The sequence below is a fragment of the Prevotella multiformis genome, assembly GCF_018127985.1.
GTDB classification, from domain to species: domain Bacteria; phylum Bacteroidota; class Bacteroidia; order Bacteroidales; family Bacteroidaceae; genus Prevotella; species Prevotella multiformis.
Window position 1 is genome coordinate 57,672 of sequence record NZ_CP072358.1, and the last position, 57,671, is coordinate 115,342.

Sequence of the window (57,671 nt, forward strand, 5' to 3'; positions counted from 1 at the left end):
TGTTGCAGAAGTCGGCCTCTTTCAGGGTGTTGATGTCCATGATGTACTGTGAAAGCTGTGGAGCGAGTGCATTCGGCACATTCCTGTCTGTCTGCATATCGATGCGGAGATAGCGTAGGATATACGATAATCGTGGAATCTCGTTGATCAGCCCGTCAGAATGAAAACGGTCGTAGGTAGAGGAAAGTTCTTTCGCAAGGGCTGGCTCATGGTCATTTGAGCGTCTGTAAAGCCGTCCGACGGCTTCTTGGTACCATTCACCGTAATTTCTGCGGAGCGCATCGGCAAATGGCCGGACTTTCGGATGACGGAGGAAGGCGGTCTGCTGCGCCTGTTTCTCACTTGCCTTCCTGGCACAGAGATGTATGAGGCTTATGGTTGCCCTCACGTCATCTATCGCCCGGTGACTGTTCACCCCCTTCAGCCGGAAGGCCTCGAGCAGGCTCTCCAACTTGTAGGAGTGGAGGCCCGGGGCCAGTAGCCTTATCAGCTTGAGCGAGTCGAAACAGCGGTTTCCGTGTGTCTGCATCGTATCATTGCAATATCGTTTCAGGCAGTTGTCGATTATGTTGTAGTCATAGCTGGCATTATGCCCGAGGACTGGGCGTGTGCCGATGTAGGCAAGGAAGCGTTGCAGGGCATCTGCCGGGGCAAGCAGCCTGTCTGCGGCCATCTTCTCATGGTAGATAGCATACATCGGGTTTTCCTTGTCGCCGAGCGTCGGCAGGATGGGTTTGCTGGTCTCAATGTACAGATCGAGCGGGTCGCCGATGATTTCCCCTCCCTTGATACGGATGGCGGCAATCTCTATGATGTCGTCACTGAACACGTCCAATCCGGTTGTTTCCGTGTCGAACACGACGATTTCCGCTTCGTTATATGCTTGCAGGAACTCTGCCGTATAGCAGCTGCCCGGGTAGAGCAGGAGGTCGGAAGGCGACAGTGCGAGCTGTTTCAGCTTCCAGTTGAACCGCCGGGCAAGTGCGTGAGAGGGAAAAGCATGCACACCTTTCATAATACGCGTCCATGCTATGGAGTTGTGGTCGTTGGCAAGTACGCTCAGATGTGCCAGTAACAGCTTGACTTCAGGTGTGTCAAAGAGGTCGCGCCCCGATACCTTGAAGTGAGTCAGACCCGCCTGTGTCATAGTGTCACTGATACGGTCAGCATCCGAGTTGGCGCTGACGATGACGGCGGTACGCTCGTCTTTGTTCTGTTCGTAGAGACGGAGTGCCTCTTCGGTAACGTCCCGGCGTTCCGTTTCCATCGTGCTGCTGTGTATGATCCTCAGGTCGCCGGGGCTGGCTTTGGCATCGTTGTCTGATACAGGCAGCAGGTCGCGGTCGATCTGCAGCTGTCTTTCCGCATAGCTGTTGAACACATCGAGCAGGTATTTGGGGGAACGGTGGTTGCGTTGCAGATGGTGGATGTTCCCCTTGCAGCGCATCTTCAACAGTGTCAGCGTCTCGGTTTTCGCCCCCATGAAAGAAAAGATGGCCTGCTGTTCGTCGCCTAAGTACATCACCATCGGGTGGTCTTCCGCTGTCAGCAGGTCGATGATGGCGAGCTGCATGCCGTTGAGGTCCTGCACCTCGTCCACCTGTATCCACGGGTAGCGTTTGCAGGAAGAGTCTGAACGGTAGATGTCGTAAGTGTAAAGCAGCAGATCTTCGAAGTCGAAGAGGTGATTCTCCTCCTTGTATCGTGCATAACAGCCGGCGTAATACATCTTCCAGAGCAGCACACGAATCCTGTCGGCCAGCTTTCCGTCAAGCCCCGGCGCATTCGCCTCGTCCATATATTCCTGTGCATGATGATAGATATTCACTACCGCCTGCTTGTCATATTCAATCTTTTGTGAGGCGCAGATATGCTTTACAGCTTCCCTGTCGTCATCCGTAAAACTCTCTGGGTGGAGGTAATACTTCCATGGATGGCGGTGTTCCATCTGATAGATGAAATGCTGGAAGAAGATAATCGTCTGATAACCTTTGTATCGGTTGAAGTCTCTTGTTACGCCTTCTTCGTCCTCGTTGCGGTAGTCAGCAATGATGCTCACTGCCTCTTCGTCGTCAATGATGGCTGAATCGGCTGGGATCCGTCCTTGTTCAAAAAGGAACTTAGAGCAGAAACGATGCACGTTACCCACCATCAGCTCCGAGAAATCACCTCCCACCACCTTTTGGATGCGGTTGGTCATCTCCCTTGCGGCGCGGTTGGTGAACGTCAGACAGAGCATGTCCTCATACTTCACACCCCTTTCCCGTGCGTATTTTATTCTCTCTGCGAGGATATGCGTCTTGCCACATCCTGGCGACGCCAATACAAGATGATGTCCCTGACTTGCCTCTACAACAGGAATCTGGTATTTATCTAAACTTGGTGTGTAACTGTTTGCCTCCATAGAAAGTATTTTTATAGCAGTAGATGCTTCTTCTGCAAAAGTAAGAAAAAGATTGGAAATAACTCGTTGTCAACTTAAAAGAATGAAAATAAAATTGTAACTTTGCAATCGGACTTGGTGTGCAGGTGTGTACCCAGTCCCATTTTGTGGGTTAATAATTTAGCGTTTGCTATTTATTCAATAACGTTCAGGAAACTTGGCGGTAGAATGAACAACAAGAATGGATGAATAAGTGAACGTCCACGATAGCGTGGGCGTTTCTCATCTCTTGTTGTAGGTTTCCGCCAAGTACCTCTGAACGTGGATGAATGCGTCCACGTTTTACGTGCAGGTACTTGGCTATAACTTTTGTGAATTGAGTATACGGCATCGCATTAAAACGTTTTAATGCAATGACAAAAGAACAGACGACCATTTTAAAAGGTGTAGCTATCCTAATGATGCTATTTCTTCATTTATTCAATGGTTTTAATCTGAGTGCAGTTTGTGAACCTTTGATTTTTGTTGGTGGTACTCCCCTTGTTCACATTATCAGTAGGGCCTGTAATCCTGTAGGGATATTTTTGATGCTGAGTGGATACGGGCTTAGTTACACTTACTATCGAGGCAAATTGTCAGTTAACGGACAAGAGCGTAGACTTTTAAAGCTCTACATCCATTACTGGCTCATATTGTTGATATTCGTCAGTATAGGTTTTTTCGTAAAACCCAGTAGGTATCCAGGAAATTTGTTGGATATAATAATGAATTTTACGAGTTTGAGTAGCAGCTATAACTCGGAGACATGGTTTTTGTTTCCTTACGCCTTGCTGTCGCTTACATCTATCTGGATTTTTAAATGTATAGATAAATTAGGGAGCGTGAAGAGTATTATTGTTTCGTGGATTCTCTATATGGTAAGCTGCTATGTTATCAGTCGGTATATAGCTGTAAATAAATCATACACAGAGTGGTATACCTATATTCTGACTTATTTTAATGTGTTGTTCTCTTTTGTTATAGGAGCTGTATTCCATCGGCAGGTTGAAAAAGGTAAATCTTCTATACCTTTTTTATATTCACATAAGGTGGTTACCATCATGATCTTGTTGTTATTGATAGTCATTAATTGCTTTATTTCAAGTGCGGCTACTGCGTATATATTTGAATTTTCTTATCTGTTCCTGCTATTGCACTTAAGTTTTAATGGTATTGCGAAACGATTTCTTATGTCAATGGGTAAACAGTCTATGATTATGTGGTTAACCCACTCCTTCTTCTGTTATCATTTATTCCATGATTTTATTTACGGTTTCAAGTATCCGTTAGCCATTTATATTGTACTGATAGTTATCAGTTATGTTGTTTCACTTCCCATCAGCTATCTTTCCAAGGCTATTATCCAGCAAGTTCCTTTTTTGAGGTAACATCTTTCCTGAATCAGAAAACATTTTAGGCTGGCTTCCTGTTTCTCATGGGAAAGCGGCAGCTTTTCTCTAAAGGAAAAAGTAATTTCTTCATCCGGCGGGCTTGTAGTTCGGGAATTTTATCTAAATTTGTAGACATGGATTTTTATGTTTCTTGTAAATGCGAATAGAGAGGACGCTGGTATGGGCAAATTGAGATTGAAGAAGCATCTTGCCGCACTGCCGAAGGAAGATGTAATAAGACTTGTGTTGGATTTGTATGATGTAAACAAGGATGCGAAGATGTATCTGGAAACGTATCTTACACCTGATTATAGTGCAGCATTGGAAAGGTACAAAAAGATTGTCCGTGATGAATTCTTCCCTGCCCGGGGCTTTTCAGACAAGCCTTCCTTTGCGACTTGCCGCAAAGCGATCTCCGACTTCAAGAAGTTGAAGGCTGACGCCGTCAGTCTTGGTGATTTGATGCTTTACTATATAGAGTTGGGATGTGAGTACACAATGACCTTCGGTGATATGTGGGAACAGTATTACACCACATTAGAAACGAATTTTGAGAAAGCTCTGAAGCATATTTCCGGCCATGACCTAGGGGAACATTTCAGACCGAGAATTGAAAGTATGCTTAATTCAACACATTGCGGTTGGGGCTTTTCCGACACCTTATGGGATATGTACTATGACTATTATGGTCGTCAAGAGTTAACCAAGATACTTGTTTGAACAAACATAGAGCCTTATCTGTAGAAACAATACAATAGCAGGCAGCTTAACTATTCAATAAGAAACTATGCAGGATTTTGCAGCGATTGACTTTGAAACAGCGAATTTTGAGCGGTGTAGTGTATGCTCGGTGGGTGTGGTGATAGTAAGGGGAGGGGAGATCGTTGATACTTTCTATTCCCTTATACAGCCCGAACCGAATTATTACCATTGGCGATGCGTGCAGGTGCATGGGTTGACGTGTGCGGATACGGATGATGCCCCGGTGTTCAGTGAGGTGTGGAAACAGATAGAACCGATGATAGAAGGTTTACCGCTTGTAGCTCATAACGCCCCGTTTGATAAAGGTTGTCTGAAGGCAGCGTTTTATACCTATCAGATGGATTACCCCGATTATGAGTTCTATGATACGTTGAAAGCCGCCCGCCGCCGACTTCCTTATCTCCATGACCATCAACTGCAGACCGTTGCGGCCGAGTGTGGCTACGACCTTTCCAATCATCATCATGCCCTTGCTGATGCGGAGGCCTGTGCATGGATAGCGAGGGAGATTTTGTAGGAAAGTTTTTGCTTAAATACCACGCTGCTCTTTCGTTGACAGGGGACTGGTCAACTCTTTGCGTCTTCGCCTTTATGCGAGCAGATCCAGCTCTCTCCTTGAACGGAATATGCCCGTACTATGCAACCGACAGTGGAAACTGGAGCTGTCGCTCAAGAGAAAAAGGCAGGTCCGAGAAATCCTGACTTCGTCACTTTTCCGAAGTAAGATTGTAAACGTTTGATAATCAATGCTTGCGTCTTTGTCCAGGGTAACGCATAAAAAGGTTCTTCCGTTAAATACATAGATTGGAGAATAAAGGCTTATACATTTGCATGGTATGACTGTCCGAAATCAGATGGTCTTACAAAGGGGGATGGACTACAAGATAAGATGCAGAAAAGGCGCATTGATACGATGCCTGTCCATCAGGCTGTCTTTCCGTCTTCTTCAACTTATTCCCATATCATCGGTATTTGTAAACTGTTTTCATGTAACGCAAGGCAACACATGCCCTTTTAGAAGCTAAAAGGTGCCTGACTGGCTTGCAACAGGTGCTCTTTCGGCGTGTTACCAACGCCCTTTTGAAGTCCAATCAAGCACCTTTTCTGAACGGCTTGGCAACCAATTGATTTACTGCCGGTTAAAGACCTGCTTTTTGCACGTGTTTTTTATATTTGCAGAGGAGCCTGTTAGAGCTTGTGTAATGGTTTTTCAAAATCTTATCTGTATTCTCAACGTATTAAAACGAAAAGGTTTTTGTATCGGGGGATGATGATAGAATAGCCAGTTGAACGGTCTTGGCCATGTTTTTGGTTAATGAATCACTTCGGTTCTTCCGTTAAAGCTATACGAAAAACATCTGCGCATTTAACGAAAGAACCTAAAAAAGCGGATGAGATAGTGGGTTCATACCCCCTCTATACGAGAGATAATCCGAATTTTGAGTTCTCGTTGAGGTGTATTGGATGCCTTATTTTTCTTGGGTGGCGCAATGACGAAGTCTGTGAATAGGCAGATCTGACAAATCTTATCGTCCCCGTATGCCAATGCAGATTTTTAAGAACATGCTTATGATCCCTCTGGCATCACCGTCCCGTTGCTTGGTGAAACTGTTTTTCTGTTTTTCCTCATTCTATTTCTTCATAACGAAATATCTTCTTTTTTCTTTTCTTTTCTGCATACTATTTCGTATCTTTGCGCGCAATTAGAGACCATCAATTATATTGTATTGGTAACTTCAGAATCGCATTAGACTTACATCTCCACATGAATGAGTTAGAGGTTTCGTTATGAGCCGGCTGTGCCCTTATGATTCCTTGTGCTGGTTCATTTTTTGTTTGTCTGATGCTTTTCTACCGAGACGGATTATGAATACCGCGGACAGCCAGTCAATCCCTGTTCTGTCCCGAAGCGGTAGCCTCCTCCTTCCTCGTCCACTGCTTGGCTTTTTCATGTCAAGGAGGAAGGGTTGTGTGTCTGCTGATGTTTGTCGTTTCGTCTTCTTTCTCTATATTTTCTTTTCTGAAGAGTCTGCAAATAGATAATGTGATTTGCGGAAAGACCTGTCGTCCGGAATGTTGGGTCAATTTCTTATGCGGATATTGAATTAAAGTGTATAAATGTCGTTATCGGGTCACAGTCCCAAGGGAAAATACGCTGTTGAAGATTGCTTGCTTTTGTGTATGGCTGGAGAAGCCGCATAGAGAGTGGACAGTCTACGGAATACTTTTGACAGAAAACGGATTTTGCAACCATTTATATACATTTCACAAACTGGAAGAATACATCCGTCCGGACTCTTTCATATCTTACGAAAGTGACTATATGATGTTCTCCTGCAGTACGTATCTAAAATGTTTGCTTTATGGATATAGGAGGTGAGGGATAAGTTTGCTAAAACAAAAATAATAGTAGGTAAATTGATCATCAGTCTTTGTAATAATAAAGATAATTTTACATGATATTTTTTGATATGTTCTTTGAAGTAGTTGTAAAATGAAGTCCGTATTTCTCTTTATAAAGAAGGTATATAGATTACTTAGAGAAAGGAAAAACAGACTGCAATTACTGATGTATCGGCAGTTAAGTCTCCTGTTTCCAGTAAGAGATGATATCATAACTTTTAATAACTTTAACGGGAAGGGCTATGGGGATAACCCAAAGTATATTGCGGAAGAAATACTGAAACAGAAACTACCGTACAGGATTTTCTGGCTTGTTGGTGGAAAGGCTGATGGCAAGTTCCTACCTCAAAGAATAGAGCCTGTTAGGATTAGAAGTTTTAAAGGAATGCGGGTATTAGCCGGTTCAAAAGTTATCGTAAATAATGTGAAGAATCCTCTTCCTTTCATAAAGAAGAAAGGGCAGTACTATATTCAGACATGGCATGGTCCTTTTGGACTGAAATATATAGAAAATGATGCAAAAGAGCATTTAAGTTCATATTATATTAAGCATTCTCAAAAAGATTCTTTGGTAACAGACCTGATGATATCAAGCAGCAATCTACAGACAGAAGAGTTTCGCACTGCCTTTTGGTATAATGGGGAAGTTCTGGAGAGTGGTATGCCGCGTAATGATTTCTATTTCCGAATAAACGAATCCGCAAAACTGGCAATAAAGCATGGTCTGGGTATCCCCCCACATAAAAAAGTTTTGCTTTACTGTCCTACATTCAGAGATAACGGATCTACGGATGCATACGATATTAACTGGAATAATATAATCAAAGCATTGGACAGCCGAAATGACGGAGAGTGGATTGTTTTGATTCGGCTACACCCTAATGTTCCTCATCCAGAGCAGTTGTTCCACTTTACTGAAAGAATTGTCGATGTGAGCTTTTATCCTGATATGCAAAAACTCATGGCTATCAGTGATCTACAGATAACCGACTATTCTTCCACTTTATATGACAGCATAATTTTACAGACACCTGTCTTTCTATATGCACCGGACATAACTGAATATCAACAGACACGTGGACTAAAACCTTTTTATTTTGATTTACCTTTTACTCGGGCTACGACAGACGAGGAACTAAGGAAGGCAGTCCTACGTTTTGATTTAAAAGAATTTCTTAGAGAAAAGGACACTTTTTCACGGATGTATCAATGTTTTGACAATGGTCATGCCTCTGAACGCATAGTTGAAAGAATTCATGATGTAATGACTGGTAGCTTCCCACGAAACAAGTATGGAAAATAAAGAGGATATAAAATCTAAGACTATTAAGGGATTTATCTGGCGTTTTGGAGAACGGCTGTCCTCACAGCTGGTCAGCTTTGTTGTCTCCGTTGTACTTGCTCGATTGCTGCTGCCAAAGGAATATGGAGTAATTGCCTTAACAATGGTTTTTATTAATATTGCAAGTTGTCTTGCAGTCAGTGGCTTAGGAACTTCACTTATCCAAAAGAAAGATGCTGATGAACTTGATTTCTCAACGATGTTCCATGCAGGGAATGCCTTGTCACTCTTCTTATATGCAATTCTTTTCATTGCAGCCCCTTTCATTGCTGACATCTACAAAAACGAAGTGATTACTCCTGTACTCAGGGTCTTAGGTTTGATTATACCGATTTCTGCTATTAATTCCATTCAGCAGGCAAGCATATCACGGAAACTTGATTTCAAAAAATTCTTCTACGCAACGTTGATAGGCACGATTATATCAGGTTTCATAGGAATTTTCATGGCGTACCACGGCTTTGGCGTCTGGTCTCTTGTCGGGCAACAATTATCCAACCAGCTTGTTAATACTTTCACACTTAATAGGATTATAACTTGGAGACCGAAGTTGATATTCTCTTATCGACGATTTAAGGTGCTGTTCTCTTTTGGATCTAAATTTATGGGTGCAAATGTCATCGGTTCTTTTTTCAATGAATTAAAAAGTTTCATTATCGGTATCAAGTATCAGCCTGCAGATTTGGCGTTCTATAATAGAGGAGACTCGTTTCCTTCTTTGTTTTCCAATAACATTAATAACACCATTAATGCTGTTTTGTTTCCAGCCATGTCGAAGGTTCAGAATGAACCGGAAGCTCTAAAGCGAGCTGTAAGACGTGCGATGATGACAAGTAGCTTTATCATGTGTCCGATACTCTTGGGACTTGCTGCAACTTCAGACAAACTCGTATTGATTTTATTAACGAAGAAGTGGCTGTCCTGTGTTCCTTTCATGCAGGTTCTTTGCTTCCAGTATCTTTTCGGAATCCTTGGAACAGCTAATTTACAGGCTCTGAATGCCTTGGGGAGAAGTGATGTGACACTGAAACTGGAGCTTTACAAGAAGCCTGTCTATCTCTTATTTATTGTCATAGGAATGTTTGTCAGTCCTTTGGCTATTGCCATTGCCTGTACTTGTTATGGATTTATTGGAACAGCCTTTAATGCCTGGCCCAACAGAAAACTGATAGGATACAGTTTCAAAGATCAACTTAAGGATGTTTCTCCACAATTTGGAATTGCACTTGCCATGGGGGGGGGCATTTATCTTATAGGGCTTCTTCCATTGAATATATTTGTTTCTTTCTTTATTCAGGTTGTTATAGGAGGTGCATTCTACATCGGAATGGCAAGGATTCTCTCCTTGGAGAGTTACAACTATGCTGTTAACACAATCAAGAATATCAGGAAAAAATGACACTCGTTTCAAAGGCAAATAGTTTTTATAAAGAAGGAGGGTGGCATCTTGTCAGACGAAAGATAATCAATCGACTGTATAAGATAAGGGATGGATTCTTTTACCATTCAAGTGTATTTGTGCATAAGAATTATCTTCCGAAGGGATTATCCTCTGAAATGTCAGACTGGCAGGCCTATCAGTATTTGAAACGGTGCAGCAGACACTTTCTGGATGATCTTCCAATATACGAGATGAAAAAGGGAATGCCCCCTCGTATTGTCTGGTGGTGCTGGTTGCAAGGAGAAGAAAATGCTCCCCTATTGTGTAAAGCTTGCCTGCGATCTATAAAGAAAAGCTTGCCACAATATGAAATAATCATTATTACCAACGAGAATTATCGGAACTATACGAATATACCCCGGTATATTATTGAAAAGTATGAAAAAGGCATTATTCTAAGAGCGCACTTTGCTGATATTCTCCGTACAGACCTTTTGGTACGTAATGGTGGGGTCTGGATTGATTCGACGGTGTATTGTACAGGCTATCATGAGGACTTGTTCGCTTTACCATTCTTTGTTTTTAAGAATTGGCGACCTGGTGGCGATGTCGGTTGTGTATGTTCAAATTGGCTGATTTCTTCTACAAAGAACAATCCTATTCTTAAAACCACGCTAGAGCTGACTTATTACTATTGGCGTAAGCATGACAGTGCGGTGAACTATCTTTTCTACCATTTATTGTTTCATATTGCAACAGAGCGTTATCCGGAACAATGGAAGCAAGTACCCAACTATCCCAATACAGCTCCTCACGTCCTCCAGTTTGAGTTGTTCGATGAGTATAGTGAGGAGAGAATCAGACAGATAAAAGGTATTTCTGATTTTCATAAGCTGACAAGGCATAAAGTTTCAGGAGTAAAGGGAAAAACAAAGTATAGTTTTTATGAGTTTGTTTCTAACTCATAATAAGAGGCTACATTCTTTATTCATCCGAATCAGACATTTTTATGATTATATTTATAATTTATTTCTTGTTTTTGGCAGAAATTATTCTTTCCTTGAAGTCCTTGAAATTAGGATTATATCTGTATCTGGCTATAAGACTGGTTCTCCCAACTACCGCACGCTTAGGCTCTATCAGTCTCAACTCAGCCTGTATACTTGTTGTTCTAACTATTTTTTTTATAAAAGAAAAGATGAATATTAGAAGAACAAGTTTATTCCCCTTTCCCCTATTAGTACTACCATTATTTTTACTCGGATTATTTGCAAAGACTCCTATTTCTTTTCAATTTTCTGAATTAATGCAATTTACTCTTACAGAGTTAATCCCATTTTTTTTAATGCTTAATATAATTAAAGACGAAGACAAAAACAGATGTTGTCAGCTTATTTATATATCATTTATCATAATAGGTATATACGGTATAATTTCTTTTTTTCTTCCCTATAATATTCTTTATATGTCTTTCTATGATATTTTTAGGGTTGGTACTGTGTATGAGGCCTCAGGTGAAGTTCTATCAATGGGGGCTTTGAATGGGAGAGCTACAGGGAATACCTCGGGAGGGATAATATGGGGACAGATTTGTCTCATAGTAACATCTTTTGCATTATTTGATGGAGATTCCAATAGAAAACTTAGAAATGCCGTTGTTTTCTTAGGTTCTTTAAATTGTCTATTATGTACTAAGCGTTCTGCTTTAGTGCCATTAGCTCTAATATTATTAATTTATTTATTGCAGAGACTATCAAAAATTAATTTAAAAAGTATCACGGTCATTTTAAGCATGATTATGGCCGTTCTTATTCTTCAAAGTTTTTTCCCTGATATTTTTGAAAGAAATTTTATCGCAGCACTCAAGTTTTGGGATGATAGAGCTGCTGAAAATGCAGGATTGCATGGCTCAACTTTTAACATGAGAATGGAACAGGCAACATATTTAAATCAGATGATTAGTTCTTGTGCGTTACAAGGGTTTGGCTTTAATTATCCAACATACTATGTCCAAGTTTACCATGGAATACACCCTTTTATGTTGGGCTTTGAAAGTATCTACTTTTCTGCAGTAGCTTCATCAGGTTATATTGGGTTCATTGTATGGATGTTTTTTTTCGTGCGTATATATAAAAAAACAACCGCAATAAATAGACAATATCGATATGTCCATCTAGCTTACATTATTTCTATTTTTATGTCAGGAATACAGTCAACTTTATGGTTGTATCTTGTTATTGTGGCACTGATGTTTTTAAAAGAGGAAAGGGGAAACCGTAGCAACGTGCAAACTGTAAATATAGATTGACAATGATCCTGTCTATAATAATCCCTGTTTATAATGTAGAACGCTATATTGACAAGACTCTGAAAAGTATATTGTCTCAAAATGCTTTCCCTTTTACATATGAAGTGATTGTTGTGAATGATGGTACACCGGATCATTCGATGGAAATTGTTGAGAGATATAGATACAGTTTTGACAAACTTACGATTATTAACCAGGAAAATCAAGGATTGAGCTGTGCTCGTAATAGTGGTTTGAAGATAGCAAAGGGCGACTACGTATGGTTTATAGACAGTGATGATTCTATCCCCCAAGATGCCTTTGAATCTCTATTCCCTTACTTAACACGCCATAGACATGAAGTACTGGCTTTTGATATAACCAAAATTGAGGAAGAAACAGGAAAGAAGCTGACCGAAAAGATTTTTCTGAAACCGAAATATTATCACTTATACAACACTTCTCATAATGGAACGGAATTAAATAAAAAAATACATACGGGAATTGTACAAAGATTTATCTTCTGCAAGAGTTTCCTGTCAAGGTGTCACCTCGCCTTTACCCCTGGAATTATCCATGAAGATATTGACTTTATCGTCAGAATCCTACTTCATGCTAACAGCATCCTCCCCATTGCCAAGCCATGCTATAATTATCTTCTTCGTTCTACGGGGTCTATCATGTCGTCTCTCAATATTAAATCCTGTACAGACAGGATCAAAATAATAAAGCTGTGGAACAAGATTGAGAGTGAAGAACACTTGTCAAAGATGCAGACAGCGGTCATAGAAGACAACATCTTCAATATCTGTTACGGTCTGCTCATAAGTTCTCCCAGAAACGTATCATCCTATGAGCAGTTCTTGCGCCAGAATAGGAATTATATCATAAGGAGAGGATTGACAGCTGCTCTATATTCCATTTTCTCTTATTTCTCATTAGGGAAAGTTGCCAAGACTTCATATTTGTTGATTAATCTATTGAAAAAATGAAGATAACACATCTCTGGTGGTCTCTCTCCTATGGGGGAATAGAGACCATGTTGGTAAATATTCTGAATGAGCAGGCAAAACTTGCTGATGTTTCGCTTATTATCATTAATGATATGATAGAACCAGCACTTCTTCATAAGCTGACTTCTGATATAAACGTCATTAAGATTGACCGTACTATTGGATCTAAAAATCTTTTTTTCATCCGGAAAATCAACAGGATATTAGAAAGGGAAAATCCCGATGTGATTCATTTGCATGGTAGCAGTATATTTAATTTCCTGAATTCAAGATGGGCAGCAAAGACGTGCTGCACTTTGCACGATATTCCCAGAGGAAAGCCCGGGAGTAGTAATCGCTGGCTGTCCATTGCTCAATGGTGTTTGGATAAGGATAAAGGTAATGTACGGTGTTGCAACAGGATAAAGCATATATTTTCAATCAGCAATTCGGTTTCTGAAGCTCTGTTGCGGGGGTATGGTATTACTTCCGAAGTGGTTTTTAACGGTATTGTTCCGGAGAAGTTTTACCATGAGGTGAGAAGAAGAGGCGAGAGAAAATTAAGAATGGTACAGGTAAGTCGTCTCGATCATCATAAGAAAGGACAAGACTTATTGATACAGGCTCTGTTAAAGCTTAGGCAGCAAGGTGAATATAATATAGAACTCACCTTTATAGGTGATGGGGGGTCGAGAGCTTTTCTTCAGGAGCTGGTAAATGAAAACAATATGGGAAAAGAAGTCCATTTTCTTGGCTCACAGTCACAAGATTATATAGCAGAGCATCTTGCTGACTATGACTTGTTTGTGCAACCTTCTCGTTATGAGGGATTCGGGTTGACTGTTGCTGAAGCTATGGCAGCTGGCGTTCCGGTTCTTGTCTCGTCCAATCAAGGTCCGGCAGAGGTGATAGAGAATGGGAAATATGGCTGGGTATTTAAGAATGAAGACTCTGCCGATCTTGCAAGGATGATAATGTTTCTGCTCTCTCATGAAGAAAAAGTCTTCCAAAAAGCACAGCTTGCACAGAAGTATGTTGATGAGAAATATAATGTGAAGACAACAGCCTATCAATATTTCTGTATGTATTCGGAAAAATTAAATAAATAAACTTTAGATATCATAAGAGACATTTTATCACCAGAGTATTTTTGCAGTTTATTGAATTGATTGTCGCATATAATTTTGACCAGATATATGATAGGAAGATACAACAGTTTTGATGGCTTACGGGCAATAGGTGCTTTCGGTATCGCCATGATGCATTATATGGCAAATATGAGGAAGGCTGACGTTGCTTTTTTGGAAGAGAGTAGCATTTTGTATAAGGATGTGATACCGTTCTTTACAATGTTCGTTTTCCTTTTCTTTCTTTTGAGCGCGTTCTCTATGTGTTGTGGATACTACCATGACTTTGCTTCGGGTGAAGAAGGGACTTCATTTGATGTCGAACGTTTTTTTAATAAACGTTACAAACGTATCTTTCCTTTCTTTTCCCTGCTTGTCATTATAGATATGTTGATGAATCCTTCTATGGAGGAACTCGTCCAAGGTTTTTCCGATTTGACATTAGCATTCAATTTTCTTCCCAATCCAGATATTCATGTAATCGGTGTAGGCTGGTTTATTGGAGTTATTTTTGTTTTTTATATGTTGTTTCCTTGGTTCGTCTATCTCTTGAAAAATAAATGGAGAGCATGGTTCGCATGGGGAGTGGCATTGCTTATGCACCTTTTGGTCGTCAACTATTATCTGACGGAACAGTTCGTGCTTCCGTCCGAGATTGCTAATAGCCGGCATAATATTGTGTTTAGTTTTCCTTTCTTTATTACTGGCGGCCTGCTGTATGTATACAGGAAGGAACTTGGCAATAAAAGATACAAGTTTGTATACCTGACGTTGGGTAGTATCTGTACAATACTGCAAATTATAATTAAACCGACGATCTTTGGAGAAAATATCATATTTCTGTTATTGACTTTTACATTTTGGATTCTTTATGCAATGACAGGTGGTATCTGTTGGAAAAACCGAAGATTTTTAGACAATAGGATCATGAGGTTTTTCAGTTCTTTGTCTATGGAAATATATCTATGTCACATGATGATGTTTAGAGTACTGGAACGATTGCATCTGGACAAGCTGATTGGCGACTCCATCGTACTTTATTGGGCTTATTTTATATTAGGAATCACGATGACAGTGTTGTTCAGCTATGTTGTTAAGAAAGTGTTGTTTCCATTCGCTGGCAATCGTATTCCTGCTTTGGCTTTCTTGAAATGACTTTATTCAATGAACCGTATTGTTACTTTGTATAAAAGATTTGGAGGGGTTAATCTTTTTAGAGAGTATCTGCAGACTGGATTCCTCTTTAAGGCTCCTTTCCTTCTTCTTTATACCGGCTTTTCCAATAAGGGATTGGAGCTTTTCAGGGAGGCTGCATCCTTTACGACTTACAAGTATCTACGTAGAAAATACAAGAAAATCCTTGTTTCCAATGAACAATCCATGCAGTCAAATCTACAATGTATTAGGAAAGTTTGGATTTTCTGGTGGCAGGGAATGGATAGTGCCCCTTATTTGGTGCAGAAGTGTTATCATTCTGTATGTAACCAGCTTTGTGATTGGGAGATTATAGTTATCAGCCGAGATAACTATAAGGACTTTGTTTCCTTTCCTCAGTTTATCTTGGACAAGTTAGAAGCGGGGAAAATTACGCTTACACATTTCTCCGATCTCCTCCGTGTAGAGCTGCTTATCCGATATGGCGGGTTATGGCTGGATGCCACAGTTTTGTGTACAGATGGAAATATTCCCAAGGTTATTCTTGAGTCAGATCTTTTTGTCTATCAGACCCAGAAACCTGGGGCAAACGGGCATGCTACGGTAATGTCCAGTTGGTGTATTTGGGCAAGGCCACGGAACCGAATTCTTTGCACTACACGTAGTCTGCTTTATGCGTATTGGCAGAAGCATGACAGGCTTCTGGATTATTTTCTTCTTCATCATTTCTTTACGCTTGCATGCGAGTATCATGCAGATGAAGCAGATAGAATACCACCTTATACGAACGAAACTCCTCATCTGCTCCTTTTGCATTTCTTCAATACATACCAAGAAAGGCTGTGGGAAGACTGGAGACGACAGTCATGTTTCCATAAACTCAGCTATAAGCTGCCACAGGCAGATACAATAAGGAAAGGAACATTCTATGATAAGATCATAAATGATGGAAATGGAAATCCATCATAATACGTTTAAATATGAAGAAAGTCATTACATACGGCACATATGATCTGCTGCATCAGGGTCATATCAACTTGTTAAAGCGTGCAAAATCTTTAGGCGATTATCTGATTGTCGGGGTGACAAATGATAATTTCGATAGGGAACGGGGTAAGCTCAATGTTAAAAGTAATGTTCTTGAGCGAGTCGAGGCTGTACGGAAAACAGGTCTGGCAGATAAAATAATCATTGAAGACTATGTCGGACAAAAAATAGACGACATACAGAAATACAACGTAGATATCTTTACTGTTGGTTCTGATTGGAAGGGACATTTCGACTATTTGAAGGAGTTTTGTGATGTTGTTTATTTACCTCGAACAGAAGGTATATCCTCTACAATGTTGCGCAAGGAACAGGAGGACAATATCAAGGTTGGAATTGTTGGCTGTGGTCGGATAGCACGTAAATTTCCCAAGGAGGCTGAATATGTAAGTCAGGTAGATGTAACTTGTGTTTATGATATCGATTACAAAAAGGCAGAGAGGCTGGCTACTGATGATAATCTTAAAAATATTTGCGAATCATTCGAACAACTTGTGGATAGTGTTGATGCAGTTTACATAGCCACGCCTCATCTCTTGCACTATCAACAGGTAAAGTATGCGATAGGACAACATAAACACGTCCTTTGTGAGACCCCCTTGGTGTTGCAGGGAAAGCAAGCAAGAGAACTCTATCAGCTGGCAGAGGCCAATGGGGTCATACTTATGGAAGCTAATAAAACTGCTCATTGTCCTGCCTTTAACCATCTTATAACTATGATAAAGTCAGGTCTGATAGGAGAGGTGGTTGATATAGATGCTTCTGAATCGAAAGTCTGGGGGGATTCTTCTCTTCGTGAACTGGATTTCAGACAGGCTGGTGGTTCTTTCTATGAAATGGGGTCTTATCCTTTACTTCCGATTGTGCGGTTATTGGGGACGAATTACGAAAACTTAAACCTGTATTCCCGGATGAGGAATAGTGTGGATGTTTATACCAAGGGAGTAATGAAATTCAAGAATGCTGTGGCTTCTTTCAAATTAGGTTTAGGTGTAAAGACTGAGGGTAATTTGGTAATATCCGGGACAAAAGGTTACGCTTATGTGCCTGCTCCTTGGTGGAAAACAGATTATTACGAACTACGCTATGAAGATCAGAATCAGAATAAAAAATTCTTTTATAAGTGGGATGGTGATGGTCTGCGTTATGAGATACAGGAATTTATTTCCTGTATAGTCAATCACCGTTTCAGTACGGCAAGACTTAGAAGGAAGGAGAGCATAGCTATGGCTGAAATTATGGAGAGCTTCACAAATAGAATAAACTTTAAGGAAATATGATGAAAAAAATATTGATTGTGGGAGGAGCGAACGGAATAGGTTTGTCTATGGCCAAGATCCTTTCAGAAAGAGCTGAGACAGAAAGGGTATATATAGTTGATAAAAAGACCGTTCCCAGTGGACTTCTTTCTTCCAAAGTGGAATACCATCAATTTGATTTGACGAACGAGGACTACGGTATCTTTGATGGTTTCAATAGTATTGATGGGCTTATTATTACTGCTGGGTTTGGCAGACTCTCGCTTTTCGAAAATATCGATGAGAAGATAATTCCAACATACTTCAAAGTAAATACTATTTCTGCTATTCGTATCATCAGGCACTTTTATCATAAGTTGAATTCGAAGGAAGATTTTTATTGTGGAGTCATGGTGAGCATAGCTGGCTTTATGTCTTCTCCTTTCTTCTCACTTTACGGTGCTACAAAAGCAGCTCTCAAAATCTTTATAGAAAGTGTCAATGTGGAACTTGAAAAGGGAGGAAGTTCGAATCGCATACTAAATATAAGTCCCGGTTCCATCAAGGGAACAAGTTTTAATCAAGGTGAAACGGATTTGGCTGCTATCGCACCACTTGCCAATGAGATTCTCTCACATATAGAAGCCAAAGATGACCTTTTCATTCCGCAATATGATGAAATTTTCCATGAAGTATTAGAACGTTATCATAGCGACTTCCGGAGAGAAGGACTTCATAGCTATGATTATAAGGTGGCATCAAATAGAGTTAAGTAGAATGACAAACATAGAAAAGCTTCACAGGGCAGATATGGCCATTTTAAAAGAAGTCATCAAGATCTGCGATGAGCATGGCCTCAAATACTATGCTCTTGGTGGCACTATGCTTGGTGCCATCAGGCACAAAGGTTTTATCCCATGGGATGATGATATTGATCTCGGTATGCCGAGGGAAGATTATGAGTTTTTTTTAAAGATAGCTCCATCAGCACTTAGCAAGACGTTAAAATTAATCAACTACAAAACGGATAAAGACTATCATTATTATATCACGAGAATACAAGATGTGGAAACGAAGGTGATGGAGAACAGATATGAATCCGAGGGAAAGTATACGCACGTTTCCATTGATATTTTCCCTCTGGATGGTTCGCCTGATAATAGTCTGCTTAGAAAACTCTACTTTCTCAGGCTGATGATTCATAGAGCTATGATGGCATTGCATTACAAGAATGGCATAGACAAGGAACGGAAAAGAGGCATTGTCGAAAAGATTTTCCTACGGGTGATAACTTTACTCCCAACAGACAAGATGTTTAATGCCTATCGGCAAAAAGAAAAGATTGATAAAATCTTGAAAAAATACGATATGTGGACATCTGTTGTTTCTGGTAATATCATGGGAGCATATAGGACGGTGGAGATGATTCCGACAGCTTGGTATGGAAAGGAAACCTTTTATCAATTTGAAGATATAAAGATACGGGGTATAAAAGAGTATGATAAGTATTTGCATCACCTTTATGGAGATTATATGCAACTTCCTCCCGTAAATGCGCGGAAAATACATTTTCGCATAGTGGAAATTCATGGACAAAAGATAGAAGAAAGTTAACTCATTTATTATCAGAACTATGAAAATTGCATTTATTAGTACACGTGGTATCCCCAATAACTATGGAGGTTTTGAACAGTTTGCTGAATATATTTCTGTAGGACTGGCAGAGCGTGGTCATGATATAACGGTCTATTCACCACATTATCATCCTTATCAAAAGAATGAATATAATGGTGTTCATATCAAACATATTTATTCGCCGGAGAAATGGATGGGCGGATCAGTCGGGAGTTTCTTTTATGATTATGCGTGCATCAAAGATGCACTGTACAATGAGGATTTCGATATTATCTATGAAGCTGGATATACAAGCATTATCCCCGCATACATTCGATTTAATGTCAAGAATATCAACCGACCTTTGTTTACGACAAATATGGATGGGCTGGAGTTCAAACGATCGAAATTCAATAAATGGGTGCAGAAGTTCATTCATTGGGAAGAGCGTAAGGCGGTAGAACATAGTCATTATCTCATTTCTGATAATATGGGTATCCATGATTATTATAAAGAAATGTATGGAAAGGAGAGTAAGTTTCTTGCCTATGGTGCCAATATATACGACAACTATGATGTCCGACATTTGGAAAGTCTGAATTTGTTGCCCAATAATTATTATCTACTTGTTGCCAGAATGGAACCAGAGAACAATGTTCTGTTGGCAATAGAAGGGTACAAAAAATCTAAAGAGTATGGTCGGAAACCTTTGATCATTGTGGGTAAGACAACCACGAAGCATGGGAAACAATTAGTAAAAATTTATGGTAATGACAAGAACATCAGATTTGTAGGTGGTATCTATGATTTTGATAAGCTGAACAGCATCCGCCACTTTTCTTTTGCCTATTTTCATGGACATAGTGTTGGAGGTACCAATCCTTCCCTCTTGGAAGCAATGGCATCAGGTTGCTTTATTCTTGCACATGCCAACATCTTCAACAAGACTGTATTGGATCATAATGCTGAATATTATGATTCGACTGACAGTGTGATGCATTTGCTTAATGATATAGATTCGATAGTTCAGAAAAAGAAAGATAAATTTATTGTAGCTAATATTGACGTCATCCGGACAGAATACTCTTGGAAGCATTTGGTAGATCAACACGAAGATTATTTCAGATGGATGCTTGAAGATGCAAAAAATAAATTTTACTTTGTGGGTGCTTCAGATGGAAACAGGTAAAAGCAAGATGACTCTTTACTCAAAATATGTCATGAAAGAACATTTTCAATTCATTTTTTTATTGCTACTGCTGTCTTTTAGCGTCAATGCGATGACACAGAATTGTCCTGTGGATTATGTGAACCCACTGGTGGGAACGGAGTCAAAACCGGAACTGTCGACAGGGAACACTTATCCTACCGTTGCCCTGCCCTGGGGCATGAACTTCTGGACGGCGCAGACCGGGAAGATGGGGGACGGATGGGTCTATACCTATGGCGCCGACAAGATGCGCGGACTGAAGCAGACCCACCAGCCCAGTCCGTGGATAAACGACTACGGACAGTTTTCCATCATGCCGGTGACGGGGCACAAGGTGTTTGACGAGGAGGGACGTGCCAGCTGGTTCTCACACAAAGCCGAGACGGCTACACCTTATTATTATAAGGTATATCTGGCCGACCATGATGCCACGGCAGAGATTGCTCCGACCAGCAGAGCCGCAGCCGTGCGCATTACCTATCCTGATAGGGATACGGCCTATTTCGTAGTGGACGCTTTTGACAAGGGATCATCGGTGACGATTCTGCCAGACCGGCGTACGGTTATCGGCTATACGACGAAGAACAGCGGGGGAGTCCCTGATGGATTTAAGAACTACTTTATCCTTCGTTTCGATCATGCCTTCACCTATACCGGTACGCTGGAAGACGGCATGCTGAAAGACGGCAGTCTCTCTTCAACCTGCGATCATGCCATGGCGGTAGTGGGTTTCCACACCCGACGGGGCGAACAGGTCAACGTACAGATAGCTTCATCCTTTATCAGTGACGAGCAGGCGCTGCGTAATCTTAAGGAAGTTGAGGGCAGGTCGTTTGATGAAGTGAAGGAAGCGGGCAGGACTGAATGGAACAGGGTGCTCGGTCGTATAGAGGTGGAGGACGACAATATCGACCATCTCCGTACTTTTTACAGCTGCCTCTACCGTTCCGTCCTCTTCCCCCGGTCGTTCTACGAGATTGATGCGGAGGGCAGTGTCATCCATTACAGTCCGTACAACGGCAAGGTGCTTCCCGGCTATCTGTTCACCGATACAGGCTTCTGGGACACTTTCCGGTCGCTCTTCCCACTGCTCAACCTTGTCTATCCGTCGGTGAACGAGAAGATGCAGGCCGGACTTGTCAATGCTTACAAGGAGAGCGGCTTCCTGCCTGAATGGGCAAGTCCGGGGCACAGAGACTGCATGGTAGGCAACAATTCCGCTTCGGTAGTTGCCGATGCTTACATCAAGGGGCTGCGTGGCTATGACATAGAGACACTCTGGAAGGCTGTGGTACATGGTGCCAATTCCGTCCACCCCGTCATCCGTTCAACCGGTCGCAAGGGCTTTGAATACTATAACCGGCTGGGATATGTCCCCTACGATGTCGGGATAAACGAGAGCGTAGCCCGTACCCTGGAATATGCTTACGACGACTGGTGTATCTACCAGTTGGGGTTGAAACTTGGAAAGAGTGCCAAAGAACTGCGTCCGTTCAAGGAGCGTGCGATGAATTATCGGAAGGTGTTCGACAAAGAGACAGGCCTGATGCGTGGGCGCAGCAAGGACGGCACTTTCCAGTCACCGTTCAATCCTTTCAAGTGGGGTGATGCTTTCACTGAAGGGAACAGCTGGCATTACACCTGGAGCGTCTTCCACGACCCTGAAGGGCTGGCCCGCCTGATGGGCGGGAACGACAGGTTCAATGTCATGCTGGACAGTGTGTTCAACCTCCCTCCCGTCTTCGACGACAGCTATTACGGCTTCACCATCCACGAGATACGTGAGATGCAGATTATGAACATGGGCAACTATGCGCATGGCAACCAGCCCATCCAGCACATGATTTACCTTTACGACTACAGCGGACAGCCCTGGAAGACTCAGTACTGGGTGCGTGAGGTGATGAACCGCCTCTATACGGCCCAGCCCGACGGATATTGTGGCGACGAGGACAATGGGCAGACTTCTGCCTGGTATGTTTTTTCTGCACTCGGCTTCTATCCTGTCTGTCCGGGTAGTACACGGTATATGATCGGTACGCCTTGTTTCCGTACGGCCAAGGTACATCTGGAAAACGGAAAGACTCTTACTGTCCATGCTGATACGGACCATCCTGCGAACCGTTACATCCGGCGCATCATGATGAACGGGCAGCCCTATCCACATTATTATCTTGAACATGAGCAGTTGAAAGCCGGTGCCATGATAGATTTCACGATGAGCGACAGACCGGTAAAATAAGTTTATCCTGTCTGATTCTTCCACCCAGTCAGCAGCATCTGACCTTTATCTGGTATGCTGATGACTGGGATTTTCGTTGTAAATAGGGATTTCCCTACTTTCAAATAGTGTATTTACATATTTCTCGTCATCATGTTTGTGTAATTTTGCATCAGATAAGATAAGAAACGGTAAATACTCACAAAAGAATACGGATATGAAACGAGTCACTAAGTTTTTCCTGGCACTTGCCGTAGTTGCAAGTCCCATGGTGTTTACGAGCTGCGATGATGACGATCCTTGGAACAACGGATATTATTACGACGATCTGGTAACGAATGCCGTGCGCAATTACAACTATAAGTATCCTAACGGTTCTGACTATTACACGGCTTATAACTGGTTCTATTACCATTATCCTGATGCTAACACAGAGGAGTTCTATCAGTTCATGGACGCGATAGGGAGCGGACGTTCTGCCTACTGGAACTACTACAACCAAGGCGGTTACAACTGGAACAACAACTACAACGGACAGCAGAATTCACAGAACAGCCAGCTGGTAGCAGAGGCTCAGATGCTGACCGGAGAGTGGGAAGGTGACGTGACCTATGAGTACACGGACGACAAGACAAAGCAGCGCAAGCGTGACAGGTTCACAGCAAACATGAAGTTCTTCCAGTACAGCTCTTCTGCCAATTCCTTGAGCGGGAATGGTGTCGAGGTAGACACGGATGCAAAGGGCAACCAGCAGACACTTGCCTTCTCATGGTATGTCAACAATGATGGAAACATCTACATCAAATACAGCAGGTCGGGTACCGTTTTCGTTTTAGACAGCAAGGATAAAAGGGAGGGCTTCCACTTAGGCTATGAGTCGGTAAAAGGGTATGACACCTTCTATGGTACAGCCTACAGTACCAATACAACTGATGTGATGAAGTTCGACTTTGCCCGTCAGCGTCCTGCAAGTGCCAAAGCTGCTCCAGGTGTCCAGACAAGGGCTGCCGGCCAGGCATCCTTCGGATCCGCCAAGCAGAACAACTATGTGCAGAACAGCACCGGTTCAGTAAACCGACTGCACATGAGGTAAGAGAAATCGCTTTTCTATAGCTTCATATATACTTGAATGGGGTCCTGCCAACTGAGAAGTTGGCGGGACTTTTTGGTTCTTTCGATATGGGAAGCAAAGGGGAATAAACTTGGGTTAGACCCCGACATAGGCCTGTTTCTGTTCTTTCCGGATATAGTTGACAAAGGTGTAAGCAGGATGGTCGGCCGTGGCAGGATGTTCCTCTTGCGCCTCTACCGTCCAGGTGCCATCATCGTAAGCCGGGAAGAACACGTCGGCATGGAGAGGGGTTGCGGCGATTTCAGTAAGGTAAAGCCGGTCGGCGAGGGCGAGGGCTTCCTTGTAGAGAGTGGCTCCGCCGATGATGAATACCTGTTCGTCGGCACTGACATGACTTAGGGCCTCGTCGAGTGAAGGATAGACCTCACATCCGGAGAACGTCGTTGCTGTCCGGCTCAGTACAATGTTCCGGCGGTCGGGCAGTGCCCCTTTCGGCAGGGAGTGAAAGGTTCTGCGCCCCATGATAACGGTATGTCCCGTTGTCAGCTTTTTGAATCTTTTCAGGTCTTCACGGATAAAGTAGACCATGTCGTTCTGGTAGCCGATGGCACGATTGGCTGCCACGGCGGCGATGATGTTGATGTTCATGATGGGAATGATAGGTGATGAAGAAAGCCTCCCCAACTCCGAGGGAGGAAGAGCTCCCCAACCACCTCCGAAGGGAGGAAGGCCTCCCCAAGCCCCTCAGAGGGAGGGGATGTGGGAGGGTTGTAGGGTGTGGGAGGTATTTTATACTGACACCTCTGCGGAAATATGAGGCCAGGGGTGGTAGTCGGTCAGTTCAAAGTCTTCGTACTCGAAGCTGAAAATATCCTTGACAGCCGGGTTGATTTTCATCTTCGGCAGGGGATGCGGCTCACGTGTGAGCTGTAATCTTGCCTGCTCAAGATGGTTCAGATAGAGGTGTGTGTCGCCAGTCGTATGGACGAACTCGCCGGCTTCCAGCCCTGTCACCTGCGCCATCATCTGCAGCAGGAGGGCATAAGAGGCGATGTTGAAAGGTACGCCGAGGAAGGTGTCGGCCGAACGCTGGTAGAGCTGGAGGGAGAGCCTTCCGTCGGCCACATAGAACTGGAACAGACAGTGGCAGGGAGGGAGTGCCATCTCGTCGACCTCTGCCGGATTCCAGGCTGTGACCAGCATACGGCGTGAGTTGGGGTTGTTGCGTATCATTTCCACGACATTCTTGATCTGGTCGATGGTTCCCCCTTTGTAGTCGGGCCATGAACGCCACTGGTGACCGTAGACAGGCCCGAGATTACCGTTCTCGTCCGCCCATTCATTCCATATTCTCACACCATGTTCCTGGAGATAATGTACGTTTGTGTCCCCTTTCAGAAACCATAGCAATTCATAGATGATGCTCTTCAGGTGAAGTTTCTTTGTCGTCAACAGCGGGAAACCGTCCCGCAGGTCAAAGCGCATCTGGTTGCCGAAGACGGAGAGCGTCCCGGTTCCGGTGCGGTCACCTTTCTGTATTCCTTCCGTGAGGATGCGGTCGAGGAGGTTGAGGTATTGTTGCATATTTCTTTGTATGATTATGTTCTTTCCGTCAGGACAGCCGGTGCCTCCGGCACATGGCTGCTCTTTATCCGCCATTCCTGCGGATAGAGGTTGTTGGCACGGTTGCCGAGGTTCTTTGCGAAGCCTATCGGATACCCTTTATATGTGAGGAGGACAATTCCATGCGGCGCATCGTCAGGCAGTATGACCGCCTCGTGCCGGAGGTAGGCGACAGCTGTAGGATAGTCGGTCTCAACCTTTGGATAGGCCGATCTGTCGGCAGTGCAGGAGAGTGCCAGTGTGTGGTCGGGGACGAGGGTCTTCCCTTTCAGTATCCCTTCCTTCACCCCGTGCGACAGTACCCGCAGGTGTCTGCCCGCTTCGGCGACGGCTTTTCCATACGGTATTTCCGTGTTGCGCTTTAATGCCTCGTCCACACCCTGTTTGCGGATGACCGCCATGAAAAGTCCTTCGCCACGTGTCCTGCCCGGGATGAAGCGGTAGACCGGGAATGCGTGTCCGTTCTTCAGCGGGTTTCCGACAAGCGATTCCGTGATGTTCCATGCCTCCTTGGTAGGTACGGGAAGCAGTTCTGCACCGTATTCATGGAGTATCCACGCCACATTCTCCTCATCTTCGTGGGCATTGAAGGTGCAGGTAGAGTAGACGAGGATACCTCCCGGCTTCAGGTTGTCCCATATGTCGGCGATGATGCTGCGCTGCAGCTGCCGGCAGTTCTCCACGTTCTGCGTGCTCCACTCTGCGATGGACTGCGGATCTTTGCGGAACATTCCTTCTCCCGAACAGGGGACATCGGCTATGATGACATCGAAGACCAGCTTCGACTTCTTATAGTCACGTGGATAGTTCTGTGTGACGGCAATGTCTCCATGACCGAATTTCTGCACGTTCTCTGCCAGTATCTGTGCCCTTCTGCCGACAGGCTCATTGGAGAAAAGGAAAGACCCTTCGGGCAGGGCTGTGCGTGCGCAGGTCGTCTTTCCACCCGGTGCGGCACACAGGTCGAGTGCCATGACGGGATGTTTCACCCAGTGGCGCAGGACATGGGACAGAAACATGGACGATGCCTCCTGTACGTAATAGACACCGGCATGGAGCAACGGATCGAACGTGAAATTGGGTCTGCTCTCCAGCCAATATCCCTCTTTGCACCACGGAATCGGCTTTGGGTCGAGTGCTGCACGGACCTTACAGCCGCCTTCCGGCAGCTTGAAAGGATTCAGCCGGATGCTCACGGGAGCCGGCCTTCCCATTGCTTCGAGGAAGGTCTGGAAGAGGGTGTCGCCGAAGAGCGTGCGGGTGTAGGCTGCGAAGGCGGGGGGTAGGGGAGTGGGAGCTGCTGTCATGGGCGGTGGGTGGTGAGGGGGCGGTGATAAGCGATGATAGGTGATGATAGGCGGTGGTAAGCAATGATGGAAAATCAGGAATTGAGGTCGATGATGATTTCGTCGTCGGCATCGTCCTTCTTTGCCTTCGGCTTGGGCTGCTGCTTCAGGTTTCCCTTTTCGTCAAACATGCCGTAGGTGGTACGGAGAACCGTGAACTCAGTCCGGCGGTTCAGCTGATTGGCTGTCTCCTGCTTCTCCTTGTCGAGTTTCCTGATGAAGTCTTCGGTCAGGACATCATTCTCTTTCAGCCAGGGATACTTCTCGGTGAGCTTCTTGCGTATCTTCTTCGGGCGTTCCTTCCCATAGCCTACCGGTGTGAGACGGTCGCGGGCAATGCCGTGTGCGGTGAGGTAGGCCACCACTGCATCCGCACGCCTCTGTGAGAGCCGCTTGTTGTACTCGGCAGAACCGATGTAATCGGTATGGGCTGAAAGTTCTATCGTCACATTTGGATTTTCGTCCAGCAGCTTGACGAGTTCGTTCAGCGCCTTTTCAGATTCCGGTCGGAGTGTCGCCTTGTCGAAATCGTAGAAGATGTTGTCGATCAGTACAGGTACATGCAGGCCTGCCAACGGGAACTGGAGGGTATATTCCCTGGATGCTTCAACCGGACTGACCCTTATTTCCTCCTTGTGGTTCAGATGGCCGCTGCAGGTCGCAAGGAGAACGTAATTGACACCGGGCTGTATCTCCTGCTCGAAAGAGCCGTCACCCTTGACGGCCAGTTTCCGGTTTGTTCCGTCGTCGCCCACCATGAACACCTGTGCGGCCGGCAGCTCGTAACCGTCCATCTCATAGACCCATCCCTTGACGGTCTGTATGATTTCAGGCAGTTCGAAGCTGTAGATGTGATCCCATCCGCGGCCGTCTCCCCGATTGGAGGAGAAGAAGCCCCGGTTGTGCAGCCCCTCGAAGGTCATGCCGAAGTCGTCCCCCTGCGAGTTGAGCGGATAGCCCGGATGTTCCAGATGGTAACGGCGGTCACTGCCCACCTTGGCGATGTAGATGTCAAGTCCGCCCAGCCCGCCATGTCCGTTGCTGGAGAAATAAAGGTCGCCGTTCGGCCGGAATGTCGGAAACTCCTCGTCGCCCGGCGTGTTGACGGGCTCTCCAAGGTTTTCCGCCCCTCCTGTCGTTCCGCCTGTGAGGCGTACCCGCCAGATGTCGAGACCGCCTTTCCCGCCGGGCATATCGCTGGTGAAGTAAAGCCAGTTCCCGTCCGGCGACACGGCAGGATGGGCGAAACTCGACAGGGTGTCACGGCTGATTTCCAGCTTCGTAGCCTTTCCCCATGCCGCATCCGAACGGTTGCTGACGGCTATCTGGGCGTAACGCGGGTAGCTGGGATCGGTCAGGCACTGCGTGATGTACATTTCCCTGCCGTCTGCGGAGAGGGCGGGTGTACCCTCGTCTGCCTCTGTGTTCAGGCCGGATTCAATGGCCTTCGGCGGGCTCCATTTGCCTTTTTCGTCCTTTTCACTCAGGAAGATGTCCCCGGTCTTTACTCCCGTGATCCCGCTCAGTCCGTCCCCTTTCGCCTCATTGCGTGTCGACGTGAAATACAGCTGTTCAGATTTGTCGCCGGCCAGCATGGGCGAGTAGTCCTGCCGGCGGGAGTTGAATACGTCCATCCGTTTCACGATGTACTTCGAACCGTGCGCCTTCTCGGCGGCGGCTTTCCCGGCGGCCTGCAGTCCCTGAGCGATGCCCGGGGCATCAGGCAGCGAGTCAAGGGCAATGTGATATTCCTTCAAGGCTTCTGCATAGCTGCCGTTCTTCATCAGGTTCTCTGCCAGTTTCCTGTGTGTCTCGCCGTTATCCTGCTTATACCGGATGGCATTCCGGTAGGCGGCGACGGCCCTTTGCGATGACGAAATGTGGTCGTAGCAGTCCGCCATCTTCAATGACAGTTCGCCGCGCTGGCGCCTGTCCTTGGGAGATGTACGCTGATAAGCCGTCTTGAACTGTACGGCAGCGTCATAATATTCGCCCAAGGCAAGGAACTTCTCACCTTTCTTTATATTGCGGTCTACGCCGCAAGCTGCCAGCATCACCGTGATGCCGATGGCCAGAAGAACGTGCTTCTGCCGCCTGTGGAGTATGTGCCGAAACCTTAGATGTTTCATATTCTGATATAACGCTTCTGCTGCCGATTTATTGCTTCGGCCGTCTTAAACACCATGTAAGGGGACTTCGATTCCGTCGTCCCGTCGACCGGTCGCCTCGTCCGGCTGCTTATAGTTCCACGACCGTGATACCCGCACCGCCGAACTGTACGTGCTCGTCTCGGTAGCTTTTCACGTTCGGCACGCTGCCGAGGTACTGCCGGATGAGCTGGCGCAGTATCCCGTTGCCTTTTCCATGGAGAATCCGCACCTGTCCGGCTCCCACGAGGATGGCATCATCGATGAAGTACTGCACCTGGTTCAGCGCCTCGTCCGCCCTCATGCCCCGCACATCCAGCTCCTGACGGAACTGGTTGCGATGCTTGTCTATGGTCTCACGTGTCTCACGGCTGTAGTGATAGGCCTGAAACTGCTGCTGTTCGGTCTGGACAGCGGCGGCATCTACGTGCTCCAGCCGGCTCACGGCCATCTTTGTCCGCATATCGCCGAAGATGACGGTAGCCTGTCTGCCGTCGACGGTCTCAACCTTTCCTACGGTCGTAAGGCCCTTTATCCGGACGGCATCACCGGCTTTCACCTCGCCGTCCGCCAGCCGTTTCCGGACGGCATTCTTCAGGGCTTCGGCGGCGGCCTGCTGCCTGTCCGTCTTCTCTTTCAGATGCTGTTCGTGCCGTTCTTTGCGGTTCTTTATTCTGTCGACTTTCTTCTGGAAGTCCTCATCAGACAGCAGTCCGCTGTCTTTCAGTTTCTTTTTGTTGTCCTTTCCGGGCCTGTCAGCCGGACTTGAAGCCCGCAGTCCCTCTTCATAGGCGGCCAGTTCCTGTCTTATCCGCTTGGTCGCTTCTTTCTCCGCCTGCTTCTCCCGGATTTCCCGGATGGTGTTTTCTATGCGGCGGTTGCTCTCCTTGATGATTTCCTCAGCCTGTTCTCTGGCACGTCTGAGAATGTCCTTGCGGCTCTGCTCCAGTGTGGCGATGTCCTTCTCGTACTGTGCGATCCGCTTCTCCAGCTCTTTTTCATGACTGTGGATCGTCTGCCGTTTGCCCTCCCAGTAACGCTTGTCCCTGACGATGTCCTGTAAATACTTATCACTCTGGATGTAGTCGGAACCGACAATGTCGGCCGCCTCCCGGATGACCTCCTCGGGGAGTCCCGTCTTCCGGGCGATTTCGATGGCGAACGAGCTGCCCGGTCTTCCGATGGCAAGCTGGAAGAGCGGGCGCATCTCATGCCGGTCATAGAGCATCGCTCCGTTGACCGTCCCCGGATGGTCTTCCGCAAAGTGCTTGAGGTTCTGGTAGTGGGTTGTGATCACCGCCCAGGCCTGTTTCTGCCAGAACCGGTGCAGAACCGCCTCTGCAATGGCACCGCCGATCTGCGGTTCCGTGCCCGTTCCGAACTCGTCGATGAGAATGAGGGTGCGCCCGGTGGCGCACCGCATCATGATTTTCATGTTCATCAGGTGGGAGGAATAGGTGCTGAGGTCGTTCTCAATACTCTGTTCGTCGCCTATGTCAATCATGATGTCGGAAAAGATGCCTGTCGTGGAGCGGTTGCCGACGGGGATGGACAGCCCGCACTGGAGCATGTATTGCAGCAGTCCCACCGTCTTCAGGCAGACCGACTTGCCTCCGGCGTTGGGGCCGGAGATGATCAGCAGATGCCTGTCCCTAGTGAGCTGTATGTCGAGCGGTACGACCTTTGAGGGGACATTGCGTGCCTCGTCCCCCTCTTCCTGTATTGTCGCGTCTGCCTGTGAAGAAACGTCTCCGGCCGGTTCCGCGGGTAAGTTGCGGGATGCCTTCTCCTTGTTCTTGCGTTCCAGAGACAGCTGCAGCAAGGGGTGGACAGCTCCTATCCAGTCGATGTGAGGCTCGTCGCCCACCTCCGGTTCAAATCCCTGGAAGAGTCTGGCAAGCTCGGCTTTGGCACGGATGAAGTCCACTGCCGCCATAAGGCGGTAGGAGTCGAGGATTTCCTGCACGTTCGGGCGCATTTTCTTTGCGAAGTCTGTGAGAATCCTGATGATTTCACGGCGTTCCTCATTCTCGAGTTCCCGGATTCTGTTGTTGGCTTCCACCACCTCGGTCGGTTCGATATAGACCGTCCGTCCGGTGGCACTCTCGTCGTGGACGATTCCTGATATTCTCCGTTTCAGTCCCGGAGCGACCGGGATGACCAGCCGGCCGTCGCGCAGGGTAGGCGTGACATCCTTCTCGACAAGTCCCTCTCCCTGTGCCGAACGCAGGATGCTGTAAAGCGTCCGTGAGATGCTTCCCTCCGTCTGGGCGAGCGTCCGCCGGATCTGCAGCAGTGCGGGAGAGGCGTTGTCGCGCATCTTGCCGAATTTGTCTATGATCTGCGAGATGCGCTGGACAAGCACCGGGAAGGTCGCAATGCCGTCAGCCAGTGCATAGAGGGCGGGGTAGCAGGGGCGTGTTTCTCCCTGTTCGGTCTCGTCCCCGCGGCTGAGGAAGTCGACGATGGCGATGATCGTCTCCAGCGAACGCTTCAGGTCGAACAGTTCCTCCACTTCCATGTGTGTCCCCTCCAGCCGTATTCTCGACACGCTCTCTCGCATGTCGAAGAAGTGGTCCAGCGGGAAATCATCCTGTTCCTCCTGTATCCGGCGGAACTCCCTTGTCTCCTCCAGCCATGTGTTCACCTGTCCGGCATCCGTAGAAAAGGTCATGGCGTCTACCTGTTCCTTGCCCAGAGGCGACAGGCAACGTTCCCGCAGGAGCGAGCGCACCTCTGTGAAACCGATTTTCTGCTCGAAGTTCTTGGGGTATATCATCGTTCTTTATTCATTTTGTCATTTGCAGGAAAGACGCATCAGTGCGGTCTTCCGGAGAAGCCGGGACCGCCTATGACATTCTTTTGAACTGCAAAATTACAAAATGTTTCTGTAAAACGACGGGTGCAAGGGCAGAACCTTTCGTTCCGATCGGGATAACCTGCCCTGCCTGGCCGGCAAGGAGTCTGCCGACGGCCTGTTGCCTGATTGCTTTTTCCCGCTACCATTCGCTTTTCTTTTCCACAGACCGTCTGCCGTTCTGAAAATATATTACAATCAGATGATTTCCATCCTTGGGTAACAGGGTTGTCGGACACCTGGATCTGTATTTCCAACGGTCAGTGAAAGAGAGTGTTATGATTCCCTTTGGAAAAGATGCCTGGTCAGCTCCCAACCAAGCACCACTTGCCCTTCAATCAAGCACCGGTAAGAGTTCAAGTAAGGCTTGGTAAGGGTGCAAGTGAGGGTCAGTGAAACTCCGGCTGTGAATTTTTCATGACAAAATCGGGTCGGAACCGACCGGGAAGAGCTTTTCCCTGTTTTACAGATACCGTAATCCGGAATATTTTATGTATATTTGCACTGTATTCTACAGACTGTCGTCCTTGTGCCTGCAGACTGTGGCAAGACGACCTGACCGATACCCTGTAAATTATGAGAAAACTGCTCTTCACGATTCTATTGCTATGTGCCCATGTGGTTTTGTCTGCGCAGACGGAAAACGTACTTCTGAACCGTATTCTCCGTCAGGTGAAGCTGTTTCCACAGGAGAAAACATACGTCTGCACCGATGCCGATCGCTATCAGGCGGGACAGCGCATATTCCTGCGTGTCTTTCTGGTGAACGCCATCACGCATCAGACAGACAGCATCAGCCGTTATGTGTATGTTGAACTCCTGGATCCGGAAAGGCTCATCGTGAAGCGTGTGCGTCTGCTGAGGAGCGACCAGGGCTTTGTCGGGTACATGGATATTCCGGAAGGTGTCGTGAAAGGGCGTTACATGCTTCGCTCCTATACCCGGAATATGCTGAATGTGGAGGGATTTGAGAGTCTGAAAAGCATCTTTGTCGGCGGATGCGGCCGGTTGCTGCCTTCTAAGTATGTCCATACGGTCGACAAGCGTGTACAGCACGGGGGCAGGCTGTTGCACGTCAGCAGATCGGGGACGGATGTCCATGTAACCCTTTCAGGAAGTCAGGATCCGGCGCAGCGGACGTACTGGCTGCTGGTCCATTGCCGTTCCATCCCCTCTTATTTCGGGAAGATAGACGACAGGGAAGGAGTCGTTCTTCATGGAGACAGCCTGGCCCAAGGCGGTATCTATGCCTTTCTGCTGCTTGACAGCAGCTTCCGTACCGTAGAGGAACAGCTCTGTTTCCTGTATCCGGAGAAAGAACAATGCCCCGTGTCCGTGAGGTGGGAGGATGCCCATAAGACCCCGGACGGGCTTGTCCCCTGCTCTGTTACGGCAGAAGGGCTGAAAGAGGGCGAGACGATGAACCTGTCGGTACGCATCGAGCGTGTCGGAGAACAGGACGACGGGGCCGGTTCGGACATTGTCGCCCATCTGCTTTTCGATCAAGACCTGTGCGGCTGTCCGGAAGAACCCGCCTCCGTCCTTGGTGAGAGAGACACGCTGCAGGCATTCCTTGCAGGGAACAGCTGGGGACGGTACCGCATGGACGAAGTGATAAGGGGAATGTGCCGGCGAGGAAAGAATGAAGCGGAGAAGTCGGCGGTGATATGCGGGAAAGTGGAGACGCTGATCGGACACCGGCCGATAAAAGACGGTGTCGTCAATCTCATATCCCCTGACAAAGGATTCTATGCTGCGACGAAAACCGATGAGAAGGGACATTTTGTCTTTGAAGGGATGGATTTCCCTGAAGGTACTCAATATGTGCTGAATGCCTTTACGAAGACGGGGAAATCGTGGGTGAAACTGGTGCTGGACGAAGACGTGTTCCCGCCTTATGCGGGTGCTCTGCCGCCGTTCGAGTGGATCGCCGATGATACGGTGCGCACGGATGCTACGCTGGATGTTCCGGAAGGAGGAATCCGGATGGAAGAGGTGCAGGTGTTCAGTCATCGTCCCAGCTACGCTTCCCGCTCGGACCCTTATGCCCATACGGCTGATTTCTCCTTTGGTCTGCGTGATATAGAAGAGATCGGTGCGACCTGCCTGCACGAATTGTTGCGCAGGGTGCCGGGCGTTACCGTGGAGTTCGGGAAATGCTATGTCAGAGGCGGCGTGACGGTGGGCGGCCGTCGTCCGGCAGCTGTCGCAATTGACGGGATATTCGTCAATGAAGACTATGACCTGGACAATGTCCAGATGGGCGATGTAGCGCGGGTGGATGTCTTCAAGAGCGGGTCGACGGTCATCTGGGGGGCTGTCGGCGGCATGGGCGTCATTTCCATCACGACAAAGAAAGGTGATTTCAGGGCTTCTGACGTACCGTTGACGAATACGAAGACATTTACCACCCTTGGGTATCAGATGCCCCGGAAATATACGCCCAGCCGGCGTACCCCTGTATGGATTCCCTTCTTGCAGGGCACTTCTTTCCGTCTGCTGTTGCCGGAGGCTCTCTGCAGGGGCTGTCAGGTTGTTGTCGAGGGTGTGACGAGTGAGGGAAGGCTGGTCCGTTGCATAGGACGGTAGGGGAAGGAGCATCTGTCCCGGCTGTCGGGACCGACTGCCTCCCGGTCTGTTCCGGCCGTGACTTATACTGAGAAGTATGGCGACCTGTTATATTAAATTAATTGTTCTTTTTGTTTTTTTACAGGGTATTTATCCGTTCCGAACAGATAAAATTATACTTTTGCAGTACTGTTCAGGATAATAAAGACAGAAAGTACAAAAGAGGTTGTCAGTATGGATAGACAGGTTTTTCAGACCGATTCGCGGCAGCGTTGGAATCGGTTTAAGTGGACATTGCGTGTGATTGTTACGGTGGTATTCCTGCTTGGACTGGTGTTTCTTGCCATGTTCGCCTTGGAAGAAAGTCCGCAGATGCCTTTTCGCCACGACTACCGGAAGGTGGTGTCGGCAGGGGCTCCTTTTATGAAGGACAACGAGACGGCGAAAGTCTACAAGTCTTTCCGGGACTTCTTCAAGGAACAGCGGATGCACAGCAACTATGTCAAAGTGGCGGCAAGGCAGCACCGTTTTGTGGGCAAGGCGGGCCGTGCCGCGGCAAAATACATGTCGGAATGGTCCGATCCGCGTATGGGCATCCGTTCGGCATGGTATGTGAACTGGGACAAGCACGCTTATCTGTCATTGAAAAACAACCTGAAACATCTCAATATGGTGCTGCCGGAGTGGTTCTTCATCAACCCCAGGACGGACAGGATAGAGACAAGGATCGACCGGCGCGCCTTGAGACTCATGCGCCATGCGGGTATCCCTGTTCTTCCCATGCTGACGAACAATTACGGTTCTGCTTTCCGTCCGGAAGCCATCGGACGGATTATGCGGGATGATCGAAAGCGCATGGCGATGATCAACGAGCTGGCTTCAATATGCAGGAAGAACGGCTTTTCCGGCATCAATCTTGATCTGGAGGAACTGGATATCAATGATGATGCACTGCTGATAACCCTGGTGAAGGATTTTGCGCAGGTCTTCCATTCCCAAGGTCTCTATGTGACACAGGCCGTCGCCGCTTTCAATGACGACTACAATATGCCGGAACTGGCTAAATACGACGACTACCTCTTTCTCATGGCTTATGACGAGCACAATGCAGCGAGCCGGCCCGGCCCTGTCTGTTCACAGCGGTGGGTTGAGAAAGCGACGGACTGGGCTGCAAGGAATGTTCCCAACGACAAGATCGTGCTGGGTCTGGCAGCTTACGGCTATGACTGGGTGCAGGGAAAGAAAGGCGGTGCTGCCGTTTCGTTCGACCAGATGATGGCTTCTGCACAGAATGCCGGAGCCGCCGTCAGCTTCAATGATGATACCTATAACCTCAATTTCTCGTATAAGAATGAAGATGACGGCAGTCTTCACCGGGTATTCTTCTCCGACGCAGCCACTACATTCAACATCATGCGCTTCGGGGCAGAGTACCATGTAGCAGGCTATGCCGTGTGGCGGCTGGGTACGGAAGACAAGCGTATATGGCGTTTCTATGGGAAAGATATGTCATGGGAGAGTGTCGCCAGGATGTCCATCGGGCGGCTGATGCGGCTCAGCGGTACGGATGATGTCAACTTCGTCGGTGACGGTGAGGTGCTGAATGTGACCTCAGAACCTCATCCGGGGAAGATCGCCGTGAGCATTGACAAGGACAACCGGCTGATAACAGAAGAACATTATAGGGAACTCCCCGCCACATATACCGTGCAACGGCTGGGAGGCTGCAAGGACAAACAGCTGGTGCTGACCTTCGACGACGGCCCTGACGGACGGTGGACACCGTCGGTGTTGAGTACGCTGAAGAAGTATCATGTGCCTGCCGCTTTCTTCATGGTGGGATTGCAGATGGAGAAGAACCTCCCTCTTGTGAAGCAGGTCTATGATGCCGGAAACACGATAGGAAACCACACTTTCACCCATCATGACATGGCAGAGAGCTCCGACCAGCGTTCGTTTGCCGAGCTGAAACTGACGCGTATGCTTCTGGAAAGCATAACGGGGCAGAGCACTATTCTCTTCCGCGCTCCTTATAACGCTGATGCCGACCCCACCGGTCATGAGGAGATCTGGCCGATGGTGATTGCAAGTCGGAGGAATTATTTGTTTGTCGGAGAGTCCATCGACCCGAATGACTGGCAGCCGGGTGTGACGGCAGACCAGATCTACAGGCGTGTGCTGGATGGAGTACATAACGAGTACGGACATATCATTCTGCTGCATGATGCCGGCGGTTCGACACGAAAGCCGACCGTCACTGCACTGCCCCGGATTATCGAGACGTTACAGCGCGAAGGCTATCAGTTCATCTCTCTGGAACAGTATCTCGGCATGAACCGTCAGACCCTCATGCCTCCGGTAAAGAAAGGCAAGGAGTATTATGCCATGCAGGCAAACCTCAGTCTGGCTGAACTGATTTACCATGTCAGCGACTTCCTCACAGCCCTTTTTCTGGTGTTTCTGGTTCTCGGTTTCCTGAGGCTTGTCTTCATGTATATCCTGATGATACGTGAGAAGCGGGCAGAAAACCGCCGGAGCTATGCTCCTATAGATGCCGAGACGGCACCGGCGGTGTCGGTGATCGTTCCAGCCTACAATGAAGAGGTGAATATTGTCCGCACTATTGATAATCTGAAACAGCAGGATTATCCGGCACTCCACATCTATCTGGTGGACGACGGGAGCAAAGACCATACGCTCGGAAAGGTCATGGAAAAGTTCGGCAACGACGAGAAAGTCACTGTCCTTGCAAAGAAGAACGGCGGGAAGGCATCGGCTCTGAACTATGGGATTGCAGCCTGTAAGACGGACTTTGTCGTCTGTGTCGATGCCGATACGCAGTTGCAGGCTGATGCTGTCAGCAGGCTGATGAAGCATTTCATTGCTGATGAGGCGGGCCGGGTCGGCGCCGTGGCCGGTAATGTGAAGGTTGGCAACCAGCGCAATATGCTCACTTACTGGCAGGCTATCGAGTACACGACAAGCCAGAACTTCGACCGCATGGCTTATTCTAACATCAATGCCGTCACGGTTGTTCCCGGTGCCATCGGTGCCTTCCGCAAGAAGGCGTTGGAAGCGGTCGGCGGCTTTACAACCGACACATTGGCAGAGGACTGCGACCTTACCATGAGCATCAACGAGCATGGATACGTCATTGAAAATGAGAACTATGCCGTCGCCATGACCGAAGCACCAGAGACGCTGCGGCAGTTTGTCAGACAACGTATCCGCTGGTCTTTCGGCGTGATGCAGACTTTCTGGAAGCACCGTTCGTCACTCTTCGCCCGGTCAAAAGGCGGTTTCGGGCTGTGGGCAATGCCGAATATGCTCATCTTCCAGTACATCATTCCGACCTTCTCCCCGCTGGCGGATATGCTGATGCTGCTCGGTCTGTTTACAGGCAACGCCTGGCAGATCTTCCTCTATTACCTGCTGTTCCTCCTCGTGGATGCCAGTGTGTCGATCATGGCTTACCTCTTCGAGCATGAACGGCTGTGGGTGCTGCTGTGGATTATTCCCCAGCGGTTCTTCTATCGCTGGATCATGTATTACGTGCTTTTCAAGAGTTATCTCAAGGCAATCAAGGGGGAGTTACAGACCTGGGGCGTACTGAAACGGACCGGAAACGTGGGGGCGTGAGCGGATGTCGGGACTGCTGCCGGACGGTCAGGAAGCCGATACAGTCGGCTCCTGTCTCCGTCCCGGAGGGTCGCGGTCATCGTCGTGTCAGCGACCGTCCTGTATCCCAGAGCAGCCGTTTCGCCCATCTGAGCACCACCAGGGCACTGGCGACGGCGACGGCGGAATCGATCCAGGTGATGTTCCAGAACATTGCACAGAGCAGGCCGACGATGGCTCCCGTCTCCGTCAGGGCATCTGAAAGGACATGAAGATAGGCTGCCCGGCTGTTGTAGTCTGTCGTGCCATGGTGACCATGTAGGACGGAGGCACTGATAGTGTTGGCGACCAGACCGATGCCCGCCGTCAGCAAAGCAAGTCTGTAATTCAGGATCTCTCCATGGGTCGTCATCCGTTCTACTGCTTCAATGATGATGAATACAGCCATGATAATCAGGAGAATACCACTCGTAAAGGCCGATAGATCCAGGATTTTCTCCGTGTCATATTTTGTTGTCTCCTTGCTTTCCAGATGCCGTACCAGTACGTATGCTGCCCAGTTCAGGCCGATGACCAGCACGTGCGATCCCATGTGGACACCATCGGCGAAGAGGGCCATGGAATGAGAAGTAAGTCCCACGATGATCTCTGCCAGCATCATGCAGAAAGCGAAGACGACCACGAAGGATGTCCGTTTCTCTTGTGAAGAGCGTTCTATTCTGTTTGACATTGTCACTTGTTTAATTCAAAATCCATAGATCAAAGTCTGCAATAAGCGTGCCGCTTCTGCAGCCGGATCTGTCATTCACCGTCTGTTTTCAGTCGTCCGGTTTCCTGCACGTCCCGTTGCTGATATGCTTGAAGGCGGAAGGAGCGAGAAGTTGACAGTCAGTGTTTTGACGAATGAGTTATGAAGAAAGAACCCATTATGGAATTATCCCGAAATGGATGAAGGCGTTGCGTATACCGTCTTCATCCACACTTGTCGTCACGTAATCAGCCGCTGCCTTTACCTCCTCATTGGCATTGCCCATGGCCACCCCGATGCCTGCTGCATGGAGTATGCTCATGTCGTTGCCGCCGTCGCCGAAAGCGATGCACTCCTCCGGGCTGATTCCGATATGCTCCGTCAGTCGGCGAAGGGCATTCCCTTTGTCGGCTCCCCGCACGGTGATGTCCGTAAAATGCGGATTCCACCGGGCTGATATGCAGTGAGGCATGGAAGGAAGGATCAGCTTCTCGTCGTCCGCGCTGAAGAACGGGGTAAGCTGGAGAACCGGCCGGCGCAACAGCGGTTCTATCGGCTTGTGAATATCGATGTTGTTGACCCCTAAGCCACGGACAAAGACCTCATCAAAGATACTGGTGTGGTTGTGGATGCCGATATCCTCTTTTCCACATACTACTACCGCATAATTCCGCCGGCTGGCATCGGCGATCATCGCGCGGACTTCCTGCTCGGGGATGGGCATCAGCGTAATGTCCTCGTCGCCGATGAACGTACGTGCTCCGTTGAAGGTGATATATCCGTCAATGAGATGGCGGATGGCATCGATGTTCGTGATGATGGCCGCGGGTCGTCCTGTGGAAATGAAAATTCTTACCCCGCGTCCTTTTGCCTGTTCAATGGCCTTGACCGTTGAATCCGGAATCCGGTGTGTCTGAAACGATACCAGTGTTCCGTCTATATCGAAGAAAGCTGCTTTAATAGCCATGTCTGTGTCACTTTTGGCTACAAAGTTACAAAAAAGATTCCATATAGGAGGATTCCGGGAAGATGAGTGAAGAAAAATAGGATCCGTCTTTGATCCGTCTTTGACCTGCCGGGGAAAGGGAGTGGAAACCTTACAGTCCTGTGACGGGCCAGACATTGTCAATTCTTTGTAGCTCTTTCCTCTGTACAGAATCGATGCTGCAAGCGGTGAACATCGGAACTAATGTGGGAAATCTTTACCGGACAGCAATGGCGTCTTTTCTGATTCCGGGTTTGAGGCAGACGCATGGGAGCGGGGAGACGGGTGGGGAGCGTCCCGGGGATGAATGAGAGTTCTTGATCCGCAGACTTCAGAAAAGACTCAGGCTATGGTCCACTGCCGGCTTTTCTTCTTCTTTCTCCATTCCGCGGCGGAACTGGAGGAGCAGTTGTTGTGTTATCTTGTTAGACCGGTTGAGGCGGTAGACTCCTTTTCTTTTCTTTTCGATAAAAGGATCGTCCGCTTTGCTGTTCTTCAGGAGATACGACTGTACATATTTATGAACTTCCTCCTGTGTAATCGGATGGAACAGTGTGTTGCAGGCATTGTACACATGCCGGGAGATTTTCCGCACGGAAAGCCCCTCAGCACCAGCCTCGGCCAGCACACGTAGTATCTCTTTATTGTATTGCATAAAAAAGGAAGCCTATATCCTGTCATACAGACTTCCCCCTGTTTTGTATAAAAAATCTTGATTAAGCAAGTGTCACCTTGCCGTCTTCGTCTTTCACCTTGCCCTCCTTGAAGAGCCAGCCGATGCCAAGATAAACCTCCTCTGTGCTGATCTTTGCAGCTTTGGCGATCTCTTCCACGCTGAGGGCTTTGGATTCAGCTGCAAGCGCGTTATAAACATCGCCGGCCTTGAAACCAACATTCTCTGCGTTGATCGCTACGGTAACAACAGCCTTCTTTGCAGAAGTCTTCTTTGCTGCGGCTTTCTTTGCTGCCTTTGGAGCAGACTTAACTTCTTTCTTTTCTGTCATAATCTTATAAAATTAAAGTCCCATTCAAGCAATCTAATTACAATCTGTTAATATTTATGCAAATTTACATCAAATATTCCAAAGTATCAAATACTTATGACAAAAAGTAATTGAAAACGAATGTTTTTAATTCTTCCGACACGTTTTGTTGATATATGTCAACCTTATCGGTCTAATTCTTCAGGTCGAGCTTGATTTCCAGCTCATCCAACTGCTTCTGGTCGATAGACGAAGGAGCCTCCAGCATGACATCGCGTCCGCTGTTGTTCTTCGGGAATGCAATACAGTCGCGGATGGAGTCGAGGCCGGCGAGGATGCTTACGAAACGGTCGAGACCGAAGGCAAGGCCGGCGTGTGGCGGTGCACCGTATTTAAAGGCATTCATCAGGAAGCCGAACTGTGCCTCGGCACGCTCCGGTGTAAAACCGAGAACCTCGAACATCTTTTCCTGTAACTGTGTGTCGTGGATACGGAGTGAACCGCCGCCAACTTCGATACCGTTGCATACGAAGTCGTAGGCCTTGGCACGGACCTGTTCCGGATGTTCGTCCAGCAGGGGGATGTCATCAGGATTCGGCATGGTGAACGGATGGTGGGTGGCCATCAGCCGCTGCTCCTCATCGCTCCACTCGAAAAGTGGGAAATCGACAATCCACAGACATCTGAATACGTTTCTGTCGCGCAGTCCGAGGCGGTTGCCCATCTCCAGACGGAGAGAACAAAGCTGGACGCGTGTCTTGTTGGCGTTGTCGCCGGAAAGAATCAGTACGAGGTCGCCGTCCCTGGCACCCGTCGTCTCCTTTACCTTCTGCAATTGCCCCGGTGTATAGAATTTGTCGATAGAGCTCTTGGCAGTCCCGTCAGTATTGTACTTGATGAACACCAGCCCCTGTGCTCCGACCTGCGGCCGCTTGACGAAGTCGGTCAGCTCGTTGAGCTGCTTGCGGCTGTAGTCCGCACAGCCGGGAACGACGATGCCGCCGATGTAGTCGGCCTCATTGAAGACGGAGAAGGTGCCCGTGCCCTTCAGGTCGTCCATCAGTTCGACAAATTCCATGCCGAAGCGCAGGTCGGGCTTGTCGGAACCGAAGCGTTTCATGGCTTCGTGCCAGGTCATCTGCTCGAGTCTGGGCAGTTCGACACCGCGTATTTCACGGAAGAGATGGCGTGCCATCTCCTCAAACAGATTGATGACATCGTCCTGGTCGACGAATGACATCTCACAGTCGATCTGCGTGAACTCCGGCTGGCGGTCGGCGCGCAGATCTTCGTCGCGGAAGCATTTGGCGATTTGGAAGTATCGGTCGAAGCCGGCGACCATCAGCAGCTGTTTCAGCGTCTGCGGGCTCTGTGGCAGTGCATAGAACTGACCCGGATTCATCCGTGAGGGTACGACGAAGTCGCGCGCGCCTTCCGGAGTAGAACCGATGAGGACAGGTGTCTCCACCTCTATGAACTGCTGTGCGTCAAGGAAGTTGCGGATGAGGATGGTCATGCGGTGACGCAGCTCCAGGTTCTTGCGGACCGCCTCGCGGCGGAGATCCAGATAGCGGTATTTCATGCGGAGGTCGTCGCCGCCGTCCGTATTGTCTTCTATCGTGAACGGAGGTGTCAGGGATGGGCTGAGCACTTTCAGCTCTTTGGCGATGATTTCGATGTCACCTGTCGGAATCTTGCTGTTCTTGCTCTGCCGCTCGCTGACAGTCCCCTTCACCTGAATGCAGTATTCGCGTCCCAGCTTGTTGGCTTCCCCACAGAGTGCGGCGTCATCTGCCTCATTGAAAACCAGCTGCGTAATGCCATAGCGGTCGCGGAGGTCAAGGAAAGTCATGCCTCCCATTTTACGTGAGCGCTGTACCCAGCCGGAAAGGGTCACCTCCTTGCCTGCATCTGAAATGCGCAGCTCTCCACAAGTATTCGTTCTATACATATTATATATGTTGTTTATATTTTATGCAAAGGTACAAACTTTCAGTGAGAAACGTATGTCGCCTTATGAAAATATAAGTCCGTAACGGAAGGAATCTGTCATTGCAGACGACAAAGCGGACAAAATCCGCTGGTTTCTGCTTAATTATTGTGAAAAATTCGTGTAACTATAAACTTTCTGATTACTTTTGCATCATACTTGCAACGGATACAGCATAAACGGATAAAACAACAAGGCGATATGAAAAAGATTCTATTAATGACACTTCTGTCGGTCTTCGGACTGACATTTGCCTCCGCACAGAACCAGGCGGAAATCAAGTTCGACCAGATCAGTTATGACTTCGGGACTTTTTCGGAGAGCAACCCGGTCCATAAGACGACCTTCACGTTCACCAATGTGGGCAAGGCACCCCTGGTCATCAATCAGGTGATTGCAAGCTGCGGATGCACGATTCCCAAGTATGACAAGCGTCCTATCGCTCCCGGACAGAAAGGCAGCATTGATGTGACATATAACGGTACTGGGAAATTCCCGGGACATTTCAAGAAGAGCATCACGGTCCGGACAAACGGAAAGGTAGAGATGACCCGCCTGTACATAGAGGGAGTCATGAACGGGAAGTAAAGTCTCTTGCTACTGGAAACTGCCGCATCGTCGTCGTAGAGGCTTCTGCGAGGCGAGTGACCGATCAATAAATCCCCGGGCGTAGAACTGTCCGGGGATTCTTTTTCGGTTCTTCCGTTCAGTGCGTGGATGCTTTTCGTATAGCTTTAACGGAAAACCGAAGTGATTCATTAAAAAAACTTTGCCAAGACTGTCCAACTGTCTATTCTATTATCATTCTCCGACACAAAACCCTTTTCATTTTAATACGTCGGAAATACAGACAGGGTTTTGAAAAGTCATTACATAATTCCAAACAGATCATCTGCGAATATAAAAAACACGTGCGAAAAGCAGGTTTGTAACCAGCAGCCAGTCAATTGGTTATCAAGTCGTTCATAAAAGGTGCCTGATTGGACTTCAAAAGGGCGTTGGTTACACGCTGAAAGAGCACCTGTTGCAGGTCAATCAGGCATCTTTTAGAAGCCAGAAGAGCATGTGTCAGCTTGGGTTGCATGAAAACAGTTTACAGATACCGATGATATGGGGATAAGTTGTCTGTGGAAGACGGAAAGATATGCTGATGGACAGACTCTCTTGTCTATTTGCCTTCTCCGCATTTTCTCCTCCTTTGTGAGACCATCCGTTTTCGGACAGTCATACCATGCAAGTGCATAAGCCTTTATTCTTTTTCGATCTATAGATCTAACGGAAGGATCTACTCCCCTTTATATGCCATAAAGGGGATACCGCCGGTTGTGGCGGTCACGCTCTGTCATTGCTCGTTTTTGCATACAGGACACAGGGACTCGTCCTTGTCGAATTTCTTATAGTGTTCCTTGCGTTTCGGATTCATCGGAAACCATCCTTTTGCTACTCGCTTCTCCTGTGCCAGCAGTTCGCCGATGCCCCAGAGGAAGGAAGCGCCTGATACGCCGAGCAGTGCCGACCAGAAGATGCTTTCGACAAACAGTGCGCCGGCGCAGCAGACAATCCCGGAGACAAGCCATATCCACCAGGGTTTTGTGCCAAAATAATATTCGGTCTTGATTACCAGGGGGTGACAGAGCCCGATAATCAGGAATGTACAAACGGCAAGAAGGATGCCTTCAAAGTTCAGTTCCATGCTTTTTTTGTTTAATGATGTCTGGTGACCGTCTACGAAGATGTTTCAGAGAGCGGTGGTAGTCTGGATATGTTCCATATTGAATCGTTTGCAAAAATACAAAAAAATATCTTTTTGCGGATGGCTTTCTCAGATTTTTTGATTACATTTGCAAATAGATATAGTCAATAATAAAAACTTAAATTATGGACAGCAACCAGACACTTATCGCCCAGTGCGAAAGCAAGGCAAAGCAGTGGTTGTCTCCGGCTTTTGACAAGGAGACGCGTTCGGCCGTTGAGGCCATGATCAACAATGAGGACAAGACCGACCTCATTGAAAGCTTCTATAAGGACCTGGAATTCGGAACAGGTGGACTTCGCGGCATCATGGGTGCCGGTTCCAACCGCATGAATATCTATACCGTCGGTATGGCGACACAGGGTTTTGCCAATTATCTGAAGATCAATTTCAAGGACAGGGAGCAGATCAGCGTGGTAGTCTGCCACGACTGCCGCAACAATTCCCGGCTGTTTGCGGAGACGGTTGCCAACATCTTCTCTGCCAACGGCATCAAGGTTTACCTCTTTGAGGATCTCCGTCCGACACCGGAGTGCTCTTTCGCCATCCGTTACCTGAAAGCGCAGGCCGGCGTGAATATCACAGCCAGTCATAACCCGCGTGAATACAACGGTTATAAGGCATACTGGGAGGACGGCGCGCAGGTGCTTGCACCACATGACAAGGGCATTATTGACGAGGTGAACAAGGTCAAGGTTGAGGATGTCAAGTTTGACGGGAACAAGTCGCTGATTCAGATCATCGGTGAGGATATTGACAAGCCTTATCTCGACAAGGTAAAGACCATCAGCATTGACCCGGAAGTCATCCGGCACCAGCACGACCTGAAGATCGTCTATACGCCGCTGCACGGTGCAGGGCGCGTCATGATTCCACGCTCACTGGCATTGTGGGGATTTGACAATGTCCACTGTGTAAAGGAACAGATGGTGAAAGACGGCAACTTCCCGACCGTTGACCGCCCTAACCCGGAAATCGCCGAGGCATTGACGCTTGGACTGAGGGATGCGAAGGCGCTGGATGCCGACATCCTGATGGCATCTGATCCTGATGCAGACCGTGTTGGCATGGCCTGCAAGAACAGCGAGGGGAAGTGGGTGCTCATCAATGGAAACCAGACCTGTCTGATCTTCCTGTGGTACATCATCACCAATCGTCAGGCTGTGGGCAAGATGAAGCCGACGGATTTCATTGTCAAGACGATTGTAACAACGGAGGTTATCCGCAAGATCGCAGAAAAGCAGCATGTGGAGATGCGCGACTGCTACACCGGCTTCAAGTGGATCGCCCGTGAGATCGCACTCTCTGAAGGCAGACAGCAGTATATTGGAGGCGGTGAGGAGAGTTATGGCTTCCTCGCAGAGGACTTTGTCCGCGACAAGGATGCGGTGAGCGCATGCTCTCTGTTGGCTGAAATCTGTGCCTACGCCAAGGATCATGGCAAGACCTTGTACGATATTCTGATGGATATCTACCTGGAGTATGGTTATAGCCATGAGTTCACGATCAATGTGGAACGGCCGGGCAAGAGCGGTGCTGACGAGATCCAGCAGATGATGAAGAACTTCCGGTCCGATCCTCCAAAAGAACTTGGCGGCAGCGTGATAGATGTCTACAAGGATTTCCAGACCCTTGAACTGACAAAGGCTGACGGTTCTAAAGAGAAGATGGTGATGCCTGACACGAGCAACGTACTCCAGTGGTTCTGCACGGACGGAACCAAGGTCAGTGTCCGTCCATCGGGTACAGAGCCGAAGATCAAATTCTATCTGGAGATCAAGGACACCATGAAGTCGGCTTCTGACTTCCCGGTATGTGAAAAACGTGCTGCTGAAAAGATCGAAGCTATCAAGAAGAGTCTGGGACTCTAAGAGATTGATATTGTCTGCGGTCTTGCTCCACCGGATAAGATGGGGCAAGACTATGACGCCATAAGAAAAGAGGAGTTCCCGTAACGCTGGGTTATGGGAACTCCTCTTTTCTTATGGTGTGTCATTCTCCTTATGAAGACCGGGGCACCTTATAATATATGCTAAATGTCTTCTTTCTCAGAGGTCTTGGATTCGTTGGGTAAAGTGTCAAATTCCAGTCTGTCACAGTCCTTCTTCTTGGATATGGAAATCGTATCTCCGGCCTTTATATTGCCGGAGAGAATCAGCTCGCATAATCCGTCCTCGATATAGTTCTGGATGGCCCGCTTCAACGGTCGCGCACCGAACTGGACATCATAGCCTTTTGTCGCGACGAAAGTCCTGGCCTCATCGGTTATTTCCATCTTATAACCCAGTTCATGTACACGGTTGAACAGGCCTTTCAGTTCGATATTGATGATCTTCTTGATGGCCTCAAGATCCAATTGGTCGAAGGTGATGATCTCGTCCAGACGGTTCAGGAACTCCGGTGCGAACTGTTTGCTGAGACTCTTCTGTATGATGGAACGGGCACGCTGCTTGTCGTTCTCACTCCGGGAAAGACCGTTCAGACCGGAAGCCTTGAAGCCTACCCCCTGACCGAACTCCTTCAGCTGACGTGTTCCCGCATTTGAGGTCATGATGATGACCGTGTTCCGGAAGTCTATCAGCCTGCCGTTTCCATCGGTCAGTCTTCCTTCGTCAAGAACCTGCAGAAGCATGTTGAATACATTGCCGTGGGCTTTTTCTATCTCATCCAGCAAGACAATGGAGTAGGGGTGACGGCGTACCTTCTCCGTCAGCTGTCCGCCTTCCTCATAACCGACATAGCCCGGAGGCGCACCGACGAGGCGGGACGTATTGAAACTCTCGGTATATTCGCTCATGTCGATCCGTATCAATGCGTCGGCAGAACCGAACATCATCTCTGCCAGCCGTTTGGCAAGATAGGTCTTGCCGACGCCGGTAGGGCCTAAGAACATGAATGCGCCGATGGGGTGGTTGGGGTCTTTCAGTCCCACGCGATTGCGTTGAATGGCCTTTACCATTTTGTCAATGGCGGCATCCTGGGCGATGACCACTTTCTTCAGGTCTGCATCCATATTCTTCAGCCGGACTCCCTCAGCCTCCTGCATGCGCTGTACGGGCACGCCCGTCATCATCGAGACGACAGCGGCAATCTCTGTCCCGCCGATTTCCACCTTGTCATCGGTGTCACCTTTCTGCCATTTCTCCTGCTCATTCTTCAAGGCATTTTCAAGTTCCGTCTGCTTGTCACGGAAGCTGGCTGCCAGTTCAAAGTTCTGATTCTTGACCGCCGCCTGTTTCTTCTCCTGCGTCGTCTCGATCGCCTTCTGGATATCCAGGATCACCTGTGGCACCTTCACGTGCTGTAAATGGACACGCGATCCGGCTTCATCGATAATATCGATTGCCTTGTCCGGGAAGAACCTGTCGGTAATGTATCTGTCTGCATACTTCACACAGGCCTTCAGGGCCTCATCCGTGTAGCTTACATGGTGATGTGCCTCATAGCGGTCCTTGATGTTCTCGAGGATCTGGAGTGTCTCGCCGACCGTTGTCGGTTCGACCTGCACTTTCTGGAAGCGGCGTTCCAAAGCGCCGTCCTTTTCTATGGAGTTGCGGTATTCATCAAGGGTCGTCGCACCGATGCACTGGATGGTTCCCCTTGCCAAGGCCGGTTTCAGGATATTGGCAGCATCCATCGAACCGGGAGATGAGCCGGCACCGATCAGCGTGTGAATCTCGTCAATGAAGATGATGATGTCCGGGTTCTGTTCAATTTCCTTGATCAGGGCACGGATACGCTCTTCAAACTGTCCGCGGTACTTTGTGCCGGCGACTACTGCCGTCAGGTCAAGCGTGATGACACGTTTGTCGAAGAGAATAGGCGACGTAAGATGTCTCACGATCAGCTGTGCCAATCCTTCTACAATTGCGCTCTTGCCGACCCCCGGTTCACCTATCAGAATGGGGTTGTTCTTCTTTCTTCGGCCGAGAATCTCGCAGACACGCATGATTTCCTTCTCTCTCCCCACGACCGGATCCAGTTTCCCTTCAGCGGCAGCCTGGGTCAGATCGGTGCCGAAACTGTCTATCACAGGCGTTTTTGATTTTGTCCGTGAAGCCTGGGCTGTCTTGGCACTGCCGTTTCCGGAGGAGGCAGACGAGGACATCATGTCATCCTCCATTTCATCTTCGTCGGCCATCCCGATCCCGTTTTTCGGCTGGTTGGCACGCTGTTGCAGCATTGAGACCGCATTGTTGTAGTTGACTCCGTTATCCTCCAATACGGTCTTCGCCCCATTGTCTGAGGCATCATGCAGGATGGCAAGGAAGAGGTGGATGAGATCCACCGTCTGTGCATGTTGCAGGCGGGCTTCCAATACTGCGAGTTTCAGAATGTTGTTGGCCTGGTCATTCAGCAGCATATCGGCCACCGGTGTCAGCGGATCGGCCGGCTGTTCCTGTATCTTTCTTTCTATGTCTTTCTTCAAACTGTCAATATCCACCTTCCAGCGGCTGAACAGTTCCCATACCGGTCCCGACTTTTCTCTGAGAATAGCGAGCATGATATGTTCGGGAGCGACCGACCTGCTTGTCAGCCGCTCGGCTTCCTCTCTACTGAATGAAAGAATTTCCGAAACCTTTGGGGAAAATTGATTCATCATATCCTAACCTTTCTTTTCTTTACTTATATATAGGCTTGTACACCCTGCGTCAGCAGGCTTCAATCTACAAAAGATATGCCAAATGACAAAGAATCGGACATACAGGCATGTAAGTCCGATTCACCCTTTTTCTATATCTTTTCACAGAGACTCGTCTGCAGGTCTCTGCAGCCTTCTCTGCAGTCTTGCCGGAGACCGTCTGCACGAATGTCCCTTCTTGCGGAGCCAGGCTGCCTTGCGCTGTTCATAGTCCTCCCGGTGACGCTCCAAGAAGTTATCTGCCATAGAACTTGCTGTATATGACGGAAATCTGAATGTTCTTTCCGCCGGCCGTATTGCCTATGAGCTTGGTGCTGGAGAGCCCCATGTCGTGGGAGACCTTTGTTATCTTTGTCTGTCTGCCGCTCCCTACACCTTGTGTGACCGTCTGCAGTTCGACGGGGACAACAACGACCTTCCCCCATTCCGGCATGGTCCTGTTGCGTGAAAAGAGGTTGACTATCCCCGAGATGTTATTGAATTCGTAGGCGTTCTTTGCACTGTTGTAGGTGGCCAGGAATGAGGTCTTGTTGTCAGGAAGGCGGTTGTTCTTGAAGAACGAATGCAGACTGTCTGCCGGCAGCATGATGACATTCTTGGGGATTCCGAACTGATAGTTGGAGGAAGTATCGTTGTTCTTCCGATAAAGTACGATCTTCGCCGTGTTTATCGAGTCTGTCGAATGTCCTGCCATAATGTCAGCAATCGGGAGTGTCAGCTTGGTGAACAGCCCTGCCGGTGTTTTAAGGTAGGTATGTCCTGTCTCACTCGCAAGCTGACGCAGCCGTGTATTGTCATTGCTGAAGTTCGTTATCTGCAAGACCTCCTCCGTGCTTACAAAGTTGGTTGAAATCTCTGTTATCTTCTTTTTCTCCATGTGCTTGAAGTAGATGTTCAGCTGTGCCATCTGGATGTGTGCCATTGCTCCGTCACCTCCCTCTATCTTGAAATAGAAGCCCGGACAGATTTCGTGCAGGAAGCGGTAGGTGTCGCGGAAAGCCGAAGGATCCGTCAGGTACTTACGGAGCAGATAGGTACCGTAGTTGTTGTATGTCACACCGTTCTTGTCTTTGTAGGCCCCGTTCAGGCGGACATTGATGTTACGTGCATAGCCTTTCTTTTTCCGGATGCTGTCCGTCTCGGTGAAATCCATCAGGGTGAAAGAACGCTTCTCGGCAATCCCGCCCTGTGCAGCGGGCCGGATGTATCCCCGTGCTTCCGGATCAAAGTCGGAAAAGAAGGTCTGTCCCTCCTCTACAGGCTTGGCAAGTTCGTATGCGGTCAGCTTCATCTGGCTGAGTGAATCGCCGTAATAGGAACTGTAATACAGGCGTATGTCACAGGAGTCTGCTATGATCTCGTTGTTTGCATCCCGGCTCATGATAGAGTCTTTCTCGGGCAGTTCAAAATTCTTCAGTACATGGAACTGCGACATCAGGTTGCCCGTAACAGTTGTATGGGTCTCCGGGTCTTCCATTCTTCCCAGATAACCTGTGGACGACCTTGCGATGACCTTCTCTGCCAGCATCGTCTCGGAAGTGACGCTGAAGGTATCTGCCTTTATGGAAAGTCTGTTGCCGTTGTCGGTCAGCGAGCCTCCGAGGGTGTCCGTCGTGTCATCACAGGACACCATACCGAGACAGGCTGCGAACATACAGGCTGCAATGATGTTTCTTCTCATTTAGAATCTGTTGTTGTAAAATATTGAGCGTGTCAGTAATCGCAGGACACTGAACGCATGGGAGGAGGTGGGGAGGCTGATGGAATCAGATCAGCCTGCCGTAGAACTCCGAGTATTTATCCTTTAATTGATCATCGTCGATGGCGTGCTCCAGAAGGGGCTTGTCATTGTCCCGGGCATAGCCGATAAGAGCGGCGTTGGCCTTTTCGCTGGTGCCGATGATGCCGTCCGAATAGTCGATGGCCAGTTTCCCCAGTTCCATGAAGTCGAAATTGTCTCCATATTTCTTCAGGCATTTTGCCTTCGCCTCACGGAACTCCAGGCAGTGCTTGAAGTTCGTGCCCAGGCTGTCTTGGGGCTGCTCTGCAAAAAGCGAGGTGACTACTTTCGAGTTTGCGAACTGCGGCTCATCCTTATAGGCGGTCTTCACGTAGAACGGTATGACGGCCGACATCCACCCCTGACAGTGGATGATGTCCGGCGCCCACCTGAGTTTCTTGACGGTTTCCAACACGCCTCTTGCGAAGAAGATGGCACGCTCGCCGTTGTCCGGGTAATCGTTGCCCAGCTCGTCCTTCGTCATGGCAGGCCGTTTCTGGAAATAGTCTTCATTGTCAATGAAATAAACCTGTATGCGTGTCTGGGGGATGCTTGCCACCTTGATGATCAGCGGGTGGTCGGTATCATCAATAATCAGATTCATACCCGAGAGACGGATCACTTCGTGCAACTGCCCTCTACGCTCGTTGATGTTCCCCCATCTCGGCATGAATGTGCGGATTTCATAACCGGCTTCCTGCATGACATGGGGCATTTCCGATCCATAGTGCGACATCTCTGTCTCAGGCACATACGGCATGATTTCCTGATTGACGAATAATACTTTCTTTCCCATTATTATATTAGAAATTTTATTTTTGCAAAGGTACGAAAAAAAAACGAGATACGTTTCGCTTTCGGGTTAAAACGGATAAAAAGTAGGTTTCATTGAGATTATTTAATTAAATTCTCGTCTATTCAATTATTTTGTTGTTACTTTGCACCCGTAAAATTCTTAGTCACTGATGAAAGTTTTTAAAAAGATTGTTGAACTCCAGAACGAGCTTTTCTCCTGCCGCAAAGAAAACAAGACCGTAGGACTGGTGCCTACGATGGGAGCACTTCACGAAGGGCATGCGTCGCTTGTAAGACGAAGTGTTGAGGAGAACGACGTGACGGTTGTCTCCGTTTTCCTGAATCCGACCCAGTTTAACGACAAGGGCGACCTTGAACGTTATCCGCGGACTTTGGAGGCCGACTGCCAGCTCGCCGAGACGTGCGGAGCCGATTATGTCTTTGCCCCGTCTGTCGAGGAAATCTATCACGAAGGGGACAATCGCCATTTCGAATTCCCCCCTCAGACGACCGGGATGGAGGGTACGAAGCGTCCGGGACATTTCAATGGCGTCTGCCAGATTGTCAGCAGACTGTTCTATATCGTACGTCCGGACAGAGCTTATTTCGGCGAGAAGGACTGGCAGCAGATAGCCGTCATCAAACGTCTTGTCGATTTCATCGGCATGAAGGACACTATCAGGATTGTCGAATGCCCGATAGTACGTGATGCTGACGGACTGGCAAAGAGTTCGCGCAACACGCTGCTGACGGCTGACGAGCGTGCCGTTGCGCCGAAGATATATGAAGCGTTGCAGGCAAGCGTGGAATATGCCAGGACACACAGCGTGGCAGAGACCTGCGACAAGGTGGTTGCCGAAATCAATGCCGTCGAAGGGCTTGAGGTGGAATATTTCGAGATTGTTGACGGCAACACCCTGCTTGAGGTTGCCTCATGGGAGCAGTCGCCCTATGTCGTCGGCTGCATCACGGTCTATTGCGGCAAGACACCTGTCCGGCTGATCGACCATATCAAATACAGAGGATAGTATGCAGATTGAAGTATTGAAGAGCAAGTTGCACTGTGCAACCGTCACGGAGGCGAATCTCCATTATATGGGAAGCATTACCATTGACGAAGACCTGTTGGATGCTGCCAACATGATTGCCGGTGAGAAGGTTCAGATTGTCAACAACAACAACGGAGAACGTTTTGAGACCTACATCATCAAAGGCGAACGGGGCAGCGGGTGCGTCTGCCTCAACGGTGCCGCCGCTCGGAAGGCGGTCGTCGGCGATGTGGTCATCATCATTTCTTATGCCCTGATGGACTTTGAAGAAGCCAAGACGTTCAAACCGACCGTCGTGTTCCCCAAGGAGGGCAACAGGCTTTAGTCCGGACAGGGACTTTCCTGAAAGAAGAAATCCGTGATGCGGAAAACCGGAAGGAGACGCTCCAGAAGGCTGCAAGGACATAACAGTACATATACGAAACAGCCATATCCGGGCATTGAATGCCTTGATATGGCTGTTTTATATTGGGAGGGAATACAGTTTTACATGATGCACAGACCGGACTTTTCAGCCGGTCAGGCTTCCGGCATTTCCCACCGCCTCCCCATCCTCTGAACGGAAAGGAAGTCGATGGGGCGGTGCGTCAATCCAGTGTCTTCAGCTGGTCGGCAACTTCAGCATTGATGCGTTCTGCGAAGGCTTCCATGGTCATGGTCGCCTGCTCGCCACCGCCCTGCTGACGCATTGACACAAGACCTTCGGCAGCTTCTTTCTCGCCCACGATGACCATGTAAGGTACACGCTTCAATTCGTTGTCGCGGATTTTGCGGCCGATTTTCTCGTTGCGGTCGTCCATGATGGAACGCACATCGTGCGCATCAAGGTAAGCCTTGACCTTGAAAGCATAGTCGTTGTATTTCTCCGAGATGGGCAGGATGGCCACCTGGTCAGGTGTCAGCCATAGCGGGAAATGCCCGGCCGTATGCTCGATGAGAACAGCTGTGAAGCGTTCGAGCGAACCGAACGGGGCACGGTGAATCATCACCGGAGTCTTCTTCGAGTTGTCCTCGGCTGTGTATTCGAGCTTGAAGCGGTTAGGCAGGTTGTAATCCACCTGGATGGTCCCCAGCTGCCAGCGGCGTCCGATGGCATCTTTCACCATGAAATCGAGCTTGGGACCGTAGAAGGCGGCCTCGCCCAGCTCTACACGTGCCTTGAGCCCCTTCTCTTCACAGGCCTGCTTGATGGCAGCCTCGCTCTCTTCCCATACCTCGTCAGACCCGATGTACTTCTCTTTGTCATTAGGGTCACGAAGAGAAATCTGAGCCTCATAGTTGTCGAAACCGAAAGTCTTGAACACCTTGAGGATAATGTCGATATTCGTTTCAAACTCTGTCTTTACCTGTTCGGGACGGACGAAGATATGGGCATCGTCCTGCGTGAAGGTACGGACACGGGTCAGACCGTGCAGCTCACCGCTCTTCTCATAACGGAACACTGTACCGAACTCGGCGATACGCAGCGGGAGGTCTTTGTACGAGCGTGGCTTGTAGGCGTACACCTCGCAGTGGTGCGGACAGTTCATCGGCTTGAGCATATACTCCTCGTCCTCCTCCGGTGTGTGGATAGGCTGGAAGGAGTCCTTGCCGTAGTGGGCATAGTGCCCGGAAGTGACGTAGAGGTTCTTGCCGCCGATGCCCGGTGTGATGACCTCCTGATAGTTGTAGGGACGGAGAAGACGGCGCAGCAGATCCTGCAGGCGCAGGCGCAGCTGGGTTCCCTTCGGCAGCCATATCGGCAGCCCCTTGCCCACACGGTCGGAGAACATGAAGAGTTCCATTTCCTTGCCGATCTTCCGGTGGTCGCGTTTCTTGGCCTCCTCGAGCATGACGAGGTATTCGTCAAGCATCTTCTTCTTGGGGAAGGTGATGCCGTAGATACGCGTCATCTGTTCGCGCTTGGCGTCGCCGCGCCAGAAAGCACCGGCCACGCTGGTGATTTTGATGGCTTTGATGGCACCTGTGGAAATAAGGTGCGGACCACGGCAGAGATCAGTGAAATGTCCCTGTGTATATGTCGAGATGGTGCCGTCCTCGAGGTCTTGCTCGATGTGCTCCACCTTGTATTCCTGTCCGTCAGCGGTGAACTCCTTGATGGCATCGGCTTTTGAAACGTCATGGCGGACAACCGGCTCATTCTTCTTGGCGAGTTCGCGCATCTTCTCTTCGATCTTCGGGAAGTCGTTCTCGGAGATGGTCTGACCGTCAGCCGGCATCACATCATAGAAAAAGCCGTTCTCCACAGCCGGGCCGAAGCCGAACTGAATGCCCGGATAGAGTTCCTGCAATGCCTCGGCAAGCAGATGAGCAGAGGTGTGCCAGAAAGTGTGCTTGCCTTCTTCGTCATCGAACTTGTAAAGTGCGATGGTCGCATCTCCGTTGATGGGACGGTTCAGTTCTGTCGTTACGCCATTGACACCGCAAGATACAACGTCACGGGCGAGAGCCGGCGAAATGCTCTCGGCGATTTGATAACCAGTCACCCCCTGTTCGTATTCACGAACGGAGCCGTCTGGGAAAGTGATTTTAACCATACTACAAATTAGTTTTATAAATCAAATGTTGTGGCAAAGGTACTACTTTTAATTTATAAATCATCATTCTTCTGCCCCAAAAAGTTCTACTTCCGAATCCATGTTCTAATATTGAGTGGAGGTTGAGGACGCAAAGCGAACTCTTGCAAAGTCTTAATCCTTGTTTTAATGGAAGATGCTCATTGAGGGTCGTCAAGGACGGAAGCGTGACAATTGAGAAAGGTCTTAATCCTTGTTTTAATGGAAGATACTCATTGAGTGCGATTCTCATGGCACACGTGCAATGACGTCCGTGTCTTAATCCTTGTTTTAATGGAAGATACTCATTGAGCCGATGATAATTAATGGTAAAAAAAACATATGTGAGTCTTAATCCTTGTTTTAATGGAAGATACTCATTGAGAGAAAAAGAAATTCTTTCAGATGAGTATGTGAAGTCTTAATCCTTGTTTTAATGGAAGATACTCATTGAGCTACCATTCCGGCGCCTTGTCGTTCTGAGACCTGATGTCTTAATCCTTGTTTTAATGGAAGATACTCATTGAGTAATCGATATAACCGATATGGGTGCAAACGCGGTCTTAATCCTTGTTTTAATGGAAGATACTCATTGAGAAGATGCAAACTCTTGTTATATCAGAACTAGAGTATGTCTTAATCCTTGTTTTAATGGAAGATACTCATTGAGTGCGATTCTCATGGCACACGTGCAATGACGTCCGTGTCTTAATCCTTGTTTTAATGGAAGATACTCATTGAGCCGATGATAATTAATGGTAAAAAAAACATATGTGAGTCTTAATCCTTGTTTTAATGGAAGATACTCATTGAGAGAAAAAGAAATTCTTTCAGATGAGTATGTGAAGTCTTAATCCTTGTTTTAATGGAAGATACTCATTGAGCTACCATTCCGGCGCCTTGTCGTTCTGAGACCTGATGTCTTAATCCTTGTTTTAATGGAAGATACTCATTGAGTAATCGATATAACCGATATGGGTGCAAACGCGGTCTTAATCCTTGTTTTAATGGAAGATACTCATTGAGGGCAGATTTCAACGGGTCTGCTAACGTGTGTAGAGTCTTAATCCTTGTTTTAATGGAAGATACTCATTGAGTTCTGTCGACGAAGCTGTAACACTGCAGAATCAAGAGTCTTAATCCTTGTTTTAATGGAAGATACTCATTGAGCAGATAAATGACTCCGTAGACTTAAAGAACTACCGTCTTAATCCTTGTTTTAATGGAAGATACTCATTGAGTTTCCTATTGAAGGTGGTAAGCATATTGGCTATAATGTCTTAATCCTTGTTTTAATGGAAGATACTCATTGAGTGAAAACGGTACGTTGGAGTTTGGCTCGTTGTCTTAATCCTTGTTTTAATGGAAGATACTCATTGAGTCAAGCGAAGAATGCAAAGCCGTTTTCTTTAAACGAGTCTTAATCCTTGTTTTAATGGAAGATACTCATTGAGGAGTTCTAAAAACAGAAATCCTCGTAACCGTTAAGTCTTAATCCTTGTTTTAATGGAAGATACTCATTGAGGTGGCGAAACGGTCGTTAACAATGGGAGCAGAGAGTAGTCTTAATCCTTGTTTTAATGGAAGATACTCATTGAGCGTGTCCAAAGAGTTCTACCAACTCTCTTTGTGTCTTAATCCTTGTTTTAATGGAAGATACTCATTGAGACCTATTAAGGTTGAGAATCAGGATGCCCGAAAGTCTTAATCCTTGTTTTAATGGAAGATACTCATTGAGGTATCTTCAGTAGAGATACCCGATACGTTGGCGGGTCTTAATCCTTGTTTTAATGGAAGATACTCATTGAGGAATAACTGGAATGTATAGTCAGCTACTAAATTAGGTGTCTTAATCCTTGTTTTAATGGAAGATACTCATTGAGGATTAAGCAGGTTCCGAAGGATGAGAATCCTATGGTCTTAATCCTTGTTTTAATGGAAGATACTCATTGAGTTAAAGGAGTTCAATGATTTGGTAGCCTCTAAGAGTCTTAATCCTTGTTTTAATGGAAGATACTCATTGAGCTTCGTTCTTAAACAGTCTATATCATGACTGTAAGTCTTAATCCTTGTTTTAATGGAAGATACTCATTGAGATCGCAAATAACTTTTCAGAGAAAACTTTCGCAGGTCTTAATCCTTGTTTTAATGGAAGATACTCATTGAGTCAATAAGTAATAATTAAAAGTATCTTTTGGCAAGTCTTAATCCTTGTTTTAATGGAAGATACTCATTGAGTTATAATAAGACTTATCTTGCCGAACACCCTGAATTGGTCTTAATCCTTGTTTTAATGGAAGATACTCATTGAGTTGGTGAAGTTCACGCCTGTGCGGAAGAAGTCGTCCGGTCTTAATCCTTGTTTTAATGGAAGATACTCATTGAGAGTAAAGACTTGTATTCCTTTATATGCCGCAGCCCCATGCGTGTAAGACTTAAAAATGCTTGATGAATTAGGAGAAATTAACCATATTTTAAGCGGGTGCAAAGGTACGAAAAATTGTGCAGAAAGTCAAAGATCGATGCGTTAAATATTCTTTATGGAGGAAGCATCGCTGATGTTTTCCC

General features: G+C 47.7%; 40 protein-coding genes and 1 CRISPR repeat array (1 of these 41 only partly in view). Of the genes, 23 read left to right on the forward strand and 17 right to left on the reverse strand.

Annotated elements, in window-relative coordinates:
• Positions 1-2,404 carry the 5' portion of a 3'-5' exonuclease gene (locus J4864_RS06680; protein ID WP_211815034.1) on the reverse strand. 287 nt of this gene lie to the left of the window's left edge, so only the first 2,404 of its 2,691 coding nucleotides appear in the window; it begins with the start codon at positions 2,402-2,404; the stop codon falls past the left edge of the window.
• A gap of 440 nt (positions 2,405-2,844) precedes the next feature.
• Between J4864_RS06680 and J4864_RS06685 the strand changes: the two genes are divergently transcribed.
• The 17 genes from J4864_RS06685 to J4864_RS06765 all read left to right on the forward strand — a co-directional run bounded on the left by J4864_RS06685 (position 2,845) and on the right by J4864_RS06765 (position 23,685).
• The gene (locus tag J4864_RS06685) at positions 2,845-3,810 is read left to right on the forward strand and encodes an acyltransferase family protein (RefSeq protein WP_246479540.1); all 966 of its coding nucleotides are present in this window, start codon (positions 2,845-2,847) and stop codon (positions 3,808-3,810) included.
• 183 nt (positions 3,811-3,993) lie between these two features.
• Complete coding sequence (locus tag J4864_RS06690) at positions 3,994-4,533, forward strand: DUF6155 family protein (RefSeq protein WP_211815036.1); 540 nt, start codon at positions 3,994-3,996, stop codon at positions 4,531-4,533.
• 67 nt (positions 4,534-4,600) lie between these two features.
• Complete coding sequence (locus J4864_RS06695; protein ID WP_211815037.1) at positions 4,601-5,092, forward strand: 3'-5' exonuclease; 492 nt, start codon at positions 4,601-4,603, stop codon at positions 5,090-5,092.
• A gap of 2,052 nt (positions 5,093-7,144) precedes the next feature.
• Entirely contained in the window at positions 7,145-8,281 is a 1,137-nt protein-coding gene (locus J4864_RS06700) for a CDP-glycerol glycerophosphotransferase family protein (protein ID WP_246479494.1), read from the forward strand.
• The gene (locus J4864_RS06705) at positions 8,271-9,719 is read left to right on the forward strand and encodes a lipopolysaccharide biosynthesis protein (RefSeq protein ID WP_211815039.1); all 1,449 of its coding nucleotides are present in this window, start codon (positions 8,271-8,273) and stop codon (positions 9,717-9,719) included. The genes J4864_RS06700 and J4864_RS06705 overlap by 11 nt, the downstream gene beginning before the upstream one ends.
• Positions 9,716-10,669 carry a capsular polysaccharide synthesis protein gene (locus J4864_RS06710; RefSeq protein WP_211815040.1) on the forward strand — a complete coding sequence of 318 codons (954 nt, stop codon included), beginning with the start codon at positions 9,716-9,718 and terminating at the stop codon, positions 10,667-10,669. The genes J4864_RS06705 and J4864_RS06710 overlap by 4 nt, the downstream gene beginning before the upstream one ends.
• Before the next feature lie 41 nt (positions 10,670-10,710).
• Positions 10,711-12,009 carry an O-antigen ligase family protein gene (locus J4864_RS06715; RefSeq protein ID WP_211815041.1) on the forward strand — a complete coding sequence of 433 codons (1,299 nt, stop codon included), beginning with the start codon at positions 10,711-10,713 and terminating at the stop codon, positions 12,007-12,009.
• Between the two features lie 2 nt (positions 12,010-12,011).
• Positions 12,012-12,980, forward strand: a complete 969-nt coding sequence (locus J4864_RS06720) for a glycosyltransferase (protein WP_211815042.1) — start codon at positions 12,012-12,014, stop codon at positions 12,978-12,980.
• A complete protein-coding gene (locus J4864_RS06725) occupies positions 12,977-14,089 on the forward strand; it encodes a glycosyltransferase family 4 protein (protein WP_211815043.1) in 1,113 nt (370 codons plus the stop codon). The genes J4864_RS06720 and J4864_RS06725 overlap by 4 nt, the downstream gene beginning before the upstream one ends.
• An 87-nt stretch (positions 14,090-14,176) precedes the next feature.
• A complete protein-coding gene (locus tag J4864_RS06730; RefSeq protein ID WP_246479495.1) occupies positions 14,177-15,262 on the forward strand; it encodes an acyltransferase family protein in 1,086 nt (361 codons plus the stop codon).
• A gap of 9 nt (positions 15,263-15,271) precedes the next feature.
• On the forward strand, positions 15,272-16,231 hold the full coding sequence (locus J4864_RS06735) for a capsular polysaccharide synthesis protein (protein ID WP_211815044.1): 960 nt from the start codon (positions 15,272-15,274) through the stop codon (positions 16,229-16,231).
• An 11-nt stretch (positions 16,232-16,242) separates the two neighbouring features.
• Positions 16,243-17,589 carry a Gfo/Idh/MocA family oxidoreductase gene (locus J4864_RS06740; RefSeq protein ID WP_036854305.1) on the forward strand — a complete coding sequence of 449 codons (1,347 nt, stop codon included), beginning with the start codon at positions 16,243-16,245 and terminating at the stop codon, positions 17,587-17,589.
• Complete coding sequence (locus tag J4864_RS06745) at positions 17,586-18,323, forward strand: SDR family NAD(P)-dependent oxidoreductase (RefSeq protein ID WP_211815045.1); 738 nt, start codon at positions 17,586-17,588, stop codon at positions 18,321-18,323. Before J4864_RS06740 ends, J4864_RS06745 begins: the two co-directional genes overlap by 4 nt.
• A gap of 1 nt (position 18,324) precedes the next feature.
• Positions 18,325-19,161 (forward strand): LicD family protein, encoded by an 837-nt coding sequence (locus J4864_RS06750; RefSeq protein ID WP_246479496.1) that lies wholly within the window; start codon positions 18,325-18,327, stop codon positions 19,159-19,161.
• 19 nt (positions 19,162-19,180) lie between these two features.
• Positions 19,181-20,350, forward strand: coding sequence for a DUF1972 domain-containing protein (locus tag J4864_RS06755; protein WP_211815047.1), 1,170 nt, complete (start codon positions 19,181-19,183; stop codon positions 20,348-20,350).
• Positions 20,351-20,381: 31 nt separating this feature from the next.
• Positions 20,382-22,613 carry a GH92 family glycosyl hydrolase gene (locus J4864_RS06760; RefSeq protein WP_211815048.1) on the forward strand — a complete coding sequence of 744 codons (2,232 nt, stop codon included), beginning with the start codon at positions 20,382-20,384 and terminating at the stop codon, positions 22,611-22,613.
• 196 nt (positions 22,614-22,809) lie between these two features.
• Positions 22,810-23,685: a hypothetical protein gene (locus J4864_RS06765; RefSeq protein ID WP_211815049.1), complete on the forward strand. Its 876-nt coding sequence runs from the start codon at positions 22,810-22,812 to the stop codon at positions 23,683-23,685.
• Positions 23,686-23,799: 114 nt separating this feature from the next.
• On the opposite strand, the gene J4864_RS06770 is transcribed toward J4864_RS06765, so the two are convergent.
• The 5 genes from J4864_RS06770 to J4864_RS06790 all read right to left on the reverse strand — a co-directional run bounded on the left by J4864_RS06770 (position 23,800) and on the right by J4864_RS06790 (position 31,559).
• Positions 23,800-24,312, reverse strand: coding sequence for a dihydrofolate reductase (locus J4864_RS06770; protein ID WP_211815050.1), 513 nt, complete (start codon positions 24,310-24,312; stop codon positions 23,800-23,802).
• A 141-nt stretch (positions 24,313-24,453) separates the two neighbouring features.
• Entirely contained in the window at positions 24,454-25,248 is a 795-nt protein-coding gene (locus tag J4864_RS06775) for a thymidylate synthase (protein WP_007366547.1), read from the reverse strand.
• Positions 25,249-25,262: 14 nt separating this feature from the next.
• On the reverse strand, positions 25,263-26,594 hold the full coding sequence (locus J4864_RS06780; protein WP_211815051.1) for a methyltransferase RsmF C-terminal domain-like protein: 1,332 nt from the start codon (positions 26,592-26,594) through the stop codon (positions 25,263-25,265).
• Between the two features lie 74 nt (positions 26,595-26,668).
• Positions 26,669-28,762 (reverse strand): PorE family type IX secretion system protein, encoded by a 2,094-nt coding sequence (gene porE, locus J4864_RS06785; protein WP_211815052.1) that lies wholly within the window; start codon positions 28,760-28,762, stop codon positions 26,669-26,671.
• A 109-nt stretch (positions 28,763-28,871) separates the two neighbouring features.
• Positions 28,872-31,559, reverse strand: a complete 2,688-nt coding sequence (locus J4864_RS06790; RefSeq protein WP_211815053.1) for an endonuclease MutS2 — start codon at positions 31,557-31,559, stop codon at positions 28,872-28,874.
• Between the two features lie 654 nt (positions 31,560-32,213).
• Between J4864_RS06790 and J4864_RS06795 the strand changes: the two genes are divergently transcribed.
• Entirely contained in the window at positions 32,214-34,226 is a 2,013-nt protein-coding gene (locus J4864_RS06795; protein ID WP_211815054.1) for a TonB-dependent receptor, read from the forward strand.
• Positions 34,227-34,439: 213 nt separating this feature from the next.
• Positions 34,440-37,844: a trifunctional glycoside hydrolase family 18/polysaccharide deacetylase/glycosyltransferase family 2 protein gene (locus J4864_RS06800; RefSeq protein ID WP_211815055.1), complete on the forward strand. Its 3,405-nt coding sequence runs from the start codon at positions 34,440-34,442 to the stop codon at positions 37,842-37,844.
• 76 nt (positions 37,845-37,920) lie between these two features.
• Here J4864_RS06800 and J4864_RS06805 read toward each other — a convergent pair whose 3' ends face one another.
• From J4864_RS06805 to aspS, 5 genes are all read right to left on the reverse strand, one after another.
• Positions 37,921-38,553 (reverse strand): cation diffusion facilitator family transporter, encoded by a 633-nt coding sequence (locus tag J4864_RS06805; RefSeq protein WP_007366541.1) that lies wholly within the window; start codon positions 38,551-38,553, stop codon positions 37,921-37,923.
• A 196-nt stretch (positions 38,554-38,749) separates the two neighbouring features.
• Positions 38,750-39,538, reverse strand: a complete 789-nt coding sequence (locus tag J4864_RS06810) for a Cof-type HAD-IIB family hydrolase (RefSeq protein ID WP_211815056.1) — start codon at positions 39,536-39,538, stop codon at positions 38,750-38,752.
• Between the two features lie 349 nt (positions 39,539-39,887).
• The gene (locus J4864_RS06815) at positions 39,888-40,211 is read right to left on the reverse strand and encodes a hypothetical protein (RefSeq protein ID WP_007366487.1); all 324 of its coding nucleotides are present in this window, start codon (positions 40,209-40,211) and stop codon (positions 39,888-39,890) included.
• A 61-nt stretch (positions 40,212-40,272) separates the two neighbouring features.
• Positions 40,273-40,560: a winged helix-turn-helix domain-containing protein gene (locus J4864_RS06820; RefSeq protein ID WP_007366486.1), complete on the reverse strand. Its 288-nt coding sequence runs from the start codon at positions 40,558-40,560 to the stop codon at positions 40,273-40,275.
• 172 nt (positions 40,561-40,732) lie between these two features.
• Positions 40,733-42,490, reverse strand: coding sequence for an aspartate--tRNA ligase (gene aspS, locus J4864_RS06825; RefSeq protein WP_211815057.1), 1,758 nt, complete (start codon positions 42,488-42,490; stop codon positions 40,733-40,735).
• Between the two features lie 240 nt (positions 42,491-42,730).
• On the opposite strand from aspS, the gene J4864_RS06830 reads away from it, so the two are divergent.
• The gene (locus tag J4864_RS06830) at positions 42,731-43,117 is read left to right on the forward strand and encodes a DUF1573 domain-containing protein (RefSeq protein ID WP_211815058.1); all 387 of its coding nucleotides are present in this window, start codon (positions 42,731-42,733) and stop codon (positions 43,115-43,117) included.
• 754 nt (positions 43,118-43,871) lie between these two features.
• On the opposite strand, the gene J4864_RS06835 is transcribed toward J4864_RS06830, so the two are convergent.
• The gene (locus tag J4864_RS06835; RefSeq protein ID WP_211815059.1) at positions 43,872-44,222 is read right to left on the reverse strand and encodes a DUF4491 family protein; all 351 of its coding nucleotides are present in this window, start codon (positions 44,220-44,222) and stop codon (positions 43,872-43,874) included.
• A 185-nt stretch (positions 44,223-44,407) separates the two neighbouring features.
• Between J4864_RS06835 and J4864_RS06840 the strand changes: the two genes are divergently transcribed.
• Positions 44,408-46,153: a phospho-sugar mutase gene (locus J4864_RS06840; RefSeq protein WP_211815060.1), complete on the forward strand. Its 1,746-nt coding sequence runs from the start codon at positions 44,408-44,410 to the stop codon at positions 46,151-46,153.
• Between the two features lie 161 nt (positions 46,154-46,314).
• On the opposite strand, the gene J4864_RS06845 is transcribed toward J4864_RS06840, so the two are convergent.
• The 4 genes from J4864_RS06845 to J4864_RS06855 all read right to left on the reverse strand — a co-directional run bounded on the left by J4864_RS06845 (position 46,315) and on the right by J4864_RS06855 (position 51,500).
• The gene (locus J4864_RS06845; protein ID WP_211815061.1) at positions 46,315-48,885 is read right to left on the reverse strand and encodes an ATP-dependent Clp protease ATP-binding subunit; all 2,571 of its coding nucleotides are present in this window, start codon (positions 48,883-48,885) and stop codon (positions 46,315-46,317) included.
• 141 nt (positions 48,886-49,026) lie between these two features.
• Positions 49,027-49,170 carry a dehydrogenase gene (locus J4864_RS11800; protein WP_246479497.1) on the reverse strand — a complete coding sequence of 48 codons (144 nt, stop codon included), beginning with the start codon at positions 49,168-49,170 and terminating at the stop codon, positions 49,027-49,029.
• Complete coding sequence (locus tag J4864_RS06850) at positions 49,160-50,605, reverse strand: DUF4270 domain-containing protein (RefSeq protein WP_211815062.1); 1,446 nt, start codon at positions 50,603-50,605, stop codon at positions 49,160-49,162. The genes J4864_RS11800 and J4864_RS06850 overlap by 11 nt, the downstream gene beginning before the upstream one ends.
• An 85-nt stretch (positions 50,606-50,690) precedes the next feature.
• Positions 50,691-51,500 (reverse strand): glycogen/starch synthase, encoded by an 810-nt coding sequence (locus tag J4864_RS06855; RefSeq protein WP_211815063.1) that lies wholly within the window; start codon positions 51,498-51,500, stop codon positions 50,691-50,693.
• A 169-nt stretch (positions 51,501-51,669) separates the two neighbouring features.
• Between J4864_RS06855 and panC the strand changes: the two genes are divergently transcribed.
• The gene (gene panC, locus J4864_RS06860; protein WP_211815064.1) at positions 51,670-52,527 is read left to right on the forward strand and encodes a pantoate--beta-alanine ligase; all 858 of its coding nucleotides are present in this window, start codon (positions 51,670-51,672) and stop codon (positions 52,525-52,527) included.
• Position 52,528: 1 nt separating this feature from the next.
• Positions 52,529-52,873, forward strand: a complete 345-nt coding sequence (panD, locus tag J4864_RS06865; RefSeq protein WP_004354715.1) for an aspartate 1-decarboxylase — start codon at positions 52,529-52,531, stop codon at positions 52,871-52,873.
• A 262-nt stretch (positions 52,874-53,135) separates the two neighbouring features.
• Here panD and thrS read toward each other — a convergent pair whose 3' ends face one another.
• Positions 53,136-55,085, reverse strand: coding sequence for a threonine--tRNA ligase (gene thrS, locus J4864_RS06870; RefSeq protein ID WP_211815065.1), 1,950 nt, complete (start codon positions 55,083-55,085; stop codon positions 53,136-53,138).
• Positions 55,086-55,235: 150 nt separating this feature from the next.
• A CRISPR array of direct repeats spans positions 55,236-57,489; the repeat unit is 37 nt; unit sequence GTCTTAATCCTTGTTTTAATGGAAGATACTCATTGAG.
• Positions 57,490-57,671: the final 182 nt, after the last annotated feature.

Bases quoted from the DNA above. Each gene is read 5' to 3' on its own strand.
- J4864_RS06830 (WP_211815058.1), top strand. From the start codon at position 42,731: ATGAAAAAGATTCTATTAATGACACTTCTGTCGGTCTTCGGACTGACA.
- J4864_RS06810 (WP_211815056.1), bottom strand. From the start codon at position 39,538: ATGGCTATTAAAGCAGCTTTCTTCGATATAGACGGAACACTGGTATCG.
- J4864_RS06775 (WP_007366547.1), bottom strand. From the start codon at position 25,248: ATGCAACAATACCTCAACCTCCTCGACCGCATCCTCACGGAAGGAATA.
- J4864_RS06755 (WP_211815047.1), top strand. From the start codon at position 19,181: ATGAAAATTGCATTTATTAGTACACGTGGTATCCCCAATAACTATGGA.
- J4864_RS06780 (WP_211815051.1), bottom strand. From the start codon at position 26,594: ATGACAGCAGCTCCCACTCCCCTACCCCCCGCCTTCGCAGCCTACACC.
- J4864_RS06695 (WP_211815037.1), top strand. From the start codon at position 4,601: ATGCAGGATTTTGCAGCGATTGACTTTGAAACAGCGAATTTTGAGCGG.
- J4864_RS06800 (WP_211815055.1), top strand. From the start codon at position 34,440: ATGGATAGACAGGTTTTTCAGACCGATTCGCGGCAGCGTTGGAATCGG.
- J4864_RS06805 (WP_007366541.1), bottom strand. From the start codon at position 38,553: ATGTCAAACAGAATAGAACGCTCTTCACAAGAGAAACGGACATCCTTC.
- J4864_RS06735 (WP_211815044.1), top strand. From the start codon at position 15,272: ATGAACCGTATTGTTACTTTGTATAAAAGATTTGGAGGGGTTAATCTT.
- J4864_RS06700 (WP_246479494.1), top strand. From the start codon at position 7,145: ATGTATCGGCAGTTAAGTCTCCTGTTTCCAGTAAGAGATGATATCATA.
- J4864_RS06835 (WP_211815059.1), bottom strand. From the start codon at position 44,222: ATGGAACTGAACTTTGAAGGCATCCTTCTTGCCGTTTGTACATTCCTG.
- porE (WP_211815052.1), bottom strand. From the start codon at position 28,762: ATGAAACATCTAAGGTTTCGGCACATACTCCACAGGCGGCAGAAGCAC.
- J4864_RS06850 (WP_211815062.1), bottom strand. From the start codon at position 50,605: ATGAGAAGAAACATCATTGCAGCCTGTATGTTCGCAGCCTGTCTCGGT.
- J4864_RS06750 (WP_246479496.1), top strand. From the start codon at position 18,325: ATGACAAACATAGAAAAGCTTCACAGGGCAGATATGGCCATTTTAAAA.
- J4864_RS06760 (WP_211815048.1), top strand. From the start codon at position 20,382: ATGAAAGAACATTTTCAATTCATTTTTTTATTGCTACTGCTGTCTTTT.
- J4864_RS06720 (WP_211815042.1), top strand. From the start codon at position 12,012: ATGATCCTGTCTATAATAATCCCTGTTTATAATGTAGAACGCTATATT.
- J4864_RS06745 (WP_211815045.1), top strand. From the start codon at position 17,586: ATGATGAAAAAAATATTGATTGTGGGAGGAGCGAACGGAATAGGTTTG.
- panC (WP_211815064.1), top strand. From the start codon at position 51,670: ATGAAAGTTTTTAAAAAGATTGTTGAACTCCAGAACGAGCTTTTCTCC.
- J4864_RS06815 (WP_007366487.1), bottom strand. From the start codon at position 40,211: ATGCAATACAATAAAGAGATACTACGTGTGCTGGCCGAGGCTGGTGCT.
- J4864_RS06690 (WP_211815036.1), top strand. From the start codon at position 3,994: ATGGGCAAATTGAGATTGAAGAAGCATCTTGCCGCACTGCCGAAGGAA.
- J4864_RS06855 (WP_211815063.1), bottom strand. From the start codon at position 51,500: ATGGGAAAGAAAGTATTATTCGTCAATCAGGAAATCATGCCGTATGTG.
- J4864_RS11800 (WP_246479497.1), bottom strand. From the start codon at position 49,170: ATGGCAGATAACTTCTTGGAGCGTCACCGGGAGGACTATGAACAGCGC.
- J4864_RS06710 (WP_211815040.1), top strand. From the start codon at position 9,716: ATGACACTCGTTTCAAAGGCAAATAGTTTTTATAAAGAAGGAGGGTGG.
- J4864_RS06685 (WP_246479540.1), top strand. From the start codon at position 2,845: ATGCTATTTCTTCATTTATTCAATGGTTTTAATCTGAGTGCAGTTTGT.
- thrS (WP_211815065.1), bottom strand. From the start codon at position 55,085: ATGGTTAAAATCACTTTCCCAGACGGCTCCGTTCGTGAATACGAACAG.
- aspS (WP_211815057.1), bottom strand. From the start codon at position 42,490: ATGTATAGAACGAATACTTGTGGAGAGCTGCGCATTTCAGATGCAGGC.
- J4864_RS06715 (WP_211815041.1), top strand. From the start codon at position 10,711: ATGATTATATTTATAATTTATTTCTTGTTTTTGGCAGAAATTATTCTT.
- J4864_RS06820 (WP_007366486.1), bottom strand. From the start codon at position 40,560: ATGACAGAAAAGAAAGAAGTTAAGTCTGCTCCAAAGGCAGCAAAGAAA.
- J4864_RS06765 (WP_211815049.1), top strand. From the start codon at position 22,810: ATGAAACGAGTCACTAAGTTTTTCCTGGCACTTGCCGTAGTTGCAAGT.
- J4864_RS06725 (WP_211815043.1), top strand. From the start codon at position 12,977: ATGAAGATAACACATCTCTGGTGGTCTCTCTCCTATGGGGGAATAGAG.
- panD (WP_004354715.1), top strand. From the start codon at position 52,529: ATGCAGATTGAAGTATTGAAGAGCAAGTTGCACTGTGCAACCGTCACG.
- J4864_RS06795 (WP_211815054.1), top strand. From the start codon at position 32,214: ATGAGAAAACTGCTCTTCACGATTCTATTGCTATGTGCCCATGTGGTT.
- J4864_RS06840 (WP_211815060.1), top strand. From the start codon at position 44,408: ATGGACAGCAACCAGACACTTATCGCCCAGTGCGAAAGCAAGGCAAAG.
- J4864_RS06705 (WP_211815039.1), top strand. From the start codon at position 8,271: ATGGAAAATAAAGAGGATATAAAATCTAAGACTATTAAGGGATTTATC.
- J4864_RS06845 (WP_211815061.1), bottom strand. From the start codon at position 48,885: ATGATGAATCAATTTTCCCCAAAGGTTTCGGAAATTCTTTCATTCAGT.
- J4864_RS06740 (WP_036854305.1), top strand. From the start codon at position 16,243: ATGAAGAAAGTCATTACATACGGCACATATGATCTGCTGCATCAGGGT.
- J4864_RS06730 (WP_246479495.1), top strand. From the start codon at position 14,177: ATGATAGGAAGATACAACAGTTTTGATGGCTTACGGGCAATAGGTGCT.
- J4864_RS06790 (WP_211815053.1), bottom strand. From the start codon at position 31,559: ATGATATACCCCAAGAACTTCGAGCAGAAAATCGGTTTCACAGAGGTG.
- J4864_RS06770 (WP_211815050.1), bottom strand. From the start codon at position 24,312: ATGAACATCAACATCATCGCCGCCGTGGCAGCCAATCGTGCCATCGGC.